Below are 55,910 nucleotides of genomic sequence, written 5' to 3' on the forward strand. Positions count from 1 at the left end.
CACGCCGAACCAGTCGTTCTCGGTGGCCAGGGCGGCGGTGGCGAACATGGTGCGATCGCCCAGTTCGGAGAGCAGGAAGGCCGAGACCACCACGAGGAAGGGCGCCGCCGTGGCGAACCGGGAGACCTTCGGGGTGTCGTCCTCGTCGTCCTCGCCGAGGTTCTCGCGCAGCGTCCAGAGGCCGACGGCGAGGAAGGTGAGCGCGGCGAGCAGCGCGATGGCCTCGGTCGGCAGCGCCGCGCCGAGGGAGTGGCCGACCGCGACCGAGAGGACGTGCACCATGGCCGTCGCGGTCGCGATACCGCCGAGCACCACCCACCAGCGATAGCGCAGCGCGAACGTCAGCGCCATGAGCTGGGACTTGTCGCCGAGTTCGGCGAGGAAGACGATGCCGATGCTCAGCAGGATGGTGGCTGTCATGTGTCGCGTGCTCCCGGATCTCCGGCCCGCCGGGGGTGCATACGCCTCCGGCCGACAACGAGTAGTTGTTCAGGCCGAAGGTCTCGCCCACCGGAGGTCGTTCCGGTTCATGCGACCGGACCCGCACCGAGGGTGTGGGTCAGTATGTCGACCGCATGATTGGGGGCTACTCCCCTTCGCTGCCACCGACCCTACCTCGGCAACCGCACCGCCGACAACACCGCGCATCACGAAAACCCAATGCGCGCAATAAGTTTGGGATACCAACCCACAGTTTCAGGTAACCCTCACATTGCTGTCCGCAAACACCGCACACCCGGATGCGGTGACCGGACGCGACCGGGCTCAGATACGCGAAAAGGCCCTCTCCCGTTGCGGGAGAGGGCCTTTCGGGATCGATCTACAGCGTCCGGGTGAGCCGATCGGTGAGGATGTGGGCGAAGCGCGCCGGGTCCTTCAGCTCGCCGCCCTCGGCCAGCACGGCCGTGCCGTAGAGCAGTTCGGCGGTTTCTGTGAGCTCGGGCACTTTGCCCTCGTCGGCATCGGGCTTGCGCGTGTCGTAGGCGTCGCGCAGGCCGGTGACCAGCGGGTGGGTCGGGTTGAGCTCGAGAATCCGCTTGGACTCGGGCACGATCTGCCCCGACGCCCGGTACATGCGCTCGAGCATCGGCGTGAAATCGAACGTGTCGCCGACCAGGCAGGCGGGCGAGGTGGTGAGCCGGTTGGTCAGGCGCACCTGCTTCACGCTGTCCTCGAGCGTCTTGCCCAGCCAGCTCAGCAGCTCGGCGAAGTCCTTGTCCTGCTGCTCGCGCAGCTTCTCGGACTCCTTCTTCTCCTCCTCGGTCTCCAGATCCACCTCGCCCTTGGCGATGGACTGGAACCGCTTGCCCTCGAACTCCGGCACCGAGCCGACCCACATCTCGTCGACCGGATCGGTCAGGATCAGCACCTCCAGGCCCTTGGCCTGGAAAGCCTCCAGGTGCGGGGAGCTCTCCACCTGCTGGCGGGACTCGCCGGTCATGTAGTAGATCGCGTCCTGGCCGTCCTTCATCCGCTCCACGTACTGCGCGAGCGTGGTCAGCTCCGACTCGGAGTGCGTGGACGCGAACGACGACACCTGCAGCAGCGTCTCGCGGTTGTCGAAGTCCGAGAGCAGGCCCTCCTTGAGGACGCGCCCGAACTCCTTCCAGAACGTCTGGTACTTGGTCTGGTCCTCGGCGCCCTGCAGGTCCTTGACCGTGGACAGCACCTTTTTCACCAGCCGCTTGCGGATCATCTGGATCTGGCGGTCCTGCTGCAGGATCTCGCGCGACACGTTCAGCGACAGGTCCTGCGCGTCCACCACACCCTTGACGAACCGCAGGTACTCCGGCATGAGCTCTTCGCAGTTGTCCATGATGAACACCCGCTTGACGTAGAGCTGCACACCGCGCTTGTGCTCGCGGGTGAACAGGTCGAACGGCGCGTGCGAGGGCAGGAACAGCAGCGCCTGGTATTCGAAGGTGCCCTCGGCCTTGAGCGGGATGATCTCGAGCGGATCGTCCCACGCGTGCGAGACGTGCTTGTAGAACTCCTTGTACTCCTCGTCGGAGACCTCGCTCTTGGGCCGTGTCCACAGGGCCTTCTGCGAGTTCAGCGTCTGCGTCTCGACGATCGTCTTCTCTTGCTTCTCCTCGCCCTCACCCTCGGTGACGGTGCGCTCGACCTCCATGCGGATCGGCCAGGCGATGAAATCGGAGTACTTCTTGACGATCTCGCGGAGCTTCCACTCCTGCGTGTAGTCGAAGAGGTGGTCGTCGGGGTCGGCGGGCTTGAGGTGCAGCGTCACCGCGGTGCCCTGCGGCGCGTCGGCGACCTCTTCGATGGTGTAGGTCGAGCTGCCCGCCCCGGCCTCCCAGCGGGTGCCCTCGGACTCGCCCGCCTTGCGGGTGGTCAGGGCGACCTTGTCGGCCACCATGAACGTCGAGTAGAAGCCGATGCCGAACTGGCCGATCAGCTCCTCGGCCGCGGCCTCGGACTTCGCGTCGCGCAACTGCCTGCGCAGCTCGGCGGTACCCGACTTGGCCAGGGTGCCGATCAGGTCGACGACCTCGGCGCGGGACATGCCGATGCCGTTGTCCCGGACGGTGAGGACCCGGTTGTCGCCGTCGACCTCCAGCGCGATGTGCAGATCGGAGGTGTCGACGGCCAGGTCCTTGTCCTGGAAGGACGCCAGCCGCAGCTTGTCCAGCGCGTCGGACGCGTTCGAGATCAGCTCCCGGAGGAAGGTGTCCTTGTTGGAGTAGACGGAGTGGATCATCAGCTCGAGCAGCTGATGAGTTTCTGCCTGGAACTCGAGTTGTTCGACGTGCTGAGTCACGTCGCGATGTTACCGCTACGGGCGCACCGCGGAACCGGCGGCGGAGGCGTCCCCGGAGCGCACCCGCGGCGGGTCGCCGAAGTCGGCCAGGGCGGGCACCTCGAGCTCGGCGCAGTGCGGATTCGGCGTCTTGGGCGCCATCCATTCGCGCAGCACCCAGGTGGCGCGCACATCGTCCTCGTTGTACTCGAACAGGCGGGTGCGCTGGCTCAGGTCGGGGGGCGCGTCGTAGCCGACGGCCAGCCGGTACCAGCTCATCGACGCCTCGCCGCCGGCCTCGGGATCGCGCCAGGAGAAGCCCGCCACCGGCGCGATCTTCTTGAGGCCCTTGCCGTTCGGGCAGATGAACTGATCGGTGACGGCCTGGAACATGTCGACCCATTCGGGGCCGTCCACGAAGGCGCGCACCTGCTCGACGGTGGGCACGCCGGGCCTGCCCGCGAAACGCTTGGCCGATTCGTAGAGCCATTTGTCCTCGGCCGTGCGCGAATAGCAGTAGGCGGCGAAGGTCTTGCCCGCCGCGACGGCCTGGGCGCGCACGGTCATCAGCCAGGTCCAGAACTCGCCGAAGGAGCGGCCCTCGTCCTCGGTGGGCAGCGGATCCCAGGTCACGAACGGGCGGTACACGCCGTCGAGCAGGGTGCCCCACAGGTAGGCGCCGAACTCCTGGAAGCTCTCCAGATCCACGTCCACCTCGACGTCGGCGCGACGCACCCGCACCCGGTCGAAGCGGCGCACCAGCGGGGCGCCCGCCAGCCACGCCCGCGCGGTGACCACCGCCTCGTCGAACGGGCCGTGCTGCCAGTCCTGCGGGTCGGGGCCCTGCCAGGCGGCCAGGTCGTCGATGGTGCGCACGCCGTGGCCGCGCAGCACGTCGGCGCGCGAACCCGGCGCCACGACGCTCACGTCACGGTGCTCGATCAGCCAGGATTCGCAGCTGGGCCCATCCACCCCGCGCGTCCACCACGGGCACTGCCTGCACTCGGGCACCTTGGACGGTTCGGTGGGCAGTTCGCCGCGCACCACCGCGATACGGTCGGCGTAGCGGCGGTCGTAGTCGGCCAGGATCGGGGCCACGTCGTGCACCAGGATGCGGTCGAAGTGATAGCCGATCACGCCGCCCAGCAGCGACGGGCTGGCCAGGCCGCGGCGCTGCAACATCCGGTACAGGTGGGCCAGGCGCTGCTGGTCGCGCGGCTGCTGGCGCAGTTTGCGGGCCGGGTCGGGGCGCGGGTCCCAGCGGAACAGATCGGAGGTGACGGGGTGGAAGTCGGCGGGTTCGGGACGGCGCGGATCGGTGACCTTGTGGTTCACCACGATGACGGGGATGTAGCCGCCGCGGTCCAGATCGCGCAGCAGGATCTCCGCGCCGCCGCGCCTGCCGGTGTCGGGTTCCTGCGGCAGCAGCCCGCCCCAGATGCGGTGTGCCCCTTGTTCACACGCGCGCAGCGTGGCCTCGGCCCGGTCGCCGGCGCGCAGGGCCGGATCGATCACCACCCAGGCCTCGGGCGCGTCGGCCACCAGGGTCTCGCGCACCTTGTCGCGGTGCGCGGCGGCTGCGTCGCGGCGCTGGCGCACGCCCGGATCCTCGGCGACGCCGCGCACGATCTCGGGATGCGCGGCGTCCATACGCAATCGGTGCCTGCAGCCGATGAGCGCGCGGGCGTCCAAGAACGCGGTGCGACTCGCACCCGGCCGCGTGTCGGCCGGGTGCCCCTCGTCTCGACCCTCGCGGTCGCCGCTGCCCGAATCCACGTATGCAGTATGGTCCAGACCCCCGACAGGACACGGTGTGCCCTCGCTGCCCGGCGCCCGCACCCGATAAGGTGGGCGCGAACCGCGTGGTAGACGGCAGACGCTGCGACGCTGCCCACACACAGCATGACGGAGGGCCTTCCGATGGGGTTGTTCACGAAGCGCAAGCGGCGACCGAGTCGCCGGGCCGAGGCCAAAGCCCTCAAGCACAAGGCGGCGGTCGAGGCCAAACTGCTCGCGAAGAACGACCGCAAGTCCCGCCGCGCCGAGGCGCGCACCCAGCGCAAGGTGGCCAAGCAGCAGATCGCCACGCTGCAGGCCGAGGAGAAGGCCGCGCTCAAGGCGGCCGCCAAGGCCGAGCGGGACCCGTTCAGCGCGAGCCAGGTGCGCAAGTACATCGGCGTGGCCCGGGTGCTGGTGCCGGTGCTCGCGCCGCTGGCCTACCGGGGCGCCACCTTCGTGCGCGGGCAGCTCGACACCCGCCGCGCGCATCAGCTGGGCGTCGGCGTCGATCAGCTCGGCGACTTCGCCGGGCACGGCGGCAAGTTGCAGGCGCGCATCGCCAACACCGAGGCCGCGCTGGGCAAGCTGGAGAGCCCCGACACGCAGAAGTTCGTGGCCACCACCCGCGAGCGCCTGGGCAGCCTGGACGCCGCGGTGCGCACCGCCGAGCAGATGCCCGCCACCCGCAGGCGCGCGGTGCACACCTCCATCTCGCACGAGCTGTCCGGCATCGAAGCCGATGTGCTGGCGCGCCTCGGCGTGAACTGAGTCCGGATGTCTGTCGATCGGGGCACCGGCCCGCCGCGCGGCGGCGCGGCCGGTGCGCTGGTCGGCGGGCTCGCGGTCGCGGCCCACGGCGCGCCGGGCGGCGGCTACCCCGATTCGGCGGAATTCGCCCTGCTACTGGCGGTTTCGGTAGTCGCCGGGTGCGCGGCGGCGGGGCGTGGTTCCCGTCCTGTGGTGGGTGCCGGCTTGTCCCGAGCCGGTGGCACTTTCGCGCGGACGCCCTCGAATGCCCTTGCCGGGGGCGGGTTCCGGTTGCTGGCGGTGCTCGGGCTCGGTCAAGCGGCCGGGCACGTTGTGCTCGGGGGAATGACCGGTCACGCCGGCGGGGGCTCGCATGTGGCGCAGACCAGTTCGTCTATGGCGGGTCTAGTGCCCGGCGGGTGGATGCTTTTCGCGCACATCGTCGCGACATTCGTCTGCGCGCTGCTGATCCTCGCGGCGGAGCGGTTCTACGGGCTCGTATCGAGCGTCATCCGTGCCGTGCGATACGCGCCCCGCACACCTCTCGTCGCTGAACCCCCGCTGCGTTCCCGGCGCGGTGCGAGCTTCTATGTCCATCTTCCGAAGGTCTCGACAGGTCCGCGCGCGCCGCCCGCGTGCGTGTGAATCCCTCCACGAAACCCCCTCGGACAGAAAGACATTCCCTATGCGCACAGCGCTTTCGCGCGCCTGTGGCGCGGCGGCCTTGGCCGCCACCGCCACCCTGTTCACCGCGGGCACGGCCGCCGCCCACATCACCGCCGACGCGCCCGGCGCCACCCAGGGCGGGTATGCGTTCGTCACCTTCCGGGTGCCCAACGAGTCGCCCACCGACGCCGCCACCACCGAGGTCACCGTGACGGTGCCCAACCTGCGCAGCGCCTACACCCAGCCGGTGCCCGGCTGGAGCGCCCGCGTGGACCGCAACGACAAGAACGAGATCGTCGCCGTCACCTGGACCGCCGAACCCGGCGCGCCCGGCATCACCGACGGCCAGTTCCAGGGCTTCACGGTCGCGTTCGGCCCGATGCCGCAGCAGGAGCGCGTCGAGTTCCCGGCCAAGCAGGTCTACAGCGACGGCAAGGTCGTCGACTGGAACCAGAGCGACGCCGACGGCAAGCTGGTGCCCGCCCCCGCGCCGAGCATCACCCTGGCCGCCGGTTCCGGCGAGCACTCCGACGGGCACGGCGTCGACGCCTCGGCGGCCGACACCGGCGCCGACGCCGCGGACGAGTCCGACGACACCGCCCGCTGGCTGGGCGGCGCGGGCCTGGCGCTCGGACTGTTCGCCGTCGCGCTCGGCCTCGGCAACCTGATCCGGCGGCGGTCGTGATGCGCCGCGCGCTCGTCGCGGTCCTGCTCGCGCTGGGCTTCGGGCTCGCCGCGACCGGCGTCGCCGCCGCGCATTCGGCGGTGGTCGGCAGCGTGCCGGAGGAGGGCGAGGCGATCCGGGTGGGTCCCGAGTGGGCCAGCGTGACGTTCAACGAGGAGATCCAGCCGAGCTTCCCGTCGCTCACCGTGGTCGGGCCCGACGAGAACCTGTGGTCCAAGGGCGAGCCGGTGGTCGAGGGCCGCACCGTCAAGGTGGCCGTCGGCGCGCTCGGTCCCACGGGTGAGTACCGCCTCGCGTACCGGGTGACCTCGGCCGACGGGCACGTGGTCGGCGGCTACCGGGTGTTCACGCTGACCGAGCAGGGGACCGGCACCCCCGGCCCGCGCGCCGACGGCCGCACCGACGAGGCCCAGGGCGGCGGCGACTCCGGCGGCATCCCGGTGTGGGTGTTCGTGCTCGGCGGCGTGGTGCTGTTCGGCGCCGGTCTGGCGGTGGCCCTGTTCGGGTTCAGCGGTGGGACGAAGAAGCGCTGAGGACCGCGGTCCGTCGCGGCGTCCGACGACCGGCGGCCGGGACGCGGGCGCACTGCTGCTCGTCGTCCCGGCCGGGCTGCTCGGCGTAGTCGCCGCGTGGTTGCTGACAGCGCCGGGCCCGCTGCCCGCCGAGGCGATCGTGCGCGTGCTCGCGGACTGCGCGGGCGCGACCGTCTTCGGGCTGGCCGCGCTGCCCCGGCTGCACGACCGGCTCGCGCCGCCCTGGCGGCTGCTCGCGGCGCTGGCCGCGCTGTGGTGCGCGACCGAGTTCGCGGTGCTGGTGTTCGAGGCGGCCGAGGTGGTCGGCGTGCCCGCGCGCAGGCTGGGCGCGGGCGAGTTCGGCACCTTCCTCACCGAGCTCAGCGGCGGGCAGGTCGGCATCGCCATCCTGATCGGCACGGGCGCCATCGCCTGCTACGCCGCGCTGGCCTTCCGCGAAAAGGTCGACGCCGCACCGGATCTGGTGCTGGTGTTCGCCGCCGTCGCGCTCACCCTGCGCCCCGTCACCGGGCACATGTCGCAGCAGGCGTTCGGGTCGGTGCTGGCCGCCACCCACGCGCTGGCGGCCGCCGCCTGGTTCGGTCTGCTCGCGGCGCTGGCGCTGGTGGTGCGTTCGCGCGGCGGCTGGGCGGCCGCGCTGCCGAGGTACTCGGCGGTGGCGCTGCCGCTGGTCGGTGTGGTGGGGGTGACCGGGCTGGTCAACGGGCTGGTGCGCGTGGGCGGGGTGCACGCGCTGGTCGACACCGGCTACGGCCGCATCCTGCTGGCCAAAGCGGCGGTGCTGGCGGCCCTGCTCGCGCTGGGTTGGTGGTGGCGGCGCGACTGGGTGCGCCGCGCTGCCGACCACCGGATGGATGCCGGAGATTCGCTGCGCCGGGCCGTGCTGGAGGTGACGGTGATGGCGGTGGCGTTCGGCCTGGCGGCCGCGCTCGCCGTCACGGCGTGACCCGCGGCCGGTCGCGCACCGGTTAAGGTGGGCGCCATGACCGAAGTGAAGATCGTCGCGGACTGCGCCGCCTCGGCCGAGTCCGCGTTCGAGTACGTCAACGACTACCGGAATCTGCCGAACTATTTCCACGGCATCCAGTCCTTCACCCCGGTCACCGAGCAGACCGAAGGCGTCGGCGCCGCGTTCGACGGCCACATGAAGCTGGGCCCGGCCTCGCTGCACTCCCGCGTCGAGGTGGTGCGCTGGGAGAAGAACTTCGCCATCGCGATCAAGTCCATCAAGGGCTTCGAGATCGAGTCGACCTTCCTGTTCCACCCCAAGACCGACGCCCTGTCCACGGTCGACGCCATCGTCGACTACCGGGTGCCGGGCGGACTGGCGGGCAAGGCGCTGGGCCGGACCATCGAGCCGTTCGTGAAGATCGCGGTGAAGCACACCACCGACAACCTGATCAAGCAGATCGCCGAATTCCACGCCGCGCGCGGCTGACCCACGCCGGCCCGGCCGGTGGGATCATGGCAGTCATGAGCGAGCGCACCACCCCGACCTTCGTCCAACGGGTCGGCTACATCTGGGGTCGCACCCTGCCCCCGTCGATGTCGGACTGGGTGCTCGCGGATCTCACCGGGCCGGGCGCCACGCGCCGCTACCTGCTGCGCATCCTCGTCCCGATCATCCCGCTGCTGTGCGTGTTCCTGCTGCTGCCGGGCCCGCTGTGGATGGGGCTGGCCATGATGGCCCTGCTGTACCTGCCCCTGATCTACTTCACCGTCGCGCTGACCTACGTCTTCCGCCGCCACCGCCTCCTGAAGCACGGCCTCGACCCGGCCCTGGCCGACGCGGGCGCCCGCGCTCGCGCCGCCGACACCCGCCTGGACTACGAACGCCGCCACGGCCGGGCCTGAACCGCGCCGGAGCGACCCGGATCACACCTGGTCACCCACCGGAACCGCGGGGTGGGCCGGGCGTCCTAAGCTGACAGCCGTGACCGAATCAGTGAACGTTGCCACCGCCGATCTGGCCGATGAGATCGGCCCCGAGATCCGCAGCTGCGATACGCAGTTCATCCAGTTCGGCGGACGCGAGGTGTTCTCCGGGCGGATCACCACGATCCGCTGCTTCCAGGACAACCTGCTGGTCAAGCAGACGCTGAGCGAGCCGGGCGAGGGCAAGGTGCTGGTGGTCGACGGCGGCGCGAGCGTGCACACCGCCTTGGTCGGCGACATCATCGCCGGGCGCGGCGTGGACAACGGCTGGGCCGGCGTGATCGTCAACGGCGCGGTGCGCGATTCGGCGATCCTGCGCACCCTCGACATCGGCGTGAAGGCGCTGGGCACCAACCCGCGCAAGAGCACCCAGACCGGCAGCGGCGAACGCGACGTGCCGGTGGAGTTCGGCGGCGTCACCTTCGTCCCCGGCGAGGTGCTCTACAGCGACCACGACGGCGTCGTCGTGCGCGCCGAGGACTGAGTCAGCCCGCGGCCACCCGCACCTTGTGACCGGCGAGGACGACCACGTCACCGGCGTGCAACTGCCGCCCGCGACGTAGTTCGACCTCGTCGTTCACGCGCACCAGTCCCGAGGCGATCACCGTCTTGGCCTCCGAACCGGAATCGATCAGGTTGGCCAGCTTCAGGAACTGCCCCAGCCGAATCGCGTCGTCATCGATCGGCACATCGATTGGTTCCGACATACCCCCATCCTCGCCCCAGGACGGTGTGAACACCAAAACCCGGGTGGCCTGCCCTGTCAGAGTCCGGCGGCCGCCGAGCCGTACAGGTCGCCGCCGCGGCGGACCATGTCGAGCAGGGGGTCGCGCAGGGTGCGCAGGCCGTCGATGTCGTCGGCGGCGATGCGGGCGGTGACCATCGCGCTGACGGCGGCCGCCAGGGTGCGGCAGGCGAAGCGCTGGGCCTCGGTGGTGGCGCCCAGCACGTCGGCGATCAGGGCGACGAACGATTCCTGCAACTCCGCGCGGCGTGCCACCGCGCGCGAGCCCACGGCGTACACCTCCACCAGATACAGCCGGGCGTAGGCGGGTTCTTCGATCAGGCCGTCGAAGTACGCGTCGAGCAGGCGCCGCATGCGTTCCAGATCCGGACCGTCGGAGTCGCCGGTGGTCGAGGCCGAGGTCACCCGCGCCACCAGCCGTTCCACGGCCCGCTCGAAGGCGGCCTCGAAGCAGTGCTCCTTGGAGCGGAACTGCTCGTAGAAGGTTTCGCGGGAGACGCCCGCCCGCTTCAGCACGGCCGCCACCGAGGTGTTCACGTAGCCGCCGTCGGCCATCGCGTCGGCCATGGCGTCCAGGATGCGGTCGCGCTGCGCGGCGATGACCTGTTCGCGCGGCAGACCGTGGCGCCCCCTCGGCAATTGGCGAGCGGACCCGTTGGTCATGCTGATTCTTCTTTCGCATGCCCGAGGGGCCCCGCGTGGTGACGCGAGCTGCCGCCTCCGGGCCCTGACTCGGTCATGCTGTGGGCTCCCGGGCGGTCGCTGTCGCGGTCCGAGCGGACGATGCGGCGCGGGCGGGCGGGCTGTTCGGTGGTGAACGGCGCGTCCTCGGTGCGGGCGATGTCGAGGGCCTCGGCGACGCCGCGGCGCAATGCCACATCGATCACCCGCTGGGCGATCGGGCGGAACGGCAGCACCACCGCGACCCACCACGGCGAGACCACCTGTCGCTTGCGCCGGGCGATCGCGCGTTCGGTCGCATCGATGGCCGGCCCCAGCGGCGCGACGCCGGACACGGTGCTGCGGCCCAGGATTTCCCTGGCCGCGGCGGTGCCGAAGCCGCGCGTGGTCATATCGGTGTCGAGTTCGGCGAAGTAGGCCACGCCCACCTTGGCGCCGGTGTGGCGGACCTCGTTGCGCAGGGTGTGGCCGAGCGCCTCCACCCCGGCCTTGGACGCGCTGTAGGCCCCGGCCAGCGGCAGGTGCACGGCCGCGGCGAGCGAGCACATGATGAGCACGTAGCCGCTCGGGTGACAGACGTGCGGGCCCGCCGCGCGCAACGTGTAATACACGCCGAGCACGTTCACCGCCAGCGTCTCCTCCAGCACGCCGGGATCGCCGCCCAGCAGCGAGAGTTGTTTGGCCACACCGGCATTGGCGACCACCGTGTCCAGCCCGCCGAGTTCGGCGACGAGCGCGTCGACCACCCGCTGCACCTGCGCCGGGTCGCCGATGTCGCAGTACCGCCACGGCGCGTCACCGCACTCGTGCGCCAGCTCGGCGAGCAGGTCCGGCTCCAGGCCCAGTAGCGCCACCCGCGCGCCGTGCGCGTGCAGCTGCCGGGCCAGTGCGGCGCCGATGCCCCGCGCCGCCCCCGTGATCAGCACCTTCCTGCCGGTGACGGCCGGGCCGGTGAACAGCTTCATGCGGCGACGATACCACCGATGAACAGCGATGTTCGCAAATATTCCGCCCCCGCGAGGGAGCCGTGACCCGCCTCTCACCGCGACCCGTTAGGGTGCAATTGACGAAAGGCCAACTGGCTGTCACGAACGAGAGGACCATCGTGGAGATTTCGGGTTCCGCCGCCATCATCACCGGAGGCGCATCCGGCCTCGGCGCCGCCACCGCCAAGCGTTTCGCCGATCTGGGCGCCACCGTCTTCGGCCTGGACGTGCCGCAGTCGATCGAGCGCGCCGGCGACAACGTGCCCGCCGGAGTCACCCTCATCCCGGCCGACGTGACCAGCGGCGACGAGGTCTCGGCCGCCGTCGCGAAGGTCGTCGAGTCCGGTGCGCCGCTGCGCATCGTGGTCAACTGCGCCGGTGTCGGCTGGGCCGGGCGCATCCTGTCCAAGAACGGCCCGCACGATCTGGAGCTGTTCCGCACCGTCATCACGGTGAACCTGCTCGGCACCTTCAACGTCATGCGCCTGGCCGCCGACGCGATCGCCAAGACCGACCCGGTCGACGAGTACGGCCAGCGCGGCGTCGTCATCAACACCGCCTCCGTGGCGGCGTTCGAGGGCCAGATCGGCCAGATCGCCTACTCCGCCTCCAAGGGCGGCGTGCACGGCATGACGGTGCCCGCCGCGCGCGACCTGGCGCAGTTCGGCATCCGCGTCAACACCATCGCCCCCGGCATCATCGACACCCCGATGCTGGCCGGCGTCACCGAGGAGTACCGCAAGGGCCTCGAGGCCGGCGTGCCCTTCCCCTCGCGTCTCGGCCGTCCCGACGAGTACGCGCAGCTCTCGCAGTACATCGTCGAGCACGACTACCTCAACGGCGAGACCATCCGCATGGACGGCGCGCTGCGTATGGCGCCGCGCTAAAGCGTTCCCGCGACAGGGCCGCCTCTGAGTTCCGCTCGGGGGCGGCCCTTTTCGTCAGCGCTCGGGCTTGTGGCCGATGCCCAGGAACGCGGTGGTCGACAAGAGGGAGTGCGGGCGGTAGTGCTCGTTGAGATAGGCCCGCATCGAAGCCGACCTCTCCTCCCACGCATCCTCGCCCAGGGAACGCCGCAAGAGCACCAGGGGCGCACTGCTGCGCGCCATCTCCGTCCACAGATGGTCGGCGTCGTCGTAGGCCACGGCTGAGGTGTGGCGCTGGATGGACACGCCCGCGAACCCCGCGCCGCTCATCTCCCCGGCGAACACCTCCGGGTTCTCCAGATTCAGGAAGTCCGGTTGCGGCTCGCGGATCGCCGGATCGCCCGCCGAGAGCGCGCCGAACATCAGCCGCATCAGCGGCGACTCCGCCACCGGCGCCCAGCTCGACACCACCGCCACCCCGCCGGGGCGCAGCACGCGGAACAACTCGGCGAAACCCTTGGGCCGGTCGGGGAAGAACATCAGGCCGAACATCGAGAACCCCGCGTCGAAGGTGTCGTCGGGGAACGGCAGCGCCTGGCCGTCGCCGTGGGTGACCTCGACATTGGTGAGCCCGGCCGCCGCGGCCGCCGCGCGCAGCCGGTCCAGCATGGGCTCGGCGAAATCGACGGCGTCGACCCGCGCGACCTGCGCCGCGGCGGGCAGGCTCAGCGTGCCGGGCCCGGCCGCGACATCGAGCACGCGGGCGGTCTCCGGTAGCCCGGCCAGCTCCAGGGCGCGGGCGGAGAACGGCGCCATGATCGCGAGCGCCGATTCGGCGTAGCCGTCGGCGACCAGCTCCCAGGGCGCGGCGACGGCGAGTGGGTTGCCAGACATGTTCCTCCACGATCCTTTCGACCGTCCCAGGCTAACCGCGGGGACCCGCACGGAACCACTAGCTCATGCGAATGTCGCTGCGCGCGAATGTGATCACGCGCGGTGCGGTCGGCGCGGTCAGGCCGCGAGGAGCATCGCCAGGACAGCGGTGTCGGGATCACTGATCGGGTCGAGGCCGACGCGGCTCACCAAAGACGTGACCGTGCCGTCGAACTCGGCCTCCACCCAGGCCGCGCGATGCTCGAGCCCCAGGTGCGGAACACCCGGCAACAGCACGCACCCCGACGCGGCGCCCACGCACTCCGGCAGCGAGGGGCGCGTCTCCGACGGCGGATGCAGCATCAAAAGGGCGGGCGGCTGGTGTTCGGCGAACCGGCCCGGTTCCACCGCCTCCTCGCCGAGCACCGGCCCCTCGGCCAGCACCAGACCGACGGTGCCGGGGGCGGGATCGTCGGGCAGCTCTTCGCGCACCCCGAACACGGTGGACGTCGAGAGCAGGCCGGGCAGGCTGGCGACCCGCACCGCGAGCACCAACACCTGCGCCCACTCCTTGGTGGTGTCCGGCCAGCGGCCGGAGATCACGAATCCGCGCAGCGACCCGCGCGCATGGAACGGCGTGACACCGATCGGCCCGTTCGTCCGCATGGTGGCCTCCCGTCGTGAAACCGGGGGCGGCTCTGCCCGTCCTCGAATTGTGGAAACTGAGAATGACCCTCGACCCACCTGGCACACAAGTACCAAAGAGTGCTAGGGGAACGGGAGAGAGACGAAAAGGCTCCCCGACCACGGGCCGGGGAGCCTTCACGTAACAACTGATTTCGCACGGACATGGGTAACTCGTCGGGTACGCCCAGAACTCGGCACGTCGGCGATCCGGCAGCCCGGTCAGGAACGACCGAGGCACCCGCGACCGGCGAAAAAACGCGGAGAGGCGGGCTAGAAGATCAGACCCTTGCCCTGGTCTACGGCGCGAGCGAAGCGGTTCTGCACGTCTTCCCAGTTGACGACGTTCCAGAAGGCGGTGACGTAGTCGGCCTTCACGTTCTTGTACTGGAGGTAGAAGGCGTGCTCCCACATGTCGACCTGCAGCAGCGGGATGATGCCGAGCGGCACGTTGGCCTGCTGGTCGTACAGCTGGAAGGTGAGCAGCTTCTGGCCGAGGGTGTCGTAGCCCAGCACGGCCCAGCCGGAGCCCTGCAGGCCGTTGGCGGCGGCGGTGAACTGCGCGCGGAACTTGTCGAACGAACCGAACTGGTCGTCGATGGCGGCGGCCAGGTCGCCGACCGGCTTGTCACCGCCGTTGGGGGAGAGGTTCTTCCACCAGATGGAGTGGTTCACGTGACCACCGAGGTGGAACGCCAGGTTCTTCTCGTACAGGAAGATGGCGCCGTGGTCGCCGGCCTCACGGGCCGCCTCGAGCTTCTCGAGGGCCGTGTTGGCGCCCGCGACGTAGGCCGCGTGGTGCTTGGAATGATGCAGCTCGTTGATCTGCCCGGAGATGTGGGGCTCCAGAGCGCTGTAGTCGTAGTCCAGATCTGGCAGCGTGTACTCAGCCACGATGTCCCTTCCTATGTCGGGCTGTGCGCGCCCGGAAAATATGGGCACTTCCAACCATCATTCGTACACCCGTTCCGTACCAACCGGGCCGCGTGCCCCCACATTCCATCGCACGGAAGAACTTCACGCAGTGGTTCGTACCCGTGTGAGCGGAACGAAACGGTGCGCACACGAAACCGCCGCGCATCCAGGGGGTGCGCGGCGGTGGGGAACTCGTCCTACAGCGGGGGGATGATGCCCGGCCGGAGGGTGCGGGGGTCGCCCGCGTCGTGGGCCTTCCACCAGCGGACGCCGCCCGCGATGAAGTCGGCGGGCGCGATCTCCTTGCCCTTGGCGTCGTGCACGACGATATTGTCGAACCAGACCCGCACGTCGAGCTCGCGCGGATCGATGCCCTCCTCCTGGGAGAACTCCAGCACGTGCGCCGGGATGCGGTCCTCGATCTTGGTGTCGAAACTGAGCAGTTCGCGCCAGAGTTGCCAGCCGCTGTCGTCGAGGTCGATGAACTCCCAGCCGTGCAGCCTGCCGCCGCCGAAGCTGCGGACGGCCTCGTCCAGACCCTCCAGCTGCAGCGGCAGCACCTCGGCCTCGATGTCGTCCCAGCGCTGGATGCGCAGCGAGGCGGCGACCCGGCTCACGCCGGTGAAGGTGATGCGTACCTGATGCTCGCGCGGGTCGGCCCCGTCGGCGGGCAGTGTCAGCACCGTGAGGTCCAGGCGCAGCGTCGCCGCGTCCTTGTCGACCTCGAGCCCGAGGCAGGTGGCCTCGGAGATCGCGGTGTTGAGTCCGTTGGTGTCCAGTCCGTCGAGTAGCCCCCTGCTCACGTTCATGTGACCCAGGCTACCTACCGCCGCAGCTGGAACCCGGTATTTCAGTTTTTCGCTAGTGTTCTCGTTTTTATGGAACCGATCGGGTGTGGACGGCGTCCAAGTAGATGTCGGGACCCGCACGGCTGCGGTTCCGAGGCGCCGAAGCACCGGCCGGCTCCGGGATGACAAGGAGGGGAGTCCCGGATCCGGTCCTCGCGGGCGCGCGCCTCGACGAGCGGCACCGGCCGCGCCGGGTGGGTCCCGATCCCGTTCATCCCGGATTCGCCAAGAGTTTGCTTATAGCCCCGCCCTGTGGGTGACGGGCGACACGATAGCCACCGCCTGTGGATCAAGTTGTGGATTGTGTGGATAACTCTGACGAAGATATGCACAGGCGGCCGCACAACGGGCTGTGGATACAGCGGATCGCCGTGAAAACAAACCGTAGGTATGTAATTCCCCCTGGCGAACGACCGGCATCCGTAACGGTGCCACCGCTACTCCCCGCGACGCGGTGACCATGGCAGGATCGACGTGTGACGAGCTCCGAGATTCCGTCGGTGCCGGTGTCGGCCGTCCCCGGCGAATTCGACGACACCGCGCGGCCCGACCCGGCCAGGGCGATCCTGCTCGACGTGCGCGAGCCCGACGAATGGGAACTCGGGCACGCGCCGGGAGCTGTCCACATCCCGATGGCCGACGTGCCCGCCCGCGCCGAGGAACTCGACTACGACGCCGAGCTCTACGTCATCTGCCGGCAGGGCGGCCGTTCCATCGAGGTGGTGCGGTATCTGAACCCACGTCGGCTTCGAGGCCGTGAACGTGAGTGGCGGCATGGTGGCCTGGCAGCAGGCGGGCAGGCCCCTGGTCGCCGACGGCGACCACCCGGCGAAGATCTACTGACCGATTGCGAGGCCAGGCCATGAGTACGGTGGTGCAACCCTGTGCGCGGTGCGGCGCGCGCTGGACCGTCCAGGGCAGCCCCATGCACTGGTGCCCGCGCTGCCGCGGCGTGCTGCTCTCGCCCGCCCCCATCGACGCCCCCGCCGAACGCCGCAACTACCGCTGGGTCGCCCGCCGCCCCGACCATCGCACGCGCAAACCGGCCCCGGCCGGGACCCCGCGCACGCCCACGCCGCGCTACGCGCTCATACCGAGCTGGGGCCTGCGCGATTTGCCGCCCGAACCCGCCGTCGAGGTGGAGCACGCGCCCTCGCGCACCGCGCGCTGGGCGCTCGCCCCGCTGCTGCTCGTCACCGCGGGCCTGTTCGTGCTCGCCGCCGTCGCCGAACTGCTGCGCTACGCGATCCTGCTGGTCAACCGCACCCGTTTGATCGACCCGCTCACCCTGCTGCTCTCCGACGGTTTCGTGCTGATCAGCTCGATCGGCGCGCTGGTCTTCGCGCTGGGCAGCGCCGTGGCGCTGCTGTTGTGGCTCATCGAGACGCGTCGCGCCGCGTTCGAGGCCGCCGGGCACAGCGATCCGCGCAGCCCCACCACGCTGGCGCTCGGCTCCCTGATCCCGGTCGTGAACCTGGTGTGGCCGGGCATCTACCTGGCCGAACTGGCCCAGCGGCGCGACGATCCGCGCGCGGGCCGGGCCGGGCGGATCTGGTGGTGCGCCTGGATCGTCGGCGGCCTGCTGGCCGGGGCGGCGCTGCTGTGGCGCACGGCCGACTCGCTGCAGGTCCAGGCCGACGGCGTGCTGTTCGCCGCGTTCACCGACGGCTACGCCGCGGGCCTGGTGATACTGACGCTGTGGACGGTCCGGCTCTTCGAGGGCCGCGACCTGTTCGGCCGCTCGCGCCGGTCGCGGCGCTGGGTGATGGCCGTCGATCCGGCGGTGCCCGTCATCGAGCCGGTGCACCCCGGCGGCGCGCCGGACACGCCCACCCGGGATGCGGCCGAGGCCGAGATCGCCGAGGATCTGGATACCGACGCCGCTGCGGACGGCGACCGCAGGCACGAGGAGGTTGTGGCCAAGTGAGCCAGGGCAGTCGCGCACCGTTCGTCGTCGCGCACCGGGGCGCCTCGGCGGCACGTCCCGAGCACACGCTCGCCGCCTACGAACTCGCGCTGCAGGAAGGCGCCGACGGCGTCGAGTGCGACGTCCGGCTGACCAGGGACGGGCACCTGGTGTGCGTGCACGATCGCACCGTCGACCGCACCTCCTCGGGCACCGGCCTGGTCAGCGAGATGACGCTCGACGAACTGCGCGAACTCGACTTCGGCGCCGACGGTGAACCGGCCGACGTGCTCACCCTGCACGAGCTCATCGAGCTGGTGCTGGACTGGCGCAGCAGGCCGACGAAGCTGTTCATCGAGACCAAGCACCCGGTGCGCTACGGCGCGCTGGTGGAGAGCAAGCTGCTCGCCGAACTCCAGCGCTTCGGCATCGCGACGCCCGCCTCGGCCGATCACTCGCGCGCCGTGGTGATGTCGTTCGCCGCCACGGCCGTCTGGCGCATCCGCCGCGCCGCGCCGCTGTTGCCGACCGTGCTGCTCGGCGAGTCGTCGCGCTACCTGGGCGGCGGCGCCGCGACCACCGTGGGCGCGACGGCCGTGGGCCCGTCGGTGAAGACGTTGCGCGACCACCCCGACCTGGTGGACAAGGCGGCCGCCGCCGGTCGCGCCACCTACTGCTGGACCGTCGACGACCCCGACGACGTGCGCCTGTGCGCCGAACTGGGCGTGAGCTGGGTGGCGACCAACCATCCCGGCCGCACGAAAGCTCTGCTCGCGGCCGCCTGACCGGTCCTTTCCCGCGGCCCCGCCGTGCCGCGCTGGGGTGTGACGCCGCCAACCCTGTAGGTTGTGCGCTCGTGGGTAAGAGCAAGCGCAACAGTCCGAAGCCCGGAGGGAACCGGGCGCAGCGTCTCGCCGAGCGCAAGGCGGCGCTGGAGCAGGCGGCGAGCGTCGTCACCCGTCCCTTCGCGGGGCTGGCCGCCGAATGCGATCTGGTGGCACTGCGGGAGTTCGTCCCGTCGGCGACCGCGACCCTGAAGCTGACGCCCGGCGTGGGCGCCGAGCGGTCGGTCGTGCTGGGCACCGTGCTACCCGGCGCGGTGGCCGCGCTGGTGCGCGCCGGCGACGATCCGGTCGGCTACGTGGCCACCCAGGTGCAGTTCCAGGGCGCCGACCCGGCCTCCGATCTGGCCGCCGCCATCCTGTGGACCCAGTCGGCCGAGCCGGGCGATTCGCTGAACTCGGTGGAGGCCGTCGCGGGCGGTCCGCGCCTGGCCGACGTCATCGACCCGGGCGCCGATCTGGAACTGACCGTGCACCAGGACTTCGACTGGTGGGTGCCCGAGGGCGTCAGCCCCGACCCGCAGGTCGCGGCGACCATCGAGCAGGCCAAGCAGGCGATCATGCCCTCGGCGCGGCTGGATCTGGGCGCGGACGCGATCGGCGCGGCCTGGTGGGTGGACGCGGGCGAGAAGGCGCATGTGCGCTGGCTGCGCCCCGAGGACGAGGACGCGCTCATGCTGGCGCTGGCCCGGCTGCACGCCGCGGGCGGGCTGCACCTGGGCGAGGGTTCGCGCTTCGCGGGATCGTTCCGCACGCACGGCCTGCTGGTACCGGTGTTCGACCTGGATCGCGAGCGGCACCCGAGCGAATGGGTGGAGCCCGCGACGGCGTTCGGGGCCCGGCTGGCCGAGGCACTGGCCTCCGAGGAGCCCCTGACCTCGGACGAGCGGCGGTCCAGGGACGGGCTGCGGTCGCGTCAGGTCACCCTGCGCTGAGCGCCGCAATTTCCCGGAGAAATTTTCTGAAAAACACTTCTTTCTGACTCGCCCTCGGTTACGTTCGTCACATCACCGCTCGCGGTGACGGCGAGGAACCTCTCGCCGAGAGATGAGGAAAGTAGGGAACACCATGGAAGCCATTCTGGAGCTGCTTGTCGGTCTGCTCAGCAGCCTGAGCGCCGAGTGACACACGACCTCGGTCGGTGAACGGGCCCGGTTCGTCGCGACGAACCGGGCCCGTTTCCACGCCGAGTATTTCCGTGTCAGCACGCATTTCGCGTCAGAGCGAACCGCCCGCGGTCGCGGGGGCGCCCGAGGCATCGGACGGGGAGTTCATTTCCCGCGCGATGAAATTCTCCAGATCGAACAGGTTCGAGCCGGCGCGGTCGGCGATATTGAGCAGGGTGGTCATATTCGCGACCTCCTCCACCTGCTCCTTCAGGAACCATTGCATGAACTGCTCGCCGAGATAATCGCCCTCTTCGCGGGCGGTGCTGGCGAGCCGGATGATCTGATCGGTGACGGTCTTCTCCTGCGACAGCGCCAGCGCGATCGGCTCGCGCACATTGTCGAAGTGCGACTTCGCACCGTCGACGCCGGTCAGCTCGACGCTGAGATCCCGGTCCAGGAAATACTGGACGATCATCAGGGCGTGGTTGCGTTCCTCGACGGCCTGGGCGTAGAAGCGCTTGGCCAGCTGGGGCAGATCCGCGTTGTCGAACCAGACCGCGATCGCGATGTACTGGTGCTCGGCATTGAATTCGTGCCGGATCTGATCGTGGAGCAGGCTGTGGAATTTGCTACGGGGGGACTCGGATTGGCTGGACATGCCGCCACATTATCGCTGGTCAGAGCGCGTGTCATCCAAGTACACCCTTATTGAGGCTAGTATTGCCTAATTCAAATGTTTGCTGTCCCGGCAATTTTCGGCGCCGCGACATCCGGCTTCGAGCCGTTCCGTAACTCGCGCGCCACGAACTGTTCCACATCGAAGAGATTGTCGTCACCGCGATCCAGCACGGTGAGCAACGTCGTCATCCGCGCGACGTTGTCCACCTGTTCTTTCAGGAACCACTGTATGAATCGCTCGCCGAGGTAGTCCCCGCCGTCGCGCGCGGCCTTGGCCAGCGCGGTCACCCGCGCGGTGTAGCCGCGCTCGGCCTCCAACAGGAAAGCGGCCGCGGCGCGCGGTGATTCGAAATCGTCGCGCACCGCGTCGAGGCCGCCGACCCGCACCGGGAGATCCCGGTCGAGCAGGTATTGCACCATGCGCAGCGCGTGCGCGCGATGCTCCTCGGCACGGCCGTAGCCGTGGCCGGCCAGCTGCGGTAGTCGCAGACTGTCGAAGTAGACGGCGGTGGCGAGATACTGCTGCGCCAGCGTGAAGGCGTGCCGGATCTGTTCGCGCAGCAGCGCCGGAAAGGGCTGGGCGACTTCGGTGTCGGGCATACTTCGACGCTACCTGGTGAGCAGCGCCTCCGGCACCGGTCGGTCCTCGGCGAGTGCCGCGAAGAACTCACCGGCGCGGGTCCTGTCCCACAACACCACATTTCCGCTGCCCGACACGTCCTCGAATCCGGCGATCGGCACCGTCGTCGCGACCGTGTCGCCGCGCATGGCCCAGCCCAGCCGCGCGATATCCCACAGGTGGTCGCCCTCGTCGACCTTCAGAGAACCGGTCATGCCGGTCGCCAGCGGCCACAGCCGCAACGGGTTGGCCAGCGTCGCGCCGCTGGTCGCCTTCTCCAGCAACGCCGCCATGAACAGGCGCTGATTGTGCATCCGGTCGATATCGGCCAGCGCGGTGGCGCGGCTGCGCACGAAGCCGAGCGCCTCGGTGCCGTTCAACTCTTGGCAGCCAGCGGGCAGATTGATGCCGGCCAGTGGGTCGTCGATCGGATTCGGCAGGCACACGTCGATGCCGCCGAGCGCGTCCACGAGGTCGGCGAACCCGGCGAAGCCGATTTGGGCGTAGTGGTCGATCCGCAGGCCGGTGGCGATCTCCACCGTCTGCACCAGCAGTTGCGGGCCGCCGAAGGCGAAGGCGGCGTTGAGCTTGTCGCGGCCGTATCCGGGGATGCTCACGTACGAGTCGCGCGGCAGGCTGACCATCGTGGTGGCGCCCGATTTCGGGATGTGCACCAGCATGATCGTGTCGGTGCGCTCCGGGCCGGTGTCGCCGCCGGTGGACAGGTCGCGTTCCTGATCGGGGGACAGGTCGCCGCGGCCGTCGGAGCCGACGAGCAGCCAGTTGGTGCCCGGCGTGTCGCCCACCCGGTCGGCGTAGTTCGCCAGCGCGTCGATCCTGGTGAGTTTGCCGTCGAGGTGGAAGACCGCCGCGACGATGCCGATCACCAGGAGCAGCAGGATCGCCAGGAACCAGCGGAACGGATGCCGCTTGCGCCGCCGCTTGACCTTCGCGGGTGGAGCGGCGGGCGGGGGAGCGGCGCGTCTGGGCTGTCGCGTGGGTGGCGGCGGGGGCGGGGCGTCGCGGAACGGTTCGGGCCGCTGCGTGGGCTGGTATTCGGGCTCGGCTCGGGAGGTCTCCTTCGCCATCTGCGAATAGGCGAGGGGCTGCGGTTCGCTGCCGTCGCGCCGGAGGACGGCGGTCGGCTCGATGTGGCGCGGATGGGCGGAGACCGTCGGGTCGTTCGCGCCGGGGAAGCCGGGGTCGGCGGCCGGAGGCGTCCGGCGCGGGTCGCGCGGCGGTGGACCGAGGCGCTTGCTCTGCGGCGGTTGTGCCGGTCCGGCGGGGTGTGGATGGCCGGGCTGGCGATCTGCGGGCCGATGTATGGGGTCGGCGGGGCGACGGTCGCGCGGAAGATACGCCGGACCGGCGGGACGACCCTCGCGATGCCGAGAACGGTCACGCTGGAGGTGCGCCGGATCGACAGGACGGCCGTTGTACTCGGGCCGACGATCCTGCTGTGATCGGCCTGGATCGCGGTCGTGCGCGGAAATGGCCGGATCGGCGGGACGGCGCACCTGCGGGTCGCCCCTCCGGGGGCTCTGTTCGCGCCCGTCGAGCGGCGCGCCCGGGAAATCTTCGTGCCGGGGGCGCTCGTTCGGAGGCGGGCCACTGCGAGCGTCCGGCGCGGGGCGGCGCGGCACGCCGGGCCCCCCTTGCGGCGGCGGGACCCGGCGCGGCCGCGGGTCGCGGGGGTCGTCGCCGTTCATCTCACTGACTTTACTGATCGGGCGGTGCTGGATCGCTTTCCTGGGAATCACCGCGTCGGGTGTTTCCGTTACCGCCGCGCGGCAAGCCCCGTCGACGTCACGGCAGCCAGGAGACGCGCCCCTGCAGCGCGGTGTAGCCGAGGTAGGCGACGGCGTCGATGAGGGCGTGCGCGAGGATCAGCGGCCACAGGCGGTTGGTGCGCTGCCAGTAGCGGCCGAAGACCAGGCCCATGACGATATTGCCCAGCCCGCCGCCGATCCCCTGGTACAGGTGGTAGCTGCCGCGCAGCAGCGCCGAGGCCAGCAGCGAGGAATTCTCCGACCACCCGAGCCTGCGCAGCCGCGTGATCAGGTACGCCACCACGACCACCTCCTCGGCCACCGAGTTCGCGCAGGCCGACAGGATCAGCGCGGGCAGCCGCCACCAGTGCTCGTCGAGCGCACTCGGCACGATCGTCACGCTGACGCCCGCGGCGTGCGCGATCAGGTACAGCGCCAGGCCGGGCAGCCCGATGATCGCCGCCAGCACCACGCCGGGCAGCACATCCCCGCGCACCCGCAACCGTCCGAGTCCGATGGCGCGCGGCCCGAATCCGCTGCGCCACAACAGGTACAGCCCCAGCGCACCCCACGCCATCAGCTGAAGCACACCCACCAGCTGGAACAGGAAGTCCAGCAGCGAGTGCTCCGACCGCGAGACGTTGAGCGCGACGGTGCGCCCCCCGACGCCCTCCGGCGAGAGCGCCGCGTTGATCAGGGAGAGCGCGGCCCGCAGCCCGCTGAGCCCGAACGTCACCGCCAGGACGATGGCGATCTCGATCCGGATCTCCCGCCGTTCCCGCTCCGAGGGCCCGTCGGTACCGGCCTTCACCTCACCGCGCATGCCGTCGAATCTAATCAGCGCGCGAGGGAGGAGGTTGGGCGGCGGCCCGTCGAAGCGCGGCGGCGTCCGGTGTGCAGCCGGATCGGCTCCGGTCGGACACGAGCTCGTGGTGGCGCGGGGCGCCCGACCACCCGCACGGTCGTGAGTCGGGTCGTCGCACTCGGTTCGACGGCCGAGCGCGGATCGACGTGCAGGTCGTGGCAAGATCTCCCGAGCCCGATCGCCGGTGCGGTACCAACCACCCGGCCGGTGCGCGTCGCACGGGTGGACTCGCGGCGCTACCGGGGGGACACCGCCCGGCCGACCTCAGATGCGGCGCAGCCCGTTCAGGAAGGGGCAGCCCGCCAGGGTGCGCACGGCGCGGCTCAGGGATTCGACGTCGTCGGCCGGGGCGGAGAAGGGCAGGCGGAAGTCGTGGTCGCCGTCGTGGCCTTCGACGCGAAGAGTGACGCCGTAGCGGTCGATGGCCAGCGGGTGCACCGAACCGGTTTGCAGCCGCGGCGGCAGGTGGCGCGCGAGCTGGGCGATGACGTCGGCGTGGTCGGTGTCCATGTGCTGCAGCCAGGCCGATTCCAGCTCGCAGAACGGATCCGGGCGGGCCGTGCGCAGCTCTTCGACGCACACCGATTCCGCGCCGGTGGAGTCGGCCACCACGGCGGTGTTGATCACCAGCCGCAGCAGCGTGGAGGTGTGGCCGACGTCGAGCAGCGCTGGGTCGGGGTTGTCCTTGGCCACCTCGCCCGCGAGCACCCGCTGGGCCTGGGCGGGCACCGCGCGCACGGTGCCGCGCAACCACACCAGCGCCCGCACCGGCTCGCGCAGCGGCAGCGGGGCGTGGTCGGTGAGCTCGAGCACGGCGGCCGCGCCGCCGGGGCCGAAGTTGTGCGTCATCACCGCGGCCAGCGAGCCGGTGGGCACGGCCACCACCACGTCGCCGCAGCCGCGGACGTGGTGCAGGGAGGTGGGCGTCGGATCGATACCGGGCAGCGCCAGGACCGCCTGGTCCGACTGCGCGCACGCGCTGCGGACCCGCTCGGCGGTGGTGGGCGCGACGGTCGATTTCGGCATGCGGACCTCCGGGTGGCGGCGGTGACGTTGATTAGGTAACCCTAACCTAAGTGAGGTTGCCCTGATCTGCAAGCGTTACGCCCGTGCCGGTTCCACATCCCGGGACGCTACGGTGGTCGCATGGCAGCTCCGACCCCGGGCGAACCCGTGCTGATCTCCCTGAGCACTCCGGCTCGGCGCAGTCTGCTGGACGGCCTGATCCGGGCTCCGGGGGAGAGTCCGGCGGGCATCCCGGTCCTGGACGCCGACGCCCCCGACGCCGAGATCGCCGACTTCCTCGCGGGCATCGCGCACACCGACACCGGCTACATCGCCCGCACTTCCCACGGCGACCGCGCCCTCGCCGTTCTGGCCGCCACGGCCGCCGCCCTCTGCGGCGACGACATCCGCACCGCCCTCACCACCCCCGACCTCCCCTTCCTCACCGGCCTAAAACCCCCGGCCGTCGAAGCCGTCCGCGGCATCCTGCGCGCGATCGAAACCGACGCCCCCGACACCGTCCGCGCCCACCTGGCCGTCCTCGAACCCTGAACCGCAGCCTCTGCCGCGCCCCTGAACCGCAGCCTTCGCCGCGCCAAGGCCGTGTGCGCGCACGGCTCATCTGTTCGGCTGCGACCCCGCAACTGCTGCGGTGCACGACTCGTCCTCTCGGTGGCGTGCCCGGCTGCGCGCGAGCCGTGGCCGCGTGCGTGCACGGCTGATCTGATCGGCGGCGGCTCCCGCAGCTGCGGCCGGGGTGTGGCCGCACGCATGCCTCGCCCGCTCGGCGGCGACGACCCGGCTCAGCTCTGGCTCTGGCTGGCCACGGCCGGTCGGTTCGGCCGCGAGCACGCGACTGTGCCCGAGTTCATGGCTGGGCGCGTGTGCGGCTGGTCGACTCGACAGCGGGCCGCGCGGCTGCGCCCCTGCCATGGTCGCGTGGTTGTGCGGCCCGTCCGTTCGGCGGTGGCGTGCGTGACCGCGGCCGTCCGGTGGCCGCACGGGTCCATGGCTCGTCTGATCGGTCAGGACCAGCGCGACTGTGGCGGGGCTATGCCCGCCCGGGAGGATCATCGGCGTCACCACAGCCTGGGTTCCGAGGGCGGATTCGGGGATCAGGGGGCGTCGGGCGGGTGAACAGCCGCGTGGGTCGCGGCGATGTGGGTTCGCCGCTCGGTGGCGCTTGTAATGTCGTAGGAGTGCCGCGCATCGCGTATTTCGGGCCGTCCGGGACCTTCACCGAGATGGCCCTCGCCGACCTGGAGAACTCGGGGACCTTCGACGGGCCCGTCGAGCGGGTGCCCGCGCCCAGTCAGGGGGCCGCGCTGGATCTGATCAGGTCCGGCGAGGTCGAGGGTGCCGTGGTGCCGATCGAGAGTTCCGTGGAGGGCTCCATTTCGGCCACCCTGGATTCGCTCGCGCTCGGCCCGCGATTGCAGATCGTCGCGGAAACCGAGCTGGAGGTCACCTTCACCATCGTGGCGCGGCCCGGCACCACCCTGGCCGACGTGCGGTCGCTGGCGGCCTACCCGGTGGCCGCGGCGCAGGTCCGGATGTGGGTGGCGCGCAACCTGCCCGAGGCCCGCCCCTATACGTCCGCGTCGAACGCCGCCGCCGCCGAGGACGTGGCCGCCGGGCACGCCGACGCCGCCGTCTCCACCGCCCTGGCGGGCGAGCGCCTCGGCCTCACCGCGCTGGCCGTCGGCGTGGCCGACCACGACCAGGCCGTCACCCGGTTCGTGCTCGTCACCCGGCCGCGCGTGGCGCCCGCCGCCACCGGCTCCGACCGCACCTCCATCGTGCTGGAACTGCCGAACGAGCCCGGTTCGCTGATGCGCGCGTTCGCCGAGTTCGCCACCCGCGGCATCGACCTCACCCGGATCGAATCCCGGCCCACCCGAACGGGTCTGGGCACCTACCGGTTCTACCTGGACTGCGTGGGCCACATCGATGACGCCGCCGTGGCCGAGGCGCTCAAGGCACTGCACCGCACGGCGCGCATCCGTTTCCTCGGCTCCTGGCCCGCCACGTCGGCCACCGGCACGCCGCCGCCGTCCGACGAGGAGGCGGCGCAGTGGCTCACCCAGTTGCGCAAGGGGGTGGCGGACCTGTGACCACCACGCCGGGCAAGCTGATCCTGGTGCGGCACGGCGAGACCGAGGGCAACGTCGCCAGGATCCTCGACACCAAGGTCCCCGGGCTGCCGCTCACCGAACGCGGTGCGGCGCAGGCGAAGACGTTCGGGTCCCGGTTGGTCGTGCCGCCGCGCATCCTGCTCACCTCGCAGGCGTTGCGGGCCCGCCAGACCGCGAGCTACATCGAGGAGGCCACCGGCGTCTCCGCCGATGTGCTGGACGGGGTGCACGAGGTGCAGGCCGGCGCGCTCGAGGGGCTCAACGACGTGGAGTCGCACCGCACCTTCCAGCGTATCTATCGCTCCTGGCACGCCGGCGAACTCGGCGTGCGGGTGCCGGGCGGGGAGTCGGGTGACGAAGTGCTCGAACGCTTCCTGCCCGTCATCGACACGCTGCGCACGTCGTTCCTGACGCCCGACGCGGGCGGGGGCGACGTGCTGCTCGTGAATCACGGCGCCGCAATGCGTTTGGTGGCGCGCACACTCACCGGCGTGGCGCCACCGTTCACCACCGACAACCTGCTCGACAACACCGAGACCATCGAGCTGATCCCGCGCCGGGACGGCGGCTGGGAACTGGCCCGCTGGGGCCGGTTCGTGCCGCCGTTCGGCTTCGAGACCTCGCCCATCGGTACCGACCCGATGGGCTGAGCCGCGCCGTCAGGACGGCTCGGTGATGATCGTCGGGAACTCTTCCCGCTCGGGGAGCGAGTTGATCAGATCCTGGATGGCGGTGCGCAGCCGCGCCTGGGTGCCGGAACTGATCGAGGACCACTTGATCCCGTCGTCGGCGACGCTGGAGGTGAGGATGATCCGGCCGCCCCGGGTGTTGAACAGCGCGATGTGGTTCTCCGCGATATCGCGGGTGCCGTCACCGTGCACGATCGCCGAGATCTGCGCGTGCGACTGGATGTCGACCAGTGCCGAGGCCAGCTTCTGCGCATCCCGGTTCGGGGTGCACACCTGCGCGAGCCGGTTGGCCGTGGCCGCGGCGTCGCCCGCATCGCCGAAAATCGGTGCGAGCAGCTCGGTCTGGGCGTTCATGCTCTCCAACTCGAGCGCCTCGGCCGGGCCGAGGGCCGCGACGATCGGGCCCGGCAGATCCTCGTCCACCTCGTCGATGACGTAGGACTCCGCGCCGCGAAGGGCGACGACCACCAGATCGTCACCCTTCGCCAGACACAGCCTGCTCACCTGTCCGTCGACGACCAGCCGCAACGCCAACTCCCAGTGCGGGCGATAGAGCGTGCGCAGCCTGTCTTCGACGTCCCGGTGCACCACGCCGTCGACCAGGAGGTCCCGGTCGGCGAGCGATCGGGCGGCCACGTCCATCGATGCGTTGTGGTCGGTCTCGTTGTCGTACCGGCCCATCGCTTGCAGCACGATGGGCAGCTCGTCGAACTGCAGTTTCTCCAGGAGGTACTGCATCTCGTCGAGCGAGAGCACGACGCCGCCGAGCATCGACGGGTCGCGACCCGCGCCGAGGACGGTCACTTAGCCGTCCCGGCGGGTTCGGCGCCGATCACGCCGTCGGCCGTGTAGCGGCCGTCGGAGAAGTGGTCGCCGTGCAGGTAGTCGGCGGCCTTGTGCTCGGACTCGTCGTCCTCGCCGCTGCGCGCGCTGCCCAGCAGCGGGCTGGCCGGACCCGTGGCGGCCGGCCGGACGGGCGCGCCGTCGACCTTGACCACGTCGGCGACCGGAGTGGCCGCGGCCGCGCCGAGCGGCAGGCCGGTGCCCCAGCCGTCGGGCAGCTTCAGCGAGGTGTTGTTGAAGTTCACCGAGGTCGGCGTGAAGTTGGCCGCGCGGGTGCTCGAGCCACCGCCGCCTGCGGGCACGCCCGCACCCATCATGGTCATCGGCGCGGCCGGGGCGGCGGGCGCCGCGGCGCTGGTGGCGGCCGCGATCACGCTGCCACCGAGGTTGCCGACCGTGCTCACACCGCCGGTGGCGATGCTGCCCGCCACGTTGGCGGCCTGGGTGACCGCACCCGCGACACCCGGGTTATTGGCCAGCGACGCGACGGTGGAGATCGCGGTCTGCACCAGGTCGCCGCCCTGGGGGGTGTTCTCCACGGCCGACGGGTCGGCGGCGCCCGCGCCCTGGGCGATCGACGGCGGCGCGGCGAACTCGCCGGGCGTGGTGACGGTCGCGGTGGTGGCGGCCTCGTAGGTCTCCATGACCAGCGCGGCGCGGATGTCCATGGCGTGCTTGGCGGCCTCGGCGGCGGGGAACGCGCCCGACACCGCGCCCGCCGGGTTCGCGGCCGCGACGACGGCGGCGTTGGTGGCCACGATCTCGGGCAGGCTGGGCATGGCCAGCGACGCGACGGTGTAGGCGGTCGCGTTGGCGGCGGCCTTGGTGCCCATCGTCGCGGCCATCACGCCCTGCTGCTCCGCCCAGCTGGTGAACGGGATCAGCTTGGACAGCGCCGCGATGCCGTTGACACCCTGCATGCCGATGCCGAGCTCGGCGATCACGCGGGTGACGGTGAAGGTGGCGTCCACCCAGGCCCCGGTGAGCGCGCCCCACGCGGTGGCGGCGGCCGAGATCGGAATGGCGTGCGCGCCCGTGTTCAGCGCGACGGAATTGAACTCGGCCATGCGGGGCAGCCAGAACACCCCGGTGATTCCTGCGGTCATGCTTGTTTCTCCCCTGCGTTCTCGGTGGCTCGCGCGTCAGACGATGGTGTTCGTGACGGCGTTCATCACGGCCGACTTGGCGATGTCCTCGGCGACATTCGTGGCGAGCTGGAAACGCAGCACGTTGGCGGCGTGGTGCAGCTCGAGGATGCCCTGCGCGACCGCGTGGTCGTGGGTGCCCGCGGCCCGGTTGAAGTGCTGGGCGGCGAGCAGCGAGACCTCGTCGGCGCCGGAGGGCAGCACGTGCGTCGCGGGGCCGGTCACGGCGGCCGCGGCGGCCAGCCGGTCGGCCAGCAGGTCCAGTTCGGCGGCGGCGGCGAGGACGAGCTCGGGTGTGATGGATACGTGGCCAACCATGACTCGACTCCTTCTAGTGGCGGCTATGGGGCGGAACCACGAGAATTCCCCCTACGAGTGTTAGGACGCGACGGCTCCTCGTTCGGTTCCATCGAATCCCCTACTTCTTACAGCGATCTTGCCAGCTGCTGATGCTCCCCTGCGCACCGTGTCGGTCGTGATGACGCGGCTCGCACCCGCAACCCTGCTAAGACTAGCCCCATCCCAGCTCATGGAGCCGGTCTTCGTCAATGCCGAAATAGTGTGCAATCTCATGGATCACGGTGATCGCGACCTCTTCGACCACCTCTTCCTCGGTGCCGCAGATCTCCAGGATGGCCTCGCGGTAGATGGTGATGGTGTCGGGCAGCGACCCGCCGTAGTGGCTGTCGCGTTCGGTCAATGCGATGCCGCGGTACAGGCCGAGCAGGTGCGGATCCTCGGGATCGCGCGGTTCGATCAGCACCACGACGTTGTCGATGGCGCCGGTCAGCTCGGGTGGGATGAGGTCGAGCGCATCGGAGACCAGTTCCTCGAACCGGTCCTCGGACATGGAGACCGCCATGGGTTGTCGCGGACCTACCTCGGCTGCGGCTGCGGTTGCGGGGGCAGCGGCGCGGCGCCCGGCAGCGGGGTCGGGGTGGAGCGGCCGGAGTTCGGCGGCGGCACGGGCGCCTGGCCGTCGATGAGGATGTCGCCCTTGGCCGTTCCGATGATCGGCGCGAAACCCTCGCGGTCGGTGCCCTTGCCGATCATGCAGTCCAGCTTCCGGCTGCCCGCCAGCCAGCTGCGCGCGTCCAGGTAGTCGAAGAACAGCGTGAGCGTCTTGTCCCGGATGGCGGTCGGCGAGCCGAGGTAGTCGGTGGCGGCCTTCGCGCACTGCTCCTCGACGTAGCGGTCCTGCTCCTCCTTGGCGGGCGGCCCGCCGGGGAAGCGGGCGGCCAGGTCGACGGTGGAGACGATCTCGACCGCGTGCTCCTGCCCGCAGTCCACCGGATCGGTGGGCAGGTTCTGGTTGATGCCCAGGCAGGTGCCCGCCGCGAACACCTTCGACTGGTCCTGCTCGGTGGCGCTGCCCTCGATGGGCAGCGGGGTGCCGGTGCTGGCCGAGAACTGCAGGCCGCAGCGCAGGGTGCGGTCGCCGTTCTTCCAGCCCTCGGGGCTCGGGTACATCAGGCCGACCACGTAGCGCCCGCGCGGGTCGAACTTGCCGCCCATGTACCGCTGCACGGCGGGCGTGCAGTGCTCCTCCTTGAGCTCGGTGAGCCGCAGCGAGTCGGGGAAGCGGGAGCCGGGGCCGAACTCGACGCCCGGGTACCTGCTCATATCGATCTCGGCGGCGACCTCGAACATGTGCCTGGTCTCGCAGGCCACCTTCACCAGATCGCTGCGGTCGGGTTTGGTCCAGCTCAGGCAGTCGCCCGCGGCGGCGGTGCCGAACTCCTTGTCGAGCACGGTGTGCGCGGGCTGGGCCGGGCTGTGCGCCTCGAGGCCGCTCTCGTTCTCGAATCCGGTGACGAACAGCGTGACCAGCGCGGTCACCACGGCGCCCGCGGCGACGGCGAGCAGACCCCAGCGCAGCTTCGACGCCGACAGGTGCAGATCCGGCAGCGCCGGGCGGCGGCGCGCGGCCTTGCCCCGGCGCCCGGCACCGCGGCGGGGTTTCCCCGGCGCACCGGAGGGCTTGGTCACATCATCGGGGGACATCGCGCTCCATCATGGCAGCGTCCGCGCCGCGGTGCCACGACCAGGCCGGATCCGCCCGCTCACCCGCGGAACGCGGAGAGGAACAGGCCGGGCAGCCGCAGCGGATCGCGCCCGGCGTAGAACTCGGTGAGCTTGCGCCCGGTCTCGGCGGCGGTGGCGTTGTCCACGAACCACGGCGGTTTGGGGGAGAGCGCGGGTTCACCGGCCAGCAGCGAGCGCGGCGCGGGACGGAACGGCCCGCGCACCACGGTGCGTTCCACGTGGTCGAGCAGGAAAGCGTTGTGCACCACGCCGATTCCGCTCTGCACGTCGTCGAGGGTGTGTCCGGGATAGGCGCCCCAGCTGGCGCGCGGGGCCAGGAACGCCAGGCCGGTCCAGGCGTTCACCGCGATCGCGCCGTAGCGCAGCCGCTCCAGGGCCCGGTCGAACGCGGTGCCCAGCCTGCGGATCACGGCGGGCTGGGCCAGCACGTTGGCGCCCAGCGTGCCGGTGAGTTCGGCGTTGGCGAAATCGACCGCGCGGTGCAGGAATTCGCCGCCCCGGCCCGGCAGTTCCACCACGCCGAGCACGGGCGAGAAGTACTCGGTGTTCAGCAGCGGGCTCTCGGCGGGCGGGACGCCCTCCACCAGCACCCGGCCCTGGCCCAGCCGTTCGGCCGCCGGATAGGCGGCGAGTGCGTCGGCGACCCGCTTGTCGCTGCCCGGGTAGTACGGCGTGCGCTGCGGCGCGAGTTCCAGCGCGGTGCGCAGTTCGTCGAGGAAGCGGTCGCGCTGGGGCCAGTCGGCGGCGATCACCACGGCCTGGGCGGCGACGCAGTTGTAGCCGCCGTTGTGCAGCCGCTGGGTGGCGATGTGGGCGGCCTGGAAGGCCAGATCGGCGTCGGACCACTCGCCGGGCACCACGAGGGTGGGCGACACCCCGCCCAGCTCGCTGGTGATCGGCTTGTCCAGCAGCGGGGTGCCCGCCTTCTTGTTGGCGGTGCCCTCGGCGCCGGTGCCCCACACGATGGCGTCGTGGGTCTGCGCGCTGCCGGTCATGTGCGCGTGCGCGACGAGCGGATGGCGCACCAGATAGCCGCCCTCCTCCGCGCCGCCGAGCAGGATCCGCACGACACCGAGTTCGATGAGCGGCGCGAACACCATCTCGAACACGGTGAACAGCGGATCGGTGATCGGGTTCAGCTTGAGCGCCACCACGCGGTTGTGGGCGAACAGTTCGTAGAGCGTGTCCAGCGGCGGGATCGAGGTGATGTTGCCCGCGCCGAGCACGGCGCCGATGCCGCCGGTCTGCGCCGGATCACGTTGCGCGAGTCCGGCGTCGCGGCGCGCGGTCGCCTCGTCCACGCCGGGCCGCAACCACACCTCGCCGCTGAATCCGCTCAGCAGCAGCCGGTCGTACAGGTCCAGCGGCAGAATCGGCACCGACACGCGTCCGCCCGGCGCGCTGCCCAGCGTCACGCCGTCGAGCGGGCTGCGTCCCGCGTCCAGCTTGCGCAGCGTGTCGGCCAGCGCCGCCGTGGCTTGCAGCAGGGTCATCGGCCCCGACATCCACTCCTCGCCGACCAGTGGCGAGTCCTCCGGCAGATCCTTGACGGCGCGCGCCGCCCGCACCCAGTCGGCGGCGAAGCGACCCGTGCGCTTGTGGATCTGGTCGAGCAGTTCGGCCCGCTCGCGCAGCGGGGTGGCGGCCCAGGTCCGCTCGCCCGCGGACAGATCGGCCAGTGCGTCGTCGATGGTCGTCGCGTCGAAAGTCGTACCCACCAGCCAACTATGCGCGTCGCGGCCGGGTTCGCGGCCCGGAACTGGGCAGATCGGCGCGAACCCGCCACCGGGCGGGCGTGTCGGTGCGCGGCGGATATCGGGATGAAGTCGCCCCGGGCCGCCGACTACGCTGATTCCCCATGATCGACCTGCGACTCCTGCGGGAGGACCCCGAGACGGTGCGCGCCTCGCAGCGCGCGCGTGGCGAAGACCCCGCGCTCGTCGACGCCCTGCTGGAGGCCGACGCCGCCCGCCGCGCCGCAGTGGCCACGGCCGACAACCTGCGCGCCGAGCACAAGGCGATGGGCAAGCTGGTCGGCAAGGCGTCCAAGGAGGAGCGCCCGGCGCTGCTCGCGCAGGCGCAGGAGATGTCGGTGAAGGTGAAGGAGGCCGAGGCAGCCCAGCACGCCGCCGACGCCGATCTGGACGCCGCGCACCGCGCCATTCCCAATGTCGTGCAGGAGGGCGCGCCCGCGGGCGGCGAGGACGATTTCATCGTGCTCGAAACCGTCGGCACGCCACGCGAATTCGACTTCACGCCCAAGGACCACCTGGAACTCGGCGAATCGCTGGGCCTGATCGACATGGAGCGCGGCGCGAAGGTGTCGGGCGCGCGCTTCTACTTCCTCACCGGCTACGGCGCGCTGCTGCAGCTGGGCCTGTTGCAGCTGGCCGCGCAGAAGGCCACGGCCAACGGGTTCACCATGATGATCCCGCCGGTGCTGGTGCGCCCCGAGGTCATGGCGGGCACCGGCTTCCTGGGCCAGCACTCGGCCGAGGTCTACCACCTGGCCGAGGACGACCTGTACCTGGTCGGCACCTCGGAGGTGCCGCTCGCGGGCTACCACGCCGACGAGATCCTGGACCTGAGCGGCGGCGCCAAGCGCTACGCGGGCTGGTCGTCGTGCTTCCGCCGGGAGGCGGGCAGCTACGGCAAGGACACCCGCGGCATCATCCGCGTGCATCAGTTCGACAAGGTCGAGATGTTCGTCTACACCACGCCCGAGCAGGCCGACGCCGAACACCGCCGCCTGCTGGACTGGGAGAAGGAGATGCTGGCCGCCATCGACGTGCCCTACCGGGTGATCGATGTCGCGGCGGGCGATCTGGGCACCTCGGCCGCCCGCAAGTTCGACTGCGAGGGCTGGGTGCCGACCCAGGGCACCTACCGCGAGCTCACCTCGACCTCGAACTGCACCACCTTCCAGGCGCGCCGCCTGGCCGTGCGCTACCGCGACGAGAACGGCAAGCCGCAGATCGCGGCGACGCTGAACGGCACGCTGGCCACCACCCGCTGGATCGTGGCGATCCTGGAGAACCACCAGCAGGCCGACGGCTCGGTGCGGGTGCCCGCCGCGCTGGTCCCGTTCGTCGGCACCGAGGTGCTCGCGCCGCGGGGCTGAAACGGGCCGCTCACCGGTGCGGATTCCGGGGATGTGGCAACCGTTGTGATGGGTAGTGTCTAGGCTGTTCCCGTGCGAGGAATCGGGGCGCGCGGCGATACCCGAACCCGGGTCCGGGCGGCATCGGCGCTGGCGACGGCAATGGTCATGGCTCGGACCACCGGGGCGTTCTACGTCATGGGCGGTGTGCTCGGCCTGATCATCACGGCCATCGCGCCGGGCGACGAGGGTAATCGGCCGCTGGTCGGCACGGCGGCGGCGATTGCGCTGGTGCTGGGATTGACGCTGCTCGCGTGGGGTCCGCGCCTTCCGCATTCCATCCATCACGGCTATGTCGCCGTCGCCACCGTATTGGTGACGGTGGCGGTGCATTCATTCCCGAATATGGTCGGCGGGATCAGCCTCGCCTCGTTCTATGTGTTCGTGGCGTGCGACGCGGCGCTGTTCTTCCGGTGGTCACAAGCGTTCGCGCACATCGCTTTCGCGATGGTGCTGTGCCTGTGGGCGTTGCCCGCGCGCGATCTGCCCTGGTGGTCGGGCCTGATCCCGGCCGGTGTCACCTTCGGTGTGGGTGTCGTGGTCGGCATCCTCACCCGGATGGCGTCCGAGGCCGATATCGACGTGCTCACCGGGCTGCTGAACCGGCGCGGGTTCGACCGCGCGCTCAACACCGCGATCGAGCACGCGGCCCGCACCGGGCAGGGGCTCTCGCTGGTGCTGGTCGACCTGGACCGCTTCCAGAAGATCAACGACCACCTCGGGCACCGCGCAGGCGACGCCGTCCTGCAACGCGTCGCCGACACCTGGTCGAAACTGCTGTCGCCCGATCAGGTGCTGGCCCGCTACGGGGGCGACGCGTTCGCGCTGCTGCTGCCCAACACCACCGAACAGGCCGCGATCCTGCTCACCGAGCAGTTGCGCGCCGCCGTCACCACCGGCTGCTCGGCGGGTGTCACCTCCTGGCAGCAGGGCGAGTCGGGATCGCTGCTGGTGAGCCGCGCCGACGTGGGTCTCTACCGGGCCAAGCAGGCCGGGCGCAACCGCACGGTGCTGGAGTCCTCGCGGCAGCTGCCGCTGGCCGTCGAGCTGCGCGAGGCCATCGACCGCGGCGCGCTCGATGTGCACTACCAGCCGATCGTCAGCCTCAGCGAGGGCGGCGGCAAGGCGGTCGGCGTGGAGGCGCTGCTGCGCTGGTCGTCCAGCGCGCAACCCGACGTCACCACCGAGGGCCTGATCCGGGTGGCCGAGGAGTACGACCTCATCGCCGATCTGGACGAGCTGGTGCTGCGCCGCGCCTGCGCCGACGCCGCCCGCCTCCAGGAGACCTTCGCCCAGCTCGACCTCACGCTCAATGTCAATGTCAGCGGGCTCGAACTGGCCGAGACCGGGTACGCCGACCGGGTCGCCGGCATCCTGGCCAGCACCGGCTGGCCCGCCGATCAGCTGGTGCTCGAGGTGACCGAGAGCGAGCTGGCCGCCGAATCGCAGACCGCCATCGCGAACCTGCACACCCTGCGCGAGCGGGGCGTGCGCATCGCCATCGACGATTTCGGCACCGGCTATTCCTCGCTGAGCCGGCTGGCCACGCTGCCGAGCGACATCATCAAGGTCGACCAGTCGTTCGTCGCCGCCATCCGCTCCGATTCGCCCGCGCCGCCGCTGCTCGGCGTCATCGCCGCGCTGAGCAAGTCGCTGGACCTGCAGGTCATCGCCGAGGGCGTGGAGACCGAATACCAGGCCGCGGTGCTCACCGAGCTCGGTTTCGCACTGGCGCAGGGCTACCACTACAGCGATTCGCACCCGGTCTCGGAGCTGATCCACGACCTCAACCAGGGCCAGAGCCGGGTGGGTCCCGGTTCGCACGACGACTCGGTGCCCGCGAACAACGGCTGGCTGCCGCTCGGCTGAAATGTGCTTGACGCCGCGCGCGCCCGGCGGCCAAGCTGAATGCATGCGTCAGATCCTGCATCGATGTTGACACTTCCGTAGCACCTCGGTCCGCGGTCATATGCTGCGGGCGATCCTGTTCAAGGGCTCGCGGGAACTCATCCCGCTGTATGCCCTCTACGCGCTGCTGTTCGCCGACCACGGGCTGAGCACGGCGCAGATCTCCTCGCTGCTGGCCATCTGGTCGGTGACGGCGTTCGTCCTGGAGGTGCCCTCCGGCGCGTGGGCCGACACGGTGTCGCGGCGTCTGCTGCTGATCCTGAGCGGTGCGCTGGTGTGCGCGGCGTTCGTGCTGTGGACCGCCACGCCGTCCTATCTCGGATTCGCGCTCGGTTTCGTGCTCTGGGGTGTGTCGGGTGCGCTGGAATCCGGCACCTTCGAGGCGCTGATCTACGACGGGCTCGCCGCCGAAGACGCGACCGCCGAGTACCCCCGCATCATGGGTTACGCGGGCGCGGCGGAAGAGGTCACCGTCGTCGTCGCCATCCTGGCCGCGGCGCCGCTGTACGCGGTGGGCGGCTACGCGCTGGTCGGCTGGGTGAGCGTGGCCGTGGCCGCCGCGCACACGCTGGTCGCCGCCTCGCTGCCCAGCGCCCCGAAGGCCGGTTCGGTCGAGGACGTGGACGAGGACGGTCACGAGATCACCACCCCCGGTCACGTGCCCGCGCCCACCGTGGTCGAGCACACCGGGGTGCTGCACCGCTACCTCGCGATGCTGCGCGCCGGTATCGGCGAGTCGATGCGGGTGCGCCGGGTCCGGTACGGAGTCCTGTTGGGCGCGTTGCTGTTCGGCATCACCGCCTACGACGAGTACTTCGGCCTGCTGGCGCAGGAGGCGGGCGTGGCGACCGCCCTGGTGCCGGTGCTGGTGGGCGTCACCGTGCTCGGTTCGCTCACCGGCACGCTGCTCGCGGGCCGCACCAGCGCGCTGTCGGCGCGCACGCTGGCGATCGCCGTGGCCGCGGGTGGTGTGCTGTTCATCGGCGGCGCGCTCGTCGCGGGTGCCGCCGCCGCGCATCCCGGGCTCGTCTACCCGCTCACCGGACTCGGCTTCACGGCGATCGGCGTCGGCTACGGCGTGGTCCTGAACGCCGAGATCGTCACCGACGCCCGCCTCCAGGACGCGATCGCCGGCCCGGCCCGCGCCACCGTCACCTCGGTCTCGGGCTTCCTCTCCGAGATCCTGGCGCTCGGCATCTTCGGCTTCGCCGCCCTGGCGACGCAGTGGTTCTCGATGGCGGTCACCCTGGCGCTGCTGGGATCGCTGATGTTCGCGATCGCCGCGCTGATGCCGCGCTGGTTGCCGCCGCGGGTTGTGGAGCACGAGTCGGTGGAGTGAGGGGTGGGCTCGGCCGTGGGGTGTGCGCTGAGGATGTGGTGGCGCGGCGATTGAGTAGACGCTCAGGCTGTCGGGAGGCGGGTGACGAGGGGAGACGTGTGGTTGGCGGCGCTCGGGGTGTCGTGCGGTGGGTGACCAGTGTGGAGTCGTGTGGTGAGCGGCGTTGCGGGATCGGGTCTCCGCTTCGCCGTGGGGCCGTCGTTGAGGACGTGGCGGTGACGATCAGGCGGACGGTCAGCGTAATCGGAAGGCGCGTGGATCGGGGCCCGGCGTCGCGTGGCGGTGTAAGCCGGGAGCGGGCGGGTAGCGTGCGGGCGTGACCGTGCGGACGAGGTGGGGGTTGGTGTTCGGGTTCTGCATCGGGGCCGGGGTCGCGGTGCAGGGGCGGATCAACGGGGCGCTCGGGGCACGGTTGCAGGACGGGATCGCCGCCGCGACGGTCAGTTTCGGGACTGGTCTGCTGATCCTGGTGATCGCGTTCGCGATGAGTGCGCGGCTGCGGGCGGGGTTCGGCGCGGCGCGCGCGGCGCTGGCCGAGGGGACGCTGCGCCCGTGGCACCTGCTCGGCGGGTTGTGCGGTGCGTTCTTCGTCGCGGGTCAGGGGCTCACGATCGCGGCGATCGGCGTCACGGTGTTCACCGTCGCGGCCGTCGCGGGACAGCTGTTGAGCAGCCTCGCGGTGGATCGGCTCGGCCTCGCTCCCGGCGGCGCGACACCCGTCACGGCCTCGCGGGCGCTCGCCGCCGTGCTGGCGATCGGCGCGGTCGTGCTGACCTCGGGGCGAGGGGGCGAGCAACCGGGCGCCCTGGCCTTGCCCGAATTGTTCGGCGCCACGCCGCATTTCCTGCTCGTCGCGCTGCCCGCGCTCGCCGGCATCGGCCTGGCCTGGCAGCAGGCCGTCAACGGCCGGGTCGGCGCGGCGGGCGGGCCATTCTCCGCCGCCCTGGTGAACTTCACCGTCGGCCTGATCGCGCTGGTGCTGATCGAATCCGCACTCCTGGCCTACACCGGCGGCCTGCCGGCGTTTCCCACCGAACCCTGGCTCTACCTGGGCGGACTCATCGGCGTCGCGTTCATCGCCCTGGCCGCGCTCACCGTCCGCTGGATCGGCGTCCTGCTGCTCGGCCTCACCTCGGTCGCCGGCCAGCTCGCCACCGCCCTCACCCTCGACCTCCTCACCCCGGACACCCCGGCCCCCTCGGCACTCTCGGTCCTCGGCTGCCTGCTCACCCTCGCCGCCGTCACCCTCGCCGCCCGCCACCGAACCTGAACGGGTGCGCCGCGCGATCGCTCGCACGCACTCTGATCTCGCTCTCGGGCCGTCGCCCGCGCTATTGAATCAGAACGGGTGCGCACACACCTCCGGTCCGCACGGCTTTGGCCTCGGCACTTCCGACATCGCCCCGCAGAGGTACCGATTCGCCGACCGGCCCGAGTGCACCGGACCGGGCCAACCCATCAGAGCCGTATCAGAGCTTGCGCGAACGCAATTCGTGTCCCTTGGAGGTCTTGCAGCGACCCGACTCCAGATCCCACTGCCAGCCGTGCAGGTTGCAGGTGAGCGTGTTGCCCTCCACCACACCGAATTTCGACAGGTCCGCCTTCAGGTGCGGGCAGCGGCGCTGCACCTCCCATCCGGCGATCTCGGTGGACGCGGAATCGTCGTGCGCCTCGGCGAACCAGCCGTCGGCGTAGGCGATGCGCTCGTCGGTGAGGCATTTGAAGAACGTGTACAGGAATTCGTTGTAGCCGCCGATGCGCCAGGCCTGGAAGCGGGTGGACAGGAAGATCGTGTTCACCCAGTCGGGTTCGTTGTCGCGCAACACCGTGCGCACCAGCTCGGGCGCGATGCGGAAACCGTAGCGGTACTTGCCCTCACCCTCGATCGGCGCGCGCACCACCCGCTTCGGGAAGTCGACCACCACGGTCTCGTCGCCGATCACCAGGCCAACGGGGTAGCCGATGCCGTCGCAGATCAGGTCGCTCTGCACCATGATCGGCTCGAACAGCTCCTTGAGCGGCTCCAGCAGCGAACCCTCGCCGGTCGCCCACGAGGCCTTCTCCGCGGCCAGCACGGGCGCGAACTTCTGCGCCATCCGCTCGATGTAGGCGGCCTTGTCGTCGTAGATCTCGGCCGGGTCGAACGGGTGCGTCAGCGCGAGCTCCGGCCCGCGCACGTCCACGACCGAGCCGGGGATCATCAGCACCCCGCCCTTGTTGCCGTGGATCTCCATCTGCTCGAGGAAGACCATCTGGTCGGGGAAGATGTTGCCCTCGTCGCCGTGGTCGTCGTTGAGCGAGCGCAGCTCCGGATCCAGGAACACCGGCGGCCCCGCCGAGGGCACCACCCAGGTGGCCCCGACCTGCTCGATGTAGCTGCGCGCCCGGTCCATGCCGCGCTGGCGCTTCTGCTTGCCGAAGTTGGTCTTGGTGCGCGAGGGGATGTCGTACACCATCGGGTACCAGATCGCGCCCGAGTACTGGAGCAGGTGGATGTCGACGTGGCCGAACGCGTCGTGCAGTACGTCCATGTCGACCGGGCGGGCGTCGTTCATGTTGAAACAGGTGGTCTCGCCGTCGGAGACCACCAGGCCCGAATCGCCGATCGGCCCGTCGGCGGGCGCGCGCAGCGCGATGATCATGATGTCGAGATCGCCGCCGGGGCCGGTGACGGTGTGCTTGACCGAATCCTCGGTCTCGAAGAACTTGTGGAAGCCCAGCTTCTCCAGCTCGCGGCGCAGGTCCGGCACCGGGTAGTCGGGCAGCAGGACGGTCGCGTCCTTGTTCACGTGCTCGGTGAGGTTCTTCGCGTCGAAGTGGTCGCGGTGCAGGTGCGAGACGTAGAGGAAATCGCAGTCGCCCAGCTCGTCCCAGTCCAGCTCGGAGTTGTCCGGGAACGGGACCCACGAACCGAAGTAGGCCGGGTTGACCCACGGGTCGCACAGGATGGTCCCCGCCGCGGTGCGGATGTGGAATCCGGCGTGGCCGACGCTGGTGATCTGCACGAGCTTTTTCCTCCTAGACGTCCCTGCGCGTGCGCCGCGGCCGTGCGCGAGCGCGTGCCCCGCGCCGGCCGTGCGCGCGAGATCGCGCGCGGGAATCGAGAACGGGCTGTGGCCGGTGACGCGGGGTGTTGTCAGCCAACCAGGGTAGTAGCCGCGCGCGACCGGCGTCGGCGCGGCCGTCCGCTAGGGGGTGACGTCGCCGAGGCAGTAGCCGGCCGGTCGCTCCGCCAGGAGGAACGTGCGGGTCAGGGTGAAGCCTGCGGCGTTCGTCACCGGAACGCTCACCGAGTGGTAGCCGGCGCGCAGCGGCGCCGAGCGCATCTCCTCGGGGGAGAAGTGCTTGGTGCCGGTGAGCACGCCCGGATTGTTCGCCAGCGGCGCGGGAATCGGGGTGCCGGTGTCTTCCGGGTCCCAGTCGGCGGGGGTCGCCCGGCACACCAGCGGGTAGGCGTCCTCCTTGTCGTCGGGATCGACCGGTTCGCCGGTGAACCGCGCGAGGTAGCGGTAGACGGTGTGGCGTGCGTCGGCGTCGTCGAAGCCGATGCGTTCGCCGGGGGCGTAGCGGCGCGGGCAGGCGTAGCCGGTGGCGAGCGCGGCGCGGGGGACGGCGAGCACGATGTCGCCGTCGCGCCAGACGAGCGTTTCGCCCTCGACCGCGCCCGGCCCGGCGGCGGCCGCGAGCACCGCGTCGCGCCGCTCGTACACCTCCGCGACGTGCGCGGGCGCGACCGTCCAGCACTTCGCCTCCAGGTCGGGGAGGGTGTTCGAGACGAGGTCGGCCGCCCAGCGGCGTATCGGGGTGACGTCGGGGATGCCGTCGGGGGCGCCGATGGAGGGAACGTCGGCGGGCAGAGTCACGGAGGTGGTGGGGATCGCCGCGGGTGGTGTTGTCGCGTGGATCGGGGTGGAGCGGTCTTCGGACGGGTCCGGGGTGGAGTCGCACGCAGTTGTCATGGCCGCGAGCGCGAGTAACGCGGCGGCAGTTGATCGGATGCCGCTCAGTGGTGGTCGGCGGCGCTTCTCGGCCGGGGCCGCTCGGTTGCTCGGGTTCGTGCTGGTTGATCGTGCGCGGTCCACCGGGCGTTGATCGGGCGGACGTGCGGGGTCGGCCGGGCGTCGGCCGGGCAGAGTCGCGGCGCGGGATGGGTTCGTGCCGGGCGTCGGCGCGCCATCGTCCGGGCTCCGGGCGGCATCGCTCGCCGCCCGCGTCCTCGAACCGGACCGCCCAGCACCACCCTCCGGAACTCGGTCCGCCCGGTCCCGGTGAACAGGGTCTTGCGCCCGGGCGAACGCGCGGTCGCCCCGCGATGATCGGTCGGTTCGCACGGTCGGCACCACCTTCCGCGGGGCGGCCGAAGGGCCCCGCCCTCTGCCGGATGGGACAGTCAGCGACTACGCTAGCGGAATTGTGGAACCCGTCTACCGGACGATCATCGGGCTGGCCCGGACCGTCTTCTTCGCGCAAGGTCTGAAATTCACCGTCGCGGGCGATGAGCACATCCCCGCGACGGGTGGCGCCGTGCTGGCGGTGAACCACACCGGCTACCTCGACTTCACCTACGCGGGCCTGCCGGTGCGCACCCCCAAGCGCTACATCCGCTTCATGGCCAAGAAGGAGGTGTTCGACGACAAGATCTCCGGGCCGATCATGCGGGCGCTCAAGCACATTCCGGTGGATCGCGCGGCGGGCGCCGACTCGTACAAGGCCGCGGTCGAGTACCTGCGCCGGGGCGAGCTGGTCGGCGTGTATCCCGAGGCCACCATCAGCCGCAGCTTCGAGATCAAGGAGTTCAAGTCCGGCGCCGCCCGCATGGCCATCGAGGCCGGGGTGCCGATCATCCCGATCGTCATCTGGGGTGCGCAGCGGGTGTGGACGAAGGGTTTCCCGAAGCGTCTGGGTCGCACCAACACGCCGATCTCCATCCTGGTCGGCGCGCCCATTCAGCCCTACGAGCCGGCCGCCGACCTCACCGCTGAGCTGCGCGCCACCATGCAGCGCATGCTGCTGGAGGTGCAGCGCGACTACGAGCACGAGCCCGGCGCGTACTGGGTGCCCGCCCGTCTCGGCGGTAGCGCGCCCACGCTCGAGGAGGCCGACGCGATGGACGCCGCCGAAGCCGCGGAGAAGGCCGCCCGCCGCGCCGCCGCCCAGGACTGACACCTGTTCTCGGTTCCTCGGGTACCGTCGCGCTATGGCGCGTGAACCCGTCTACGACGTGCTCACCGGCTTGGTGCGCACGCTGTTGTGGTGGCAGGGCCTGCGGATCGATATCCGCGGGCAGGAACACATTCCGCGTTCCGGTGGCGCGGTGCTGGCCGTGAACCACACCGCCTACCTGGATTTCATGGAGGTGGGCTTGGTCGGCCGCCGGTCCGGGCGCAATGTGCGGTACATGATGAAGGCCGAACTCGAACACGGCATCGTCGGCTTTCTCATGAAGCACTGCAAGGCGATCGGCGTCGATCGGTCGGCGGGCGCGGAATCGTTCGGCCGCGCCGTCGATTCGCTGCGCGAGGGCGAACTCGTGGTCGTCTACCCGGAGGCGACGATCAGTCGCAGTTTCGAGCTGAAGGAGTTCAAGTCGGGCGCGGCGCGGATGGCGCTGGAGGCCGGCGTGCCGATCATCCCGCTCGCCATCTGGGGCGCCCAGCGCATCTGGACCAAAGACGTCCCGAAACAGTTGGGCCGCCACCGCTTTCCCATCACCATCCGCATCGGCGAACCCCTCCCACCCGTCGGCACCCCCGACGAACTCACCGCCACCCTGCGCACCGCGCTCCGCACCGCCCTCGACACCGCCCAGCGCGACTACCCCGACCCGCCCACCGGCGCCCGCTGGGCCCCCGTCCGCCTCGGCGGCACCGCCCCCACTCTCGAACAAGCCGCCGAGATCGAACGCGCCGAACTCGAAGCCCGCCGGGCTCGTAGAGCGGAACGGGCGTAGGCGGGCCACCCTAGTCGCGCGGTTCGAGAACCACGACGGCGGTTTCGGTGGAGCGGAGGGCGGCGTGCGCGTCGAGGTGGGGGTCGATGGCGCGCCAGCGGGACCACAGGCGCCGGCGTTCCTCGTCCACCGCGGCGTGGGCGTAGACCGGGCGGGTGCCGTCCTTCAACGCCACGGTGGCCTCGGGGTGGGAGAGCAGGTTGAGCCACCAGGCGGGCTCGCCCTCGCCCCACCCGTTCATCGCCAGCGTGACGAGGTTCGGACCGTCCTCGACATAGCCGAGGATCACGCTGCGGGGTTTGCCGGAGCGGCGGCCCGGGACGGTCAGGCGCAGGGTGCCCCAGCCGTCGGGCTTCGGGCGCCACAGGCCGACCTTGCCGAAGGTCACGCGGTACAGCGCGCGGTGCACCACCCACGCCGTCCTGATGAACCAGCGCGGCGGCACGCCCGCGCCCTTTGCGCCTGCGTCCGGCATGTGCGAACCCTTCGACCGGGCCTCCGTGCGGGCCGTCGCCCGCCCGCTCAGTGTCCCACCCGCGGGCCCGCCCGGCCAGGTGCCGGACCGACCCCGATTTGGTCGCGCGCACCCCGGCCGACTAAAGTCGACGCCGCACCGCGCGGCGGTGCACGCGGATGTAGCGCAGCTGGTAGCGCATCACCTTGCCAAGGTGAGGGTCGCGGGTTCGAATCCCGTCATCCGCTCAACGACCTCTCCGGCCCCTCGCCGATGTCCGAATTCGACCGGACGAATCCCCTTGCACGGTAAGATCATCCCCGGCGCAGGCGGTCGATGTTGTTCGCGGCAACGTGATTTCGCTCGTCCGTGCCGCCACGCACCGCCCCCACGGACTACGGCGACGCGTGAAGAGGGGGAGCGTGGTGTCCGACCGCGAAACGATCCTGCTGTACGACCACGATTCGGCCGAGGGCAGCCACCGGACCTTGTCCCGCGCGATCGAACACCTCACCGGCACGCGGCCGAAACTTGTCGACGCCAGGCATTTCCTGCCGAGCGGTCACGGCGCCCTCCGGATCATCGACGGCACACCCCGGCTCACCCTCGGCGACGTCACCCTCACCCCGGACGCGGTACTCGTCTACGCGATCGCCCCGGAACGCCGCCCACATCTCGCCGCCTTCCTGTCCACCCTGGCGGACCACGGCCTCACCGCCGACACCGCGAACGGCTGGCGCGACGCCACCGAAAAAGACCGCACCATAGCCTGTTTCGCGCGCGACGGCGTGCCGTTCCCCGACACCATCGTCCTGCGCACCGGCGACCCGATCGTCGCGCAGCGTGCCTTCCGCCAACTCGGCGGCGACGTGTGGATCCGCCCGGCGATCGGCATGAGCGGTCGCGGCGTCGCACACGCCACCACCTCCGCGCAGGTCCGCGACGCCGCCCACGGATTCGCCGGCCGCACCTGGCTCATGTCCCGCGACACGGGCAACCTCACCGCCCGCCGCGCCCGCGAAAGTCTGCGCATCGTCGTCCTCGACGGCACCCCGCTCTGGGCCGTCCACCACCTCCAGCCCGACCCCGACGCCCCCACCAACGAATCGGCGGGCGCCACCAGCACCCCCGTCCCCGTCGACGCCCTCCCCACCGCCACCCTCGCGGTCGCCACCGCCGCGGTCCGCTCCGTCGGACTGCGCTTCGGCGGCGTCGACCTCGCCCCCGCCGACAACCTCGTCTTCGAAGTGAACGCCCACCCCTTACTCCTCCCGGACCGCCACCTCCACCCCGTCGCCATCCCGTGGGCCAAGGCCCACCTGACCCCCGCCCTCAGCCCCGCGCCCCTGCCCTGACCTCCTTCCGGGTCATCGAACCGCTCGCACCATCCGTCCGTTGCCGTATCACCTGTTTGTGGCAGCGTCAGAGAACCGCGGACGAGAGTTGGTGACGTACCCGAAGTTTCCGCCCGCCAGGTGCGTGACCTGCGATTTCGCGAATAGCGTGCTGTTCGCCGCCGGGTCGACAGACGCCACCGAGGCAGGGAGTATCGAGATGACGAGTGCCGTGGGACGCGTGTTCTGCGCTGCGGTGGTGCTCAGCGGCGCGGGTGCGCTGTGGGCGGGAGCGGCGCATGCCGAGGTGACTTGCGTCGGCAGCGCCGCCGGGTGCGATCGGGCGACCACCGGATCGAGTCACTACAAGACCGGATCGGACGGGGATCGACTGGTGCGCGGGATCCTGGACCCCGGCCGATGGGCGGCGGAGCTCGAACGTCTCGGCCTGCCCATGTCGGTGGCCGCGGGCCTCGGCCGAACCGCACCGGGAAACACAGTTCTCGCAGACCTCCACGAGCCAACATTGCTCAACTCATTCATTGCCGGACAAGAACTTCGGAGCGGGGGTGGCGGTGCGGACTCGTGAGCACCGGCAAAAGGTACACGTCAGGATCGCGAATCTGCTTCGGCTGCTGCTGATCTCGCTACTCATCTGCGGTCTGTGCACCACCCCCCTGGCGCTGGCCGACGAGCGTCCGAGCCCGTTCCAGGAGTGGATCGACCGCACCGTTCCGCCGAAAGTCGTTCCCGCCGCGCCCTCGCCGCCGACCGGTGAACTGAGCCCGCACCTCGCGGCCCTGTGGCGAGCGGTGCTGGCCTCGCCGACCGGAGATCCGTTCTTCGACGTCTGGCCCGCCGAGCTGGACGCGCGGGCGCCCGGCGAGCTCGTGACGTGGCGAGATGTGACCGCGACCGCCGCGCCCCTCGCGGCCGTGCCGATCCGGCGGGCGGTGCAGGTGAAGTTCCGCAGCACCTCGGCCTCGGGTGCCGCCTCGTTCGGTACGGCGACATTGCTGATCCCCGCTGCCGAGTGGACGGGTGCGGGTACCCGCCCGGTCGCGGTGAACGCCCTGCCGATCAACTCGCTCGGCGCGCGCTGCACGCCGAGTTACGCACTGGCGCACGGACTTCACGACAAGTTCAACGCGGGCGACTTCTTCCCGCCCACCACGTGGTGGGCGCTCAGCCGCGGGTACGCGGTGCTGGTCCCCGATCACGAGGGGCCGTGGATGTCGTACGCCGAGCCCGTCGTCGCCGGGCGGGTGGTGCTCGACGCCATCCGCGCGGTGCGCGGGCTCGCCCCGGAAGAGTTCGGCGACAGCCGATTCGCCGTCGGCGGGTACTCCGGCGGCGCGATCGCGGCGTACGCGGCGGCGGTGCTGCTCGACGAATACGCACCGGATCTGTCCGGCGTGCTGGTCGGCGCCGCCACCGGCGGACTGATCACCGACTACCGCGAGGTGGCCCGAGATTTCAACGGCAACATGGCCTCCGGCATCCTGCTGGTGGTGGCGCTGGCGATGGCGCGTGAACACCCGGAGCTGCTGGCGCATCTCAACCACCTCGGCCAGTGGCTCGCCACCTCACCGGTGCGGGACGTGTGCGGCGACAGCAACGGCCCGCTCGGCGTAACCGGAATCCCCCTCGAAATCCTCACCGACGTCGCCGACCCGCTCGGCAGCGAAGCGGCGCAACGCATCTTCGACCATGCGGACCTGATGGATCGCAAATCCGGTGCGCCCCTGTACATCTACCATGCCGCGCACGACATCTGGGTATCCGGCACCGGCTCCGAAGAGTTCCACCGCCGCCAGTGCGCGCTCGGCGTTCCGTCGGTACGCCGCACCGTCCCGGGCGAACACGCCATCGGCTTGTTCGCGGGCTTCCCGGGGGCCATCGACTGGCTCGACGCCCGTCTCAGTGGCCATCTGCCGCCGGCCGACTGCTGAGCAATCGCTGAGGTGTCTCGACGGCGACGCCCGGGCGCCCGTCACTACGCGGACGGAGAAATGCGCGTCTGCTATGGACATCTGAGCCCGCCGCCTGGTATTTCTGGGTGTACTGGTCTTGCTGCCGAGGGGGCGCTGTGGCGAAGCTTGGACATCAATCCGCGGAAATACTCATCACTGTGAAGACGTATCCGTCTCCGTCGGTTCGATACGAGGAGACCGTCTGCGTCGCCGGTGTTCGTCTGGATGGCGATAAACCGGAATGGATTCGTCTGTATCCTGTCCGATTTCGCGGTATCGACACGGACTATCGGTTCGACAAGTACGCGCGAGTGAGCGTGGATGTGCAACGACATGGCGGCCGGGATCCGCGCCTGGAATCGTTTAGGCCAGACCAGTACTCGCTGAAAGTGCTGGGAAGTGTGCCCTCGGGCGGCGCGTGGACGGCACGCCGAAATCTGATGGGAGACTTGATAGGAGACACCACGACCTGCGAACTGATATCAACCAACGCGAACTGGAAAGACGGCCATCCGGCACCGAGATCCCTGGGGCTCATCGAACCGCGAATTGATCAGATATATGTGTCGGACGGGAAGCCTTGGGATGCCGACCAATTGGAAAAGATTCGGCGCGCCGGTGAAGATACGTTGCTCGGGCCGGGGTTGCCGCCGCTGGAGCCCATGCCTTATGAAGTCCGGTACCGGTACCGCTGTGCGGCCACGACGTGTTCCGGCCATACGCAGAAGGTCCTGGACTGGGAGCTCGGTGAGGCGGGGCGACAGTGGAAACGCGCCTACGGCGACGCCGAAGCCAAGCTGAAGATCGAACAGAAGTGGGGGGACGAAATGTGCGATCCGTCGCGGGATCTCCATTTCTACCTGGGCAACCAGGCCCGGCGGCACCACACGTTCTCCATCCTCGGAACGTGGTACGCGCTCCCCGCGCCGATGACGCTGTTCTAGAGGTGGATGATCTCGGCGCGCGGCATGGCGGCCAGCAGTTCGGCGGCGACCAAGTCGCGATGACAGGTCGCGTGGTCACGCTCGTAGCAGAGCAGGGCAACGGCTCCACCGTCCAGCAGTTCCATCACATGGGCGATGGCGCGCTCGGCTTCGTCGGTCGACAGGACTTCTCGAAAGCGGCGACGACTATCCGAATCGCCGTTCCGGAAACCCTCACGATTGTCCCGGGGATTCCCGAGAGCCCGATGGTGGACGTACTCGATACCGGCAGCATTCAGCGCCTCGGAAAGTTTCGTCTTGGAAAGTCCGGGCTTGCGCGAAAACGCGTGCAACCGGACATCGACAAGAACCTGGACGCGCTCCACCAGCAAGCTTTCGATCAGCCCCTCGAGGCTGCGACCTTCGTAGCCGATACTGATCAACGTCGGGCCGTGCTCCACCCGGGAGCCGGAGCTGGAGACGTCGACGGGAGCGCTCGCTGTCGTCATTGTCGAACCCATTCATCGAGTTGATCGGAACAAGATCGGATACGAACACTCTACTCGAGACCATGACTCTGGCACCATTACCCGGTCGACGTCGGAACTGATCCGGATGCGGTGGTGGGTGCCCCATATCGCCGCAGTGCTCCGTCGGCCTGGAGCGACGAGTTCACCCGGCCCGCAGAGGGATTCCGGCGAGGGAGCACCACACCGCAACGGGCAGCGGGGAAGCTGCCCCTTCACGACCGGCGCTGGATCGCGTCCAGCGTCAGCGGCGGCAGGTACTCCGAGATCAAAGTCCGGGTCCAGCAGGTGTGGGTGCGGCGGAGTTCGGAGGGGGCGGTGTAGCGGTACTCGTACAGGAGGGCGCGGATGTGGCGGGGGCGGGTGGTGCGGAAGGGGGAGTGGCGGAGTAGGCGCAACGTGTCGGGGTCGTTGTCGAGGAGGCGGACGACGAAGGGCAGCAGCCAGGTGCGCGCGTAGGAGGGGGAGAGGGCGGCGAACCACATCAGCCAGTCCAAGCGCAGGTGGTAGGGCGCCCACTGGCGCGGCCAGCGGTCGACGGCGCCGGGCTTGCCCTTGAATTCGTATTCGCGCCAGGCGGTTTCGCCGGTGACGTGCTCCTCGGCGGTCCCCTCGAACACCACCTCGTAGCGCACGCGCCCGATCGTCCCGAACGCCCCGTAGGTGTTCACGAAGTGAATCGGGTTGAAGGCGGCGTTCATTCGCTGCGCGCGCGAGCAGAGATTGCGGATCGGCCAGTAGCTCAACACGATCACCGCACCGGTCAGCGCGATCACCGCGCCCGCGAACCACAGCGGCGTTTCGGCGACGGGTGGCGCCGACGGTAGCCCCGGCAGCATCCACGCGTCCAGCGCCGACGCGGCGAGCAGGATCGTCAACCAGTTCAACCACGCGAAGTTCCCCGACAGCACCAACCACAACTGCGTCACGACGATGATCGCCGCCGCGATGCCGGCCACCGGCTGCGGGAAGAACAACCCGAACGGCACCGCCAGCTGCACCACGTGGTTGGCCGCCACCTCCACCCGGTGCAGTGGCGCGGGCAGGTGGTGGAAGAACCAGCTCAGCGGGCCCGGCATCGGCTGCGTTTCGTGGTGGTAGCGCAGACAGGTGAGGTCGCGCCAGCACGGGTCGCCGCGCCACTTGATCAACCCCGCCCCGAACTCCACCCGGAACAGCAGCCACCGCAGGAGCAGGAGCACCAGCAGCGGCGGCCCGACCGTGTCGTTACCGAGGAAGATCGCCAGAAAACCGGCCTCGAGCAGCAGCGATTCCCATCCGAACGAGTACCACGCCTGTCCCACGTTGACGATCGACAGGTACAGCACCCACAGCGCCGCCCACAGCACCATCGACGCCCACAGCGGCACCGCGTCCCCGAGCCCCACCGCCATGGCCCCCGCCAACCCGACGCCACCCCACGCCACCACCGCGAAGAACCGATCCGAGTAGTGCCACTGGAAAACGCTCGGCGCGTTCCGGAACGGCACCCGCCGCACATACCGCGGCACCGGCAGCATCCCCCGCTCCCCGATCAACGCCCGGAATTGCAGCGCCGCCCCCAGAAAAGCCAGCAGATACACGACCGCCAGACCACGCTGAAACACCAGCCTGGCCTGCCAATACTCCGGCGCCGTGAACCACTCCACCGCTCACTCCGCATCCGTGGCCGCCCGCCCCGAAGGAGTACCCGACCGTCCGGTCGGGGAAACGATCGTACGCCTGATCGGAAGGACCGGTCCGGTGGACAACCCCACCGGACCGGGCCCTCGCTCACTCGACGGTCAGCACCGTCCCCGCACCCACGGTGCGCCCGCCTTCGCGGATCGCGAACCCGAGGTCCGGTTCCAGCGGCACCGGGCGGCCCAGCTCGACGGACAGTTCCACCGTTTCGCCGGGCATCGCGAGCCCGCCGTCGCCCAGCGTGACGTCGCCGACCACGTCGCCGGTGCGCACGTAGAACTGCGGGCGGTAGCCGGTGGTGATCGGCGTGCGCCGCCCGCCCTCACCCGCGCCGAGCAGGTAGACGCGCGCGGTGAACCGGGTGCGCACGGCGATGCTGCCCGGCGCGGCGACCACCTGCCCGCGGCGCACCTGGTCGCGCTGCACGCCGCGCAGCAGCAGCGCGACGTTGTCGCCGGCCTGCGCCGACTCCATGGTCCGCCCGAACGTCTCCACGCCGGTGACCACGGTGGCCAGCGGTTCGCCGCCCAGCCCGAGCAGTTCCACCCGGTCGCCGAGCGCCACCCGCCCGCGCTCGATCGCGCCGGTGACCACCGTCCCGCGCCCGGTGATGGTGAGGACGTTCTCCACCGGGAGCAGGAACGGCGCGTCGGTGTAGCGCACCGGGATCGGCACGTGCTCGTCCACCGCCGTGAGCAGGTCGAGCAGCGCGGCCGTCCACCGCTGGTCGCCCTCGAGCGCCCGCAGGCCGGAGACCCGCACGATCGGCGTCTCGTCGCCGGGGTAGCCCTGCGCGGTGAGCAACTCCCTGATCTCGAGTTCGATCAGGTCGAGCAGTTCGGGGTCGGCCCCGTCGGCCTTGTTCAGGGCGACGACGAGGTGACGCACCCCCACCTGCTTGGCGAGCAGGACGTGCTCGGCGGTCTGCGGCATTACGCCGTCGTGCGCCGACACCACCAGGATGGCGCCGTCCAGCTGGGACGCGCCGGTGATCATGTTCTTCACGAAGTCGGCGTGCCCCGGCATGTCGACGTGCGCGTAATGCCGTGTGGCGGTCTCGTATTCGACGTGCGAGATATTGATGGTGATACCGCGCGCGGCCTCTTCGGGCGCCCGGTCGATGCGGTCGAACGGCACGAAGGCGCCGCCGCCGCGCTCGGCGAGCACCTTGGTGATCGCGGCGGTCAGCGTGGTCTTGCCGTGGTCGACGTGACCCATGGTGCCGATATTGACGTGCGGCTTGGTGCGGACGTAGGTCTGCTTGGGCATGGCTGTTCCTTGCCTGGTGGGCGCGCTCGGGCGAGCGGGCCGGATGTCTCGGGGACCTCGGCGACGGGGGCACCTTCCCCGTCGGAGGTCCCGGGACATCCCGGGGAAGGTCAGCGTCGGGCGCCGTCGAGCACGGCGGACAGTGCCGCCGCGGCCAGGGCAGCCGTCATCGCGCCCGCGACCGCGGACTCGGAGACGATGACGAGCTGGAACATGCCGGTCAGCGTACGGTGACCTACTCTCGGACCGCCACCGAATTTCCGCCTCGCGGAGAACCTTTCGCGGGCCGATGAATCGGGGGCGTGCGCCCCGTCTGGATTGATGAGACCCTGCGGTGCACAAGCCCGGGGCACGACATGAAGCGAGGTCATCATGGGCAAGGTCGTCGTCAGCGAATTCATCTCGGCCGACGGGATCATCGAGAACCCGGCGTGGACGGTGCCGTTCTGGAACGACGGGATCGCGAACTTCAAGAGCCCGGAGGTGTTCGACGCCGACGCCCTGCTGCTGGGCCGCACCACCTACGAGGCGTTCGCCGCGTCCTGGCCGGAGCACCCGGAGGAGGGCGACTACAAGGACCGCATGAACGGCATGCCCAAGCACGTCGCCACCACCACCGCCACCGATCTGACCTGGAACGCCACCCGGATCGAGGGTGACGTGGCCGAGGCCGTCGCGAAGCTGCGCGCCGAGCAGGACCTGCTGGTCTTCGGCAGCGGTGAACTCACCGACGCGCTGCGCGCCGCCAACCTGGTCGACGAGTACCGCCTGGTCATCTACCCGGTGCTGCTGGGTAAGGGCCGCCGCCTGTTCACCGACGTCGACGCCGAGGAAACCCTCGAACTCACCAGCTCCGAAGTCCTCGACAACGGCGTCATCCTGGCCACCTACAAGGTCACCGCCCACACCGTCGAGCGCCCGTCCTTCGACTGAGCCGTGAAACACGGAAGGGCCGAAGGGTTCTCGCCCTTCGGCCCTTCCGCGTCGAATCAGCTCGCCGTGGACTGGAACCCGCGCAACCGCAGGCTGTTGCTGACCACGAACACCGAGGAGAACGCCATCGCCGCGCCCGCGATCATCGGGTTCAGCAGGCCCGCCATGGCCAGCGGGATCGCGGCCACGTTGTAGGCGAAGGCCCAGAACAGGTTGCCCTTGATGGTGCCCAGCGTGCGCCGCGAGAGCCGGATGGCGTCGGCGGCGGCGCGCAGGTCCCCGCGCACCAGGGTCAGGTCGCTGGCCTCGATCGCCACGTCGGTGCCGGTGCCCATGGCCAGGCCCAGATCGGCCTGGGCCAGGGCGGCCGCGTCGTTGACGCCGTCGCCCACCATGGCGACCACCTTGCCCTCGTCCTGCAACCGCTGGACCGTGGCGACCTTGTCCTGCGGCAGCACCTCGGCGATCACCTCGTCGATGCCGACCTGCGCGGCGATGGCACGGGCGGCGGCGGTGTTGTCGCCGGTCAGCATGATCGGAGTGAGCCCGAGTTCACGCAGCTGCGAGATCGCCTGGGCGGAGGTCGGTTTCACCGCGTCGGCGACCACGAGCACGCCGCGCGCCTTGCCGTCCCAGCCCACCGCGACGGCGGTGCGGCCCTGCTCCTCGGCGGCGCTCATGGCGCGTTCGAGGTCGGCGTCCAGTGCCAGCGACCAGTCGGCCAGCAGCCGGGCCCGGCCGACGACCACCGCGTGACCGTCCACCACACCCTGCACACCGAGCCCCTCGACATTGGCGAAACCCTCCACCGCGGCGAGTTCACCGGCCTTCTCCCGTGCGCCCTTGGCGATCGCCTGCGCGATCGGATGCTCGGACGAATCCTCCAGCGAGCCGGCCAGTTTCAGGATCTCGCCGGTGTCCTCGCCCTCGGCGGCGACCACGTCGAGCAGCGTCATCTTGCCGGTGGTGACGGTGCCGGTCTTGTCCAGCACCACGGTGTCCACCCGCCGGGTCGACTCCAGCACTTCGGGCCCCTTGATCAGGATGCCCAACTGCGCGCCGCGCCCGGTGCCGACCATCAGCGCGGTCGGTGTGGCCAGGCCGAGGGCGCACGGGCAGGCGATGATCAGCACCGCCACCGCGGCCGTGAAGGCCGCCGCCACGGAACCGCCGGTGCCGAGCCAGAATCCGAGCGTCGCCGCGGCCAGCGCGATGACGATCGGCACGAAGATCCCGGAGATCCGGTCGGCCAGCCGCTGCGCCTGCGCCTTGCCGGTCTGCGCGTCCTCCACCAGCTGCGCCATCTGCGCGAGCTGGGTGTCGGCGCCGATCCTGGTGGCGCGCACCAGGAGTCGACCGCCCACGTTGACGGTCGCGCCCACCACCGCGTCGCCCGCGGCGACCTCCACCGGCACGGACTCACCGGTCAGCATGGACGCGTCCACCGCCGAGGACCCCTCGGCGATCACGCCGTCGGTGGCGATCTTCTCGCCGGGCCGCACCACGAATTCGTCACCGACGGTGAGCTGTTCGATCGGGATGCGCACTTCCTTGCCGTCGCGCAGCACCGCCACATCCTTGGCGCCGAGCTCCAGCAGGGCTCGCAGCGCCGCGCCCGCCCGGCGCTTGGACCGGGCCTCGAAGTAGCGCCCGGCCAGGATGAACGTGGTGACGCCCGCCGCGGCCTCCAGGTAGATGTTGCCGGTGCCGTCCATCCGCGCGATGGTGAATTCGAACGGGTGCGTCATGCCGGGCGTGCCCGCCGTGCCCCAGAACAGCGCGTACACCGACCAGCTCAGCGCGGCCAGCGTGCCCATCGACACCAGCGTGTCCATGGTGGCGGTGCCGTGGCGCAGGTTGGTCCACGCCGCCTTGTGGAACGGCAGCGCGCCCCACACCACCACCGGCGCGGCCAGCGTGAGCGAGAGCCACTGCCAGTTGGTGAACTGCAAGGCCGGGATCATCGCCATGGCGATCACCGGCACGGTGAGCACGAGCGAGACCAGCAGGCGGGTGCGCAGCGCGTCGGTGGCGTCGGGAGCGGCGGCCGCCTCCTCGGCGGTGGGTTCCGGCGCGGGCAGCGCGGCCGTGTAGCCGGCCTGCTCGACGGTGGCGATGAGCTCGTCGGGGGAGACGTCGCCGGTTAAGTCGACGCGCGCCTTCTCGGTCGCGTAGTTCACCGTGGCCGTGACGCCGTCCAGCTTGTTCAGCTTCTTCTCGATGCGGTTGGCGCAGGAAGCGCAGGTCATACCGCCGATCACCAATTCGACGCGGCCCGTGGGTTGTGTCGCGGTCGCCATCGGAGGTCCTTTCTCTTCGGCGGTCAGTGCCCGTGCCCGGGGGTGGACTCGGTGTGGTCGTCGGTGGTCTGCCGCGTTCCGTCGGACGCGGCCGACACCGTGAACTCGGCGGTCCGGACCGTGCCCCCGTGCTGGAAGTCCAGGAAGAGGCGGTAGTCGCCCGCGCTCGGCGCGGTGACGTAGAAGGTGACGCCGGGGCCGGGCGCGGTCACACCGTCGCCGGGGTGCCCCTCCGGGTGGACGTGCAGGTAGGCCAGGTCGGTGGCGCGCAGGGCGACGAGATGCCCGTAGGCGCCGAGGTAGGGCTCGAGATCGGTGACCGGCGTGCCGCCGCGCGACACGGTCAGCGTCACCTTCGAGGCCGTACCCGGGGTGATCGCGCCGTCCAGCGTCACAGTGTAGTCACCGACGGTGGCCGTGGCGGTGGGCGGCGGCAGGGGTTGCGGGTCGTATGCCCCGGCCACTCGCAGGTCCGCGCCGAGCGTCAGGTTCTCCCCGCCGGCGGGCACGAAATCGGCGAAGACGCGGTAGTCGCCCGCGCGGGTCAGGTCGAGCGGGGTGCTCCAGGTGCCGTCCGCCTCACGCGTGGGGTGGACGTGCTGGAAGGCGCTCATATCCCTGCGCACCACGATCAGGTGGAGTTCCTTTTCGTGGCTCGGGGTGTAGTCGGTGAGCGCGACACCGCTGTCGTTGACGATGCGAAACCGCAGGGGGGTATCGGGTGCGGCCGGGAGCTGGGCGTTTTCCAGGCTCAAGGTGTAGCCGCCCGCGGTGGCGAGGGTGCCGCCGGGGATGGGGGACTCGG

General features: G+C 70.5%; 55 protein-coding genes, 1 tRNA gene and 1 pseudogene (2 of these 57 running past the window's edge). 28 read left to right on the forward strand and 29 right to left on the reverse strand.

The features are described from left to right. The 3 genes from DFR74_RS15095 to DFR74_RS15105 form a co-directional block, all read right to left on the reverse strand. A protein-coding gene (locus tag DFR74_RS15095) for a TMEM165/GDT1 family protein (RefSeq protein ID WP_113975116.1) crosses the window boundary here: on the reverse strand, positions 1 to 420 show its 5' portion. The gene continues 309 nt to the left of window position 1, outside the view; the window shows 420 of its 729 coding nt (coding positions 1-420); its start codon is at positions 418 to 420; the stop codon falls past the left edge of the window. Between the two features lie 400 nt (positions 421 to 820). After that, on the reverse strand, positions 821 to 2,779 hold the full coding sequence (gene htpG / locus DFR74_RS15100) for a molecular chaperone HtpG (RefSeq protein WP_067509945.1): 1,959 nt from the start codon (positions 2,777 to 2,779) through the stop codon (positions 821 to 823). Positions 2,780 to 2,794: 15 nt separating this feature from the next. Further along, positions 2,795 to 4,450, reverse strand: a complete 1,656-nt coding sequence (locus DFR74_RS15105; RefSeq protein WP_407675231.1) for a TM0106 family RecB-like putative nuclease — start codon at positions 4,448 to 4,450, stop codon at positions 2,795 to 2,797. Positions 4,451 to 4,678: 228 nt separating this feature from the next. Between DFR74_RS15105 and DFR74_RS15110 the strand changes: the two genes are divergently transcribed. From DFR74_RS15110 to rraA, 8 genes are all read left to right on the forward strand, one after another. After that, the gene (locus tag DFR74_RS15110; RefSeq protein WP_067509953.1) at positions 4,679 to 5,305 is read left to right on the forward strand and encodes a DUF6474 family protein; all 627 of its coding nucleotides are present in this window, start codon (positions 4,679 to 4,681) and stop codon (positions 5,303 to 5,305) included. Between the two features lie 6 nt (positions 5,306 to 5,311). Continuing rightward, on the forward strand, positions 5,312 to 5,929 hold the full coding sequence (locus DFR74_RS15115; RefSeq protein WP_067509942.1) for a hypothetical protein: 618 nt from the start codon (positions 5,312 to 5,314) through the stop codon (positions 5,927 to 5,929). Positions 5,930 to 5,969: 40 nt separating this feature from the next. Beyond that, positions 5,970 to 6,635, forward strand: coding sequence for a YcnI family protein (locus tag DFR74_RS15120; protein ID WP_067509940.1), 666 nt, complete (start codon positions 5,970 to 5,972; stop codon positions 6,633 to 6,635). Then, complete coding sequence (locus tag DFR74_RS15125) at positions 6,635 to 7,168, forward strand: copper resistance CopC family protein (RefSeq protein WP_067509938.1); 534 nt, start codon at positions 6,635 to 6,637, stop codon at positions 7,166 to 7,168. The genes DFR74_RS15120 and DFR74_RS15125 overlap by 1 nt, the downstream gene beginning before the upstream one ends. Next, positions 7,149 to 8,114 carry a CopD family protein gene (locus tag DFR74_RS15130; RefSeq protein WP_084537749.1) on the forward strand — a complete coding sequence of 322 codons (966 nt, stop codon included), beginning with the start codon at positions 7,149 to 7,151 and terminating at the stop codon, positions 8,112 to 8,114. Before DFR74_RS15125 ends, DFR74_RS15130 begins: the two co-directional genes overlap by 20 nt. A 36-nt stretch (positions 8,115 to 8,150) precedes the next feature. Then, entirely contained in the window at positions 8,151 to 8,606 is a 456-nt protein-coding gene (locus DFR74_RS15135; RefSeq protein WP_067509936.1) for an SRPBCC family protein, read from the forward strand. A 35-nt stretch (positions 8,607 to 8,641) separates the two neighbouring features. Further along, complete coding sequence (locus DFR74_RS15140) at positions 8,642 to 9,022, forward strand: DUF5313 family protein (protein WP_067509934.1); 381 nt, start codon at positions 8,642 to 8,644, stop codon at positions 9,020 to 9,022. Between the two features lie 79 nt (positions 9,023 to 9,101). After that, positions 9,102 to 9,587, forward strand: a complete 486-nt coding sequence (gene rraA / locus DFR74_RS15145; protein ID WP_067509932.1) for a ribonuclease E activity regulator RraA — start codon at positions 9,102 to 9,104, stop codon at positions 9,585 to 9,587. A 1-nt stretch (position 9,588) separates the two neighbouring features. Here rraA and DFR74_RS15150 read toward each other — a convergent pair whose 3' ends face one another. Genes DFR74_RS15150 through DFR74_RS15160 form a run of 3 tightly spaced genes read right to left on the reverse strand, consistent with a single transcriptional unit; the run spans position 9,589 to position 11,494 of the window. After that, on the reverse strand, positions 9,589 to 9,810 hold the full coding sequence (locus DFR74_RS15150; protein ID WP_067509929.1) for an RNA-binding S4 domain-containing protein: 222 nt from the start codon (positions 9,808 to 9,810) through the stop codon (positions 9,589 to 9,591). A gap of 56 nt (positions 9,811 to 9,866) precedes the next feature. Further along, positions 9,867 to 10,511, reverse strand: coding sequence for a TetR/AcrR family transcriptional regulator (locus DFR74_RS15155; protein ID WP_067509927.1), 645 nt, complete (start codon positions 10,509 to 10,511; stop codon positions 9,867 to 9,869). Further along, positions 10,508 to 11,494: an SDR family NAD(P)-dependent oxidoreductase gene (locus DFR74_RS15160; RefSeq protein ID WP_084537748.1), complete on the reverse strand. Its 987-nt coding sequence runs from the start codon at positions 11,492 to 11,494 to the stop codon at positions 10,508 to 10,510. Before DFR74_RS15160 ends, DFR74_RS15155 begins: the two co-directional genes overlap by 4 nt. Positions 11,495 to 11,634: 140 nt before the next feature. Here DFR74_RS15160 and DFR74_RS15165 point away from each other — a divergent pair, with 140 nt between their 5' ends. After that, complete coding sequence (locus tag DFR74_RS15165; RefSeq protein WP_067509925.1) at positions 11,635 to 12,402, forward strand: SDR family NAD(P)-dependent oxidoreductase; 768 nt, start codon at positions 11,635 to 11,637, stop codon at positions 12,400 to 12,402. Positions 12,403 to 12,456: 54 nt separating this feature from the next. Here the strand turns inward: DFR74_RS15165 and DFR74_RS15170 are convergent, their stop codons facing one another. The 4 genes from DFR74_RS15170 to DFR74_RS15185 all read right to left on the reverse strand — a co-directional run bounded on the left by DFR74_RS15170 (position 12,457) and on the right by DFR74_RS15185 (position 15,662). Beyond that, positions 12,457 to 13,275, reverse strand: coding sequence for a class I SAM-dependent methyltransferase (locus DFR74_RS15170; protein ID WP_067509923.1), 819 nt, complete (start codon positions 13,273 to 13,275; stop codon positions 12,457 to 12,459). Positions 13,276 to 13,392: 117 nt separating this feature from the next. Further along, entirely contained in the window at positions 13,393 to 13,920 is a 528-nt protein-coding gene (locus DFR74_RS15175; RefSeq protein ID WP_067509920.1) for a peptidase, read from the reverse strand. Between the two features lie 291 nt (positions 13,921 to 14,211). After that, complete coding sequence (locus DFR74_RS15180) at positions 14,212 to 14,832, reverse strand: superoxide dismutase (RefSeq protein WP_067509919.1); 621 nt, start codon at positions 14,830 to 14,832, stop codon at positions 14,212 to 14,214. A 218-nt stretch (positions 14,833 to 15,050) separates the two neighbouring features. After that, positions 15,051 to 15,662, reverse strand: a complete 612-nt coding sequence (locus DFR74_RS15185) for a hypothetical protein (protein ID WP_067509917.1) — start codon at positions 15,660 to 15,662, stop codon at positions 15,051 to 15,053. A gap of 515 nt (positions 15,663 to 16,177) precedes the next feature. Between DFR74_RS15185 and DFR74_RS15190 the strand changes: the two are divergent. The 4 genes and pseudogenes from DFR74_RS15190 to DFR74_RS15205 all read left to right on the forward strand — a co-directional run bounded on the left by DFR74_RS15190 (position 16,178) and on the right by DFR74_RS15205 (position 19,384). Beyond that, positions 16,178 to 16,544 (forward strand): annotated as a pseudogene (locus DFR74_RS15190) (rhodanese-like domain-containing protein). A gap of 19 nt (positions 16,545 to 16,563) precedes the next feature. Next, positions 16,564 to 17,628 (forward strand): DUF4328 domain-containing protein, encoded by a 1,065-nt coding sequence (locus tag DFR74_RS15195; RefSeq protein WP_084537747.1) that lies wholly within the window; start codon positions 16,564 to 16,566, stop codon positions 17,626 to 17,628. Further along, on the forward strand, positions 17,625 to 18,392 hold the full coding sequence (locus DFR74_RS15200; RefSeq protein ID WP_067509915.1) for a glycerophosphodiester phosphodiesterase: 768 nt from the start codon (positions 17,625 to 17,627) through the stop codon (positions 18,390 to 18,392). The genes DFR74_RS15195 and DFR74_RS15200 overlap by 4 nt, the downstream gene beginning before the upstream one ends. 71 nt (positions 18,393 to 18,463) lie before the next feature. Beyond that, a complete protein-coding gene (locus DFR74_RS15205) occupies positions 18,464 to 19,384 on the forward strand; it encodes a DUF5926 family protein (RefSeq protein WP_067509913.1) in 921 nt (306 codons plus the stop codon). Between the two features lie 283 nt (positions 19,385 to 19,667). On the opposite strand, the gene DFR74_RS15210 is transcribed toward DFR74_RS15205, so the two are convergent. The 3 genes from DFR74_RS15210 to DFR74_RS37135 all read right to left on the reverse strand — a co-directional run bounded on the left by DFR74_RS15210 (position 19,668) and on the right by DFR74_RS37135 (position 21,943). Beyond that, positions 19,668 to 20,216, reverse strand: coding sequence for a ferritin (locus tag DFR74_RS15210; RefSeq protein ID WP_067509910.1), 549 nt, complete (start codon positions 20,214 to 20,216; stop codon positions 19,668 to 19,670). A gap of 71 nt (positions 20,217 to 20,287) precedes the next feature. Beyond that, positions 20,288 to 20,836 (reverse strand): ferritin, encoded by a 549-nt coding sequence (locus tag DFR74_RS15215; RefSeq protein ID WP_067509909.1) that lies wholly within the window; start codon positions 20,834 to 20,836, stop codon positions 20,288 to 20,290. Positions 20,837 to 20,845: 9 nt separating this feature from the next. Next, entirely contained in the window at positions 20,846 to 21,943 is a 1,098-nt protein-coding gene (locus DFR74_RS37135; protein ID WP_067509907.1) for an LCP family protein, read from the reverse strand. Between the two features lie 204 nt (positions 21,944 to 22,147). Here DFR74_RS37135 and DFR74_RS37140 point away from each other — a divergent pair, with 204 nt between their 5' ends. Next, positions 22,148 to 22,318, forward strand: coding sequence for a hypothetical protein (locus tag DFR74_RS37140; protein WP_157115839.1), 171 nt, complete (start codon positions 22,148 to 22,150; stop codon positions 22,316 to 22,318). 343 nt (positions 22,319 to 22,661) lie between these two features. On the opposite strand, the gene DFR74_RS15230 is transcribed toward DFR74_RS37140, so the two are convergent. Then, a complete protein-coding gene (locus tag DFR74_RS15230; protein WP_067509857.1) occupies positions 22,662 to 23,447 on the reverse strand; it encodes a CPBP family intramembrane glutamic endopeptidase in 786 nt (261 codons plus the stop codon). Positions 23,448 to 23,753: 306 nt separating this feature from the next. Beyond that, the gene (locus tag DFR74_RS15235) at positions 23,754 to 24,515 is read right to left on the reverse strand and encodes a DUF2470 domain-containing protein (protein WP_067509855.1); all 762 of its coding nucleotides are present in this window, start codon (positions 24,513 to 24,515) and stop codon (positions 23,754 to 23,756) included. A 120-nt stretch (positions 24,516 to 24,635) separates the two neighbouring features. Here DFR74_RS15235 and DFR74_RS15240 point away from each other — a divergent pair, with 120 nt between their 5' ends. The 3 genes from DFR74_RS15240 (at position 24,636) to DFR74_RS15255 (ending at position 27,279) form a co-directional block, all read left to right on the forward strand. Next, on the forward strand, positions 24,636 to 25,046 hold the full coding sequence (locus DFR74_RS15240) for a hypothetical protein (protein WP_067509854.1): 411 nt from the start codon (positions 24,636 to 24,638) through the stop codon (positions 25,044 to 25,046). A gap of 647 nt (positions 25,047 to 25,693) precedes the next feature. Beyond that, on the forward strand, positions 25,694 to 26,608 hold the full coding sequence (gene pheA, locus DFR74_RS15250; RefSeq protein WP_067509851.1) for a prephenate dehydratase: 915 nt from the start codon (positions 25,694 to 25,696) through the stop codon (positions 26,606 to 26,608). Continuing rightward, positions 26,605 to 27,279, forward strand: a complete 675-nt coding sequence (locus DFR74_RS15255; protein WP_067509849.1) for a histidine phosphatase family protein — start codon at positions 26,605 to 26,607, stop codon at positions 27,277 to 27,279. The genes pheA and DFR74_RS15255 overlap by 4 nt, the downstream gene beginning before the upstream one ends. A 9-nt stretch (positions 27,280 to 27,288) precedes the next feature. On the opposite strand, the gene DFR74_RS15260 is transcribed toward DFR74_RS15255, so the two are convergent. The 6 genes from DFR74_RS15260 to DFR74_RS15285 all read right to left on the reverse strand — a co-directional run bounded on the left by DFR74_RS15260 (position 27,289) and on the right by DFR74_RS15285 (position 33,070). Beyond that, positions 27,289 to 28,122, reverse strand: coding sequence for an ESX secretion-associated protein EspG (locus DFR74_RS15260; protein ID WP_232331768.1), 834 nt, complete (start codon positions 28,120 to 28,122; stop codon positions 27,289 to 27,291). Beyond that, positions 28,119 to 29,267 carry a PPE domain-containing protein gene (locus DFR74_RS15265; protein WP_067509847.1) on the reverse strand — a complete coding sequence of 383 codons (1,149 nt, stop codon included), beginning with the start codon at positions 29,265 to 29,267 and terminating at the stop codon, positions 28,119 to 28,121. The genes DFR74_RS15260 and DFR74_RS15265 overlap by 4 nt, the downstream gene beginning before the upstream one ends. A 36-nt stretch (positions 29,268 to 29,303) precedes the next feature. After that, entirely contained in the window at positions 29,304 to 29,624 is a 321-nt protein-coding gene (locus DFR74_RS15270) for a PE family protein (protein WP_067509845.1), read from the reverse strand. 193 nt (positions 29,625 to 29,817) lie between these two features. Beyond that, positions 29,818 to 30,168, reverse strand: a complete 351-nt coding sequence (locus tag DFR74_RS15275; protein ID WP_067509844.1) for a metallopeptidase family protein — start codon at positions 30,166 to 30,168, stop codon at positions 29,818 to 29,820. A gap of 14 nt (positions 30,169 to 30,182) precedes the next feature. Beyond that, on the reverse strand, positions 30,183 to 31,310 hold the full coding sequence (locus DFR74_RS15280; RefSeq protein WP_067509842.1) for a septum formation family protein: 1,128 nt from the start codon (positions 31,308 to 31,310) through the stop codon (positions 30,183 to 30,185). 59 nt (positions 31,311 to 31,369) lie between these two features. Next, a complete protein-coding gene (locus tag DFR74_RS15285) occupies positions 31,370 to 33,070 on the reverse strand; it encodes an aldehyde dehydrogenase family protein (protein ID WP_067509840.1) in 1,701 nt (566 codons plus the stop codon). Between the two features lie 140 nt (positions 33,071 to 33,210). Between DFR74_RS15285 and serS the strand changes: the two genes are divergently transcribed. The 4 genes from serS (at position 33,211) to DFR74_RS15305 (ending at position 39,029) form a co-directional block, all read left to right on the forward strand. Next, on the forward strand, positions 33,211 to 34,473 hold the full coding sequence (gene serS, locus DFR74_RS15290; protein ID WP_067509838.1) for a serine--tRNA ligase: 1,263 nt from the start codon (positions 33,211 to 33,213) through the stop codon (positions 34,471 to 34,473). A 147-nt stretch (positions 34,474 to 34,620) separates the two neighbouring features. Next, positions 34,621 to 36,381: a putative bifunctional diguanylate cyclase/phosphodiesterase gene (locus tag DFR74_RS15295; protein ID WP_228789733.1), complete on the forward strand. Its 1,761-nt coding sequence runs from the start codon at positions 34,621 to 34,623 to the stop codon at positions 36,379 to 36,381. A 100-nt stretch (positions 36,382 to 36,481) separates the two neighbouring features. After that, positions 36,482 to 37,759 (forward strand): MFS transporter, encoded by a 1,278-nt coding sequence (locus tag DFR74_RS15300; RefSeq protein ID WP_067509833.1) that lies wholly within the window; start codon positions 36,482 to 36,484, stop codon positions 37,757 to 37,759. Positions 37,760 to 38,075: 316 nt separating this feature from the next. Next, positions 38,076 to 39,029 carry a DMT family transporter gene (locus DFR74_RS15305; protein ID WP_232331767.1) on the forward strand — a complete coding sequence of 318 codons (954 nt, stop codon included), beginning with the start codon at positions 38,076 to 38,078 and terminating at the stop codon, positions 39,027 to 39,029. 199 nt (positions 39,030 to 39,228) lie between these two features. Here DFR74_RS15305 and DFR74_RS15310 read toward each other — a convergent pair whose 3' ends face one another. Further along, positions 39,229 to 40,764: a Rieske 2Fe-2S domain-containing protein gene (locus tag DFR74_RS15310; protein WP_067509831.1), complete on the reverse strand. Its 1,536-nt coding sequence runs from the start codon at positions 40,762 to 40,764 to the stop codon at positions 39,229 to 39,231. Between the two features lie 183 nt (positions 40,765 to 40,947). Continuing rightward, a complete protein-coding gene (locus DFR74_RS15315; RefSeq protein ID WP_067509829.1) occupies positions 40,948 to 41,718 on the reverse strand; it encodes a hypothetical protein in 771 nt (256 codons plus the stop codon). A 454-nt stretch (positions 41,719 to 42,172) separates the two neighbouring features. Here DFR74_RS15315 and DFR74_RS15320 point away from each other — a divergent pair, with 454 nt between their 5' ends. Both DFR74_RS15320 and DFR74_RS15325 read left to right on the forward strand, forming a co-directional pair. Beyond that, positions 42,173 to 42,922, forward strand: a complete 750-nt coding sequence (locus DFR74_RS15320) for a lysophospholipid acyltransferase family protein (RefSeq protein WP_067509827.1) — start codon at positions 42,173 to 42,175, stop codon at positions 42,920 to 42,922. 34 nt (positions 42,923 to 42,956) lie between these two features. Next, positions 42,957 to 43,709, forward strand: coding sequence for a lysophospholipid acyltransferase family protein (locus DFR74_RS15325; RefSeq protein WP_067509825.1), 753 nt, complete (start codon positions 42,957 to 42,959; stop codon positions 43,707 to 43,709). Positions 43,710 to 43,719: 10 nt separating this feature from the next. Here the strand turns inward: DFR74_RS15325 and DFR74_RS15330 are convergent, their stop codons facing one another. Then, positions 43,720 to 44,184 carry a nitroreductase/quinone reductase family protein gene (locus DFR74_RS15330; RefSeq protein WP_067509823.1) on the reverse strand — a complete coding sequence of 155 codons (465 nt, stop codon included), beginning with the start codon at positions 44,182 to 44,184 and terminating at the stop codon, positions 43,720 to 43,722. Positions 44,185 to 44,338: 154 nt separating this feature from the next. On the opposite strand from DFR74_RS15330, the gene DFR74_RS15335 reads away from it, so the two are divergent. The 4 genes from DFR74_RS15335 to DFR74_RS15355 all read left to right on the forward strand — a co-directional run bounded on the left by DFR74_RS15335 (position 44,339) and on the right by DFR74_RS15355 (position 48,414). Beyond that, positions 44,339 to 44,411, forward strand: a tRNA-Gly gene (locus DFR74_RS15335). Positions 44,412 to 44,588: 177 nt separating this feature from the next. After that, the gene (locus DFR74_RS15340; RefSeq protein ID WP_067509899.1) at positions 44,589 to 45,518 is read left to right on the forward strand and encodes an ATP-grasp domain-containing protein; all 930 of its coding nucleotides are present in this window, start codon (positions 44,589 to 44,591) and stop codon (positions 45,516 to 45,518) included. 521 nt (positions 45,519 to 46,039) lie between these two features. Further along, a complete protein-coding gene (locus DFR74_RS15350; protein ID WP_232331766.1) occupies positions 46,040 to 47,449 on the forward strand; it encodes a lipase family protein in 1,410 nt (469 codons plus the stop codon). Positions 47,450 to 47,628: 179 nt separating this feature from the next. Beyond that, positions 47,629 to 48,414, forward strand: a complete 786-nt coding sequence (locus DFR74_RS15355; RefSeq protein WP_228789727.1) for a hypothetical protein — start codon at positions 47,629 to 47,631, stop codon at positions 48,412 to 48,414. Here DFR74_RS15355 and DFR74_RS15360 read toward each other — a convergent pair. The 3 genes from DFR74_RS15360 to tuf form a co-directional block, all read right to left on the reverse strand. Further along, on the reverse strand, positions 48,411 to 48,902 hold the full coding sequence (locus DFR74_RS15360) for a DUF488 domain-containing protein (protein WP_067509818.1): 492 nt from the start codon (positions 48,900 to 48,902) through the stop codon (positions 48,411 to 48,413). The two genes, DFR74_RS15355 and DFR74_RS15360, sit on opposite strands and share 4 nt — an antisense overlap. A 233-nt stretch (positions 48,903 to 49,135) precedes the next feature. Further along, positions 49,136 to 50,569: a lipase maturation factor family protein gene (locus DFR74_RS15365; protein ID WP_067509816.1), complete on the reverse strand. Its 1,434-nt coding sequence runs from the start codon at positions 50,567 to 50,569 to the stop codon at positions 49,136 to 49,138. Between the two features lie 124 nt (positions 50,570 to 50,693). Next, positions 50,694 to 51,872, reverse strand: a complete 1,179-nt coding sequence (gene tuf, locus DFR74_RS15370) for an elongation factor Tu (protein ID WP_067509814.1) — start codon at positions 51,870 to 51,872, stop codon at positions 50,694 to 50,696. 372 nt (positions 51,873 to 52,244) lie between these two features. Between tuf and DFR74_RS15375 the strand changes: the two genes are divergently transcribed. Continuing rightward, entirely contained in the window at positions 52,245 to 52,805 is a 561-nt protein-coding gene (locus DFR74_RS15375; protein WP_067509812.1) for a dihydrofolate reductase family protein, read from the forward strand. Positions 52,806 to 52,861: 56 nt separating this feature from the next. Here the strand turns inward: DFR74_RS15375 and DFR74_RS15380 are convergent, their stop codons facing one another. Then, entirely contained in the window at positions 52,862 to 55,105 is a 2,244-nt protein-coding gene (locus DFR74_RS15380; RefSeq protein WP_067509810.1) for a heavy metal translocating P-type ATPase, read from the reverse strand. Positions 55,106 to 55,128: 23 nt separating this feature from the next. Continuing rightward, positions 55,129 to 55,910: the 3' portion of a hypothetical protein gene (locus DFR74_RS15385; protein ID WP_067509808.1), read on the reverse strand. The gene runs 148 nt beyond the window's last position; the window shows 782 of its 930 coding nt (coding positions 149-930); its start codon lies beyond the right edge, outside the window; it ends in the stop codon at positions 55,129 to 55,131.

Origin of the sequence: Nocardia puris (assembly GCF_003315035.1) — a bacterium.
Lineage (GTDB): Bacteria > Actinomycetota > Actinomycetes > Mycobacteriales > Mycobacteriaceae > Nocardia > Nocardia puris.

Bases quoted from the DNA above. Each gene is read 5' to 3' on its own strand.
- DFR74_RS15230 (WP_067509857.1), bottom strand. From the start codon at position 23,447: ATGCGCGGTGAGGTGAAGGCCGGTACCGACGGGCCCTCGGAGCGGGAA.
- DFR74_RS15170 (WP_067509923.1), bottom strand. From the start codon at position 13,275: ATGTCTGGCAACCCACTCGCCGTCGCCGCGCCCTGGGAGCTGGTCGCC.
- DFR74_RS15270 (WP_067509845.1), bottom strand. From the start codon at position 29,624: ATGGTTGGCCACGTATCCATCACACCCGAGCTCGTCCTCGCCGCCGCC.
- DFR74_RS15380 (WP_067509810.1), bottom strand. From the start codon at position 55,105: ATGGCGACCGCGACACAACCCACGGGCCGCGTCGAATTGGTGATCGGC.
- DFR74_RS15375 (WP_067509812.1), top strand. From the start codon at position 52,245: ATGGGCAAGGTCGTCGTCAGCGAATTCATCTCGGCCGACGGGATCATC.
- DFR74_RS15325 (WP_067509825.1), top strand. From the start codon at position 42,957: ATGGCGCGTGAACCCGTCTACGACGTGCTCACCGGCTTGGTGCGCACG.
- DFR74_RS15360 (WP_067509818.1), bottom strand. From the start codon at position 48,902: ATGACGACAGCGAGCGCTCCCGTCGACGTCTCCAGCTCCGGCTCCCGG.
- DFR74_RS15195 (WP_084537747.1), top strand. From the start codon at position 16,564: ATGAGTACGGTGGTGCAACCCTGTGCGCGGTGCGGCGCGCGCTGGACC.
- DFR74_RS15110 (WP_067509953.1), top strand. From the start codon at position 4,679: ATGGGGTTGTTCACGAAGCGCAAGCGGCGACCGAGTCGCCGGGCCGAG.
- DFR74_RS15120 (WP_067509940.1), top strand. From the start codon at position 5,970: ATGCGCACAGCGCTTTCGCGCGCCTGTGGCGCGGCGGCCTTGGCCGCC.
- DFR74_RS15240 (WP_067509854.1), top strand. From the start codon at position 24,636: ATGGCAGCTCCGACCCCGGGCGAACCCGTGCTGATCTCCCTGAGCACT.
- DFR74_RS15175 (WP_067509920.1), bottom strand. From the start codon at position 13,920: ATGCGGACGAACGGGCCGATCGGTGTCACGCCGTTCCATGCGCGCGGG.
- serS (WP_067509838.1), top strand. From the start codon at position 33,211: ATGATCGACCTGCGACTCCTGCGGGAGGACCCCGAGACGGTGCGCGCC.
- DFR74_RS15155 (WP_067509927.1), bottom strand. From the start codon at position 10,511: ATGACCAACGGGTCCGCTCGCCAATTGCCGAGGGGGCGCCACGGTCTG.
- DFR74_RS15210 (WP_067509910.1), bottom strand. From the start codon at position 20,216: ATGTCCAGCCAATCCGAGTCCCCCCGTAGCAAATTCCACAGCCTGCTC.
- DFR74_RS15300 (WP_067509833.1), top strand. From the start codon at position 36,482: ATGCTGCGGGCGATCCTGTTCAAGGGCTCGCGGGAACTCATCCCGCTG.
- DFR74_RS15315 (WP_067509829.1), bottom strand. From the start codon at position 41,718: ATGACAACTGCGTGCGACTCCACCCCGGACCCGTCCGAAGACCGCTCC.
- DFR74_RS15140 (WP_067509934.1), top strand. From the start codon at position 8,642: ATGAGCGAGCGCACCACCCCGACCTTCGTCCAACGGGTCGGCTACATC.
- DFR74_RS15135 (WP_067509936.1), top strand. From the start codon at position 8,151: ATGACCGAAGTGAAGATCGTCGCGGACTGCGCCGCCTCGGCCGAGTCC.
- DFR74_RS15215 (WP_067509909.1), bottom strand. From the start codon at position 20,836: ATGCCCGACACCGAAGTCGCCCAGCCCTTTCCGGCGCTGCTGCGCGAA.
- DFR74_RS15295 (WP_228789733.1), top strand. From the start codon at position 34,621: ATGGCTCGGACCACCGGGGCGTTCTACGTCATGGGCGGTGTGCTCGGC.
- DFR74_RS15330 (WP_067509823.1), bottom strand. From the start codon at position 44,184: ATGCCGGACGCAGGCGCAAAGGGCGCGGGCGTGCCGCCGCGCTGGTTC.
- DFR74_RS37135 (WP_067509907.1), bottom strand. From the start codon at position 21,943: ATGGCGAAGGAGACCTCCCGAGCCGAGCCCGAATACCAGCCCACGCAG.
- DFR74_RS15280 (WP_067509842.1), bottom strand. From the start codon at position 31,310: ATGTCCCCCGATGATGTGACCAAGCCCTCCGGTGCGCCGGGGAAACCC.
- DFR74_RS15115 (WP_067509942.1), top strand. From the start codon at position 5,312: ATGTCTGTCGATCGGGGCACCGGCCCGCCGCGCGGCGGCGCGGCCGGT.
- DFR74_RS37140 (WP_157115839.1), top strand. From the start codon at position 22,148: ATGGCCGGGCTGGCGATCTGCGGGCCGATGTATGGGGTCGGCGGGGCG.
- DFR74_RS15160 (WP_084537748.1), bottom strand. From the start codon at position 11,494: ATGAAGCTGTTCACCGGCCCGGCCGTCACCGGCAGGAAGGTGCTGATC.
- DFR74_RS15125 (WP_067509938.1), top strand. From the start codon at position 6,635: ATGCGCCGCGCGCTCGTCGCGGTCCTGCTCGCGCTGGGCTTCGGGCTC.
- DFR74_RS15150 (WP_067509929.1), bottom strand. From the start codon at position 9,810: ATGTCGGAACCAATCGATGTGCCGATCGATGACGACGCGATTCGGCTG.
- DFR74_RS15235 (WP_067509855.1), bottom strand. From the start codon at position 24,515: ATGCCGAAATCGACCGTCGCGCCCACCACCGCCGAGCGGGTCCGCAGC.
- DFR74_RS15185 (WP_067509917.1), bottom strand. From the start codon at position 15,662: ATGAACGTGAGCAGGGGGCTACTCGACGGACTGGACACCAACGGACTC.
- DFR74_RS15275 (WP_067509844.1), bottom strand. From the start codon at position 30,168: ATGGCGGTCTCCATGTCCGAGGACCGGTTCGAGGAACTGGTCTCCGAT.
- DFR74_RS15265 (WP_067509847.1), bottom strand. From the start codon at position 29,267: ATGACCGCAGGAATCACCGGGGTGTTCTGGCTGCCCCGCATGGCCGAG.
- tuf (WP_067509814.1), bottom strand. From the start codon at position 51,872: ATGCCCAAGCAGACCTACGTCCGCACCAAGCCGCACGTCAATATCGGC.